This window comes from Micromonospora sp. LH3U1, from assembly GCF_028475105.1.
Lineage (GTDB): Bacteria > Actinomycetota > Actinomycetes > Mycobacteriales > Micromonosporaceae > Micromonospora.
In genome coordinates, this window is the sequence record NZ_CP116936.1 from 6213103 (window position 1) to 6270233 (window position 57131).

At 71.6% G+C, this 57131-nt stretch carries 51 protein-coding genes and 3 pseudogenes (2 of these 54 only partly in view); 23 read left to right on the forward strand and 31 right to left on the reverse strand.

What is annotated here, in order from left to right; translation table 11 throughout:
• From PCA76_RS28455 to PCA76_RS28465, 3 genes and pseudogenes are all read left to right on the forward strand, one after another.
• Positions 1-53: the 3' end of a PspC domain-containing protein gene (locus PCA76_RS28455; protein ID WP_442930170.1), read on the forward strand. It extends 1756 nt beyond the left edge of the window; 53 of the gene's 1809 nt are visible here — the last part of the coding sequence; its start codon lies beyond the left edge, outside the window; the stop codon is at positions 51-53.
• Positions 50-271 (forward strand): annotated as a pseudogene (locus tag PCA76_RS32915) (hypothetical protein); the annotation flags it as partial. The gene PCA76_RS28455 and the pseudogene PCA76_RS32915, both read left to right, overlap by 4 nt.
• Before the next feature lie 549 nt (positions 272-820).
• Positions 821-2074 carry a phosphatidylserine decarboxylase gene (locus PCA76_RS28465; protein WP_272613510.1) on the forward strand — a complete coding sequence of 418 codons (1254 nt, stop codon included), beginning with the start codon at positions 821-823 and terminating at the stop codon, positions 2072-2074.
• A 57-nt stretch (positions 2075-2131) separates the two neighbouring features.
• On the opposite strand, the gene PCA76_RS28470 is transcribed toward PCA76_RS28465, so the two are convergent.
• The 3 genes from PCA76_RS28470 to PCA76_RS28480 form a co-directional block, all read right to left on the reverse strand.
• Positions 2132-3070, reverse strand: a complete 939-nt coding sequence (locus PCA76_RS28470; protein ID WP_272619701.1) for a CDP-alcohol phosphatidyltransferase family protein — start codon at positions 3068-3070, stop codon at positions 2132-2134.
• A 345-nt stretch (positions 3071-3415) separates the two neighbouring features.
• Positions 3416-4351 (reverse strand): NUDIX hydrolase, encoded by a 936-nt coding sequence (locus PCA76_RS28475; RefSeq protein ID WP_272613511.1) that lies wholly within the window; start codon positions 4349-4351, stop codon positions 3416-3418.
• An 869-nt stretch (positions 4352-5220) separates the two neighbouring features.
• Entirely contained in the window at positions 5221-6171 is a 951-nt protein-coding gene (locus PCA76_RS28480) for an NUDIX hydrolase (protein ID WP_272613512.1), read from the reverse strand.
• A gap of 143 nt (positions 6172-6314) precedes the next feature.
• Between PCA76_RS28480 and PCA76_RS28485 the strand changes: the two genes are divergently transcribed.
• A complete protein-coding gene (locus PCA76_RS28485; RefSeq protein WP_272613513.1) occupies positions 6315-6716 on the forward strand; it encodes a PspC domain-containing protein in 402 nt (133 codons plus the stop codon).
• Positions 6717-6723: 7 nt separating this feature from the next.
• Here PCA76_RS28485 and guaA read toward each other — a convergent pair whose 3' ends face one another.
• Together guaA and PCA76_RS28495 are read right to left on the reverse strand one after the other, a co-directional pair.
• On the reverse strand, positions 6724-8280 hold the full coding sequence (gene guaA, locus PCA76_RS28490; RefSeq protein ID WP_272613514.1) for a glutamine-hydrolyzing GMP synthase: 1557 nt from the start codon (positions 8278-8280) through the stop codon (positions 6724-6726).
• A 66-nt stretch (positions 8281-8346) separates the two neighbouring features.
• Complete coding sequence (locus PCA76_RS28495; RefSeq protein WP_272613515.1) at positions 8347-10044, reverse strand: FAD-dependent oxidoreductase; 1698 nt, start codon at positions 10042-10044, stop codon at positions 8347-8349.
• Between the two features lie 145 nt (positions 10045-10189).
• On the opposite strand from PCA76_RS28495, the gene PCA76_RS28500 reads away from it, so the two are divergent.
• On the forward strand, positions 10190-11311 hold the full coding sequence (locus tag PCA76_RS28500) for an LCP family protein (protein ID WP_272613516.1): 1122 nt from the start codon (positions 10190-10192) through the stop codon (positions 11309-11311).
• Between the two features lie 100 nt (positions 11312-11411).
• On the opposite strand, the gene PCA76_RS28505 is transcribed toward PCA76_RS28500, so the two are convergent.
• Together PCA76_RS28505 and PCA76_RS28510 are read right to left on the reverse strand one after the other, a co-directional pair.
• Positions 11412-12869, reverse strand: a complete 1458-nt coding sequence (locus PCA76_RS28505) for a M1 family metallopeptidase (RefSeq protein ID WP_272613517.1) — start codon at positions 12867-12869, stop codon at positions 11412-11414.
• A 108-nt stretch (positions 12870-12977) separates the two neighbouring features.
• Positions 12978-14402 carry a M1 family metallopeptidase gene (locus PCA76_RS28510; RefSeq protein ID WP_272613518.1) on the reverse strand — a complete coding sequence of 475 codons (1425 nt, stop codon included), beginning with the start codon at positions 14400-14402 and terminating at the stop codon, positions 12978-12980.
• A gap of 327 nt (positions 14403-14729) precedes the next feature.
• On the opposite strand from PCA76_RS28510, the gene PCA76_RS28515 reads away from it, so the two are divergent.
• A complete protein-coding gene (locus PCA76_RS28515; protein WP_272613519.1) occupies positions 14730-15845 on the forward strand; it encodes a sugar phosphate isomerase/epimerase family protein in 1116 nt (371 codons plus the stop codon).
• Positions 15846-15917: 72 nt separating this feature from the next.
• Here PCA76_RS28515 and PCA76_RS28520 read toward each other — a convergent pair whose 3' ends face one another.
• On the reverse strand, positions 15918-17036 hold the full coding sequence (locus tag PCA76_RS28520; RefSeq protein WP_272613520.1) for a GuaB3 family IMP dehydrogenase-related protein: 1119 nt from the start codon (positions 17034-17036) through the stop codon (positions 15918-15920).
• Between the two features lie 30 nt (positions 17037-17066).
• Positions 17067-18629: an IMP dehydrogenase gene (gene guaB, locus PCA76_RS28525; protein ID WP_272613521.1), complete on the reverse strand. Its 1563-nt coding sequence runs from the start codon at positions 18627-18629 to the stop codon at positions 17067-17069.
• Positions 18630-18814: 185 nt separating this feature from the next.
• Between guaB and PCA76_RS28530 the strand changes: the two genes are divergently transcribed.
• Positions 18815-19234, forward strand: coding sequence for a DUF5319 domain-containing protein (locus PCA76_RS28530; RefSeq protein ID WP_272613522.1), 420 nt, complete (start codon positions 18815-18817; stop codon positions 19232-19234).
• A gap of 21 nt (positions 19235-19255) precedes the next feature.
• Here PCA76_RS28530 and PCA76_RS28535 read toward each other — a convergent pair whose 3' ends face one another.
• On the reverse strand, positions 19256-20074 hold the full coding sequence (locus tag PCA76_RS28535; RefSeq protein WP_272613523.1) for a helix-turn-helix transcriptional regulator: 819 nt from the start codon (positions 20072-20074) through the stop codon (positions 19256-19258).
• 253 nt (positions 20075-20327) lie between these two features.
• On the opposite strand from PCA76_RS28535, the gene PCA76_RS28540 reads away from it, so the two are divergent.
• Complete coding sequence (locus tag PCA76_RS28540) at positions 20328-20711, forward strand: WhiB family transcriptional regulator (protein WP_272613524.1); 384 nt, start codon at positions 20328-20330, stop codon at positions 20709-20711.
• Between the two features lie 693 nt (positions 20712-21404).
• Positions 21405-21962, forward strand: coding sequence for a hypothetical protein (locus PCA76_RS28545; protein ID WP_272613525.1), 558 nt, complete (start codon positions 21405-21407; stop codon positions 21960-21962).
• Positions 21963-22191: 229 nt separating this feature from the next.
• Here the strand turns inward: PCA76_RS28545 and PCA76_RS28550 are convergent.
• The 3 genes and pseudogenes from PCA76_RS28550 to groES form a co-directional block, all read right to left on the reverse strand.
• Positions 22192-23857, reverse strand: a pseudogene (locus PCA76_RS28550) (molybdopterin-dependent oxidoreductase).
• Between the two features lie 125 nt (positions 23858-23982).
• Positions 23983-25623, reverse strand: a complete 1641-nt coding sequence (gene groL, locus PCA76_RS28555) for a chaperonin GroEL (RefSeq protein ID WP_272613526.1) — start codon at positions 25621-25623, stop codon at positions 23983-23985.
• A gap of 70 nt (positions 25624-25693) precedes the next feature.
• The gene (gene groES / locus PCA76_RS28560; protein WP_030330046.1) at positions 25694-26008 is read right to left on the reverse strand and encodes a co-chaperone GroES; all 315 of its coding nucleotides are present in this window, start codon (positions 26006-26008) and stop codon (positions 25694-25696) included.
• A gap of 258 nt (positions 26009-26266) precedes the next feature.
• Between groES and PCA76_RS28565 the strand changes: the two genes are divergently transcribed.
• The 8 genes from PCA76_RS28565 (at position 26267) to PCA76_RS28600 (ending at position 33789) form a co-directional block, all read left to right on the forward strand.
• Entirely contained in the window at positions 26267-27463 is a 1197-nt protein-coding gene (locus tag PCA76_RS28565; protein WP_272613527.1) for a THUMP-like domain-containing protein, read from the forward strand.
• 10 nt (positions 27464-27473) lie between these two features.
• Complete coding sequence (gene ybaK, locus PCA76_RS28570; protein ID WP_272613528.1) at positions 27474-27953, forward strand: Cys-tRNA(Pro) deacylase; 480 nt, start codon at positions 27474-27476, stop codon at positions 27951-27953.
• 178 nt (positions 27954-28131) lie between these two features.
• Positions 28132-29220, forward strand: coding sequence for a sugar ABC transporter substrate-binding protein (locus PCA76_RS28575; protein WP_272613529.1), 1089 nt, complete (start codon positions 28132-28134; stop codon positions 29218-29220).
• 115 nt (positions 29221-29335) lie between these two features.
• Complete coding sequence (locus PCA76_RS28580) at positions 29336-30154, forward strand: ATP-binding cassette domain-containing protein (protein ID WP_272613530.1); 819 nt, start codon at positions 29336-29338, stop codon at positions 30152-30154.
• On the forward strand, positions 30151-31413 hold the full coding sequence (locus PCA76_RS28585) for a sugar ABC transporter permease (RefSeq protein ID WP_272613531.1): 1263 nt from the start codon (positions 30151-30153) through the stop codon (positions 31411-31413). Before PCA76_RS28580 ends, PCA76_RS28585 begins: the two co-directional genes overlap by 4 nt.
• Positions 31414-31433: 20 nt before the next feature.
• On the forward strand, positions 31434-32615 hold the full coding sequence (locus PCA76_RS28590; RefSeq protein ID WP_272613532.1) for an ROK family protein: 1182 nt from the start codon (positions 31434-31436) through the stop codon (positions 32613-32615).
• 19 nt (positions 32616-32634) lie between these two features.
• Positions 32635-32937, forward strand: a complete 303-nt coding sequence (locus PCA76_RS28595; protein WP_272613533.1) for a DUF1707 SHOCT-like domain-containing protein — start codon at positions 32635-32637, stop codon at positions 32935-32937.
• Between the two features lie 108 nt (positions 32938-33045).
• On the forward strand, positions 33046-33789 hold the full coding sequence (locus PCA76_RS28600) for a DUF4142 domain-containing protein (protein ID WP_272613534.1): 744 nt from the start codon (positions 33046-33048) through the stop codon (positions 33787-33789).
• A 31-nt stretch (positions 33790-33820) separates the two neighbouring features.
• On the opposite strand, the gene PCA76_RS28605 is transcribed toward PCA76_RS28600, so the two are convergent.
• The 5 genes from PCA76_RS28605 to ung all read right to left on the reverse strand — a co-directional run bounded on the left by PCA76_RS28605 (position 33821) and on the right by ung (position 37270).
• Positions 33821-34075, reverse strand: coding sequence for a hypothetical protein (locus PCA76_RS28605; protein ID WP_053660576.1), 255 nt, complete (start codon positions 34073-34075; stop codon positions 33821-33823).
• A 14-nt stretch (positions 34076-34089) separates the two neighbouring features.
• Positions 34090-35136, reverse strand: a complete 1047-nt coding sequence (tsaD, locus tag PCA76_RS28610) for a tRNA (adenosine(37)-N6)-threonylcarbamoyltransferase complex transferase subunit TsaD (protein ID WP_272613535.1) — start codon at positions 35134-35136, stop codon at positions 34090-34092.
• Positions 35129-35611: a ribosomal protein S18-alanine N-acetyltransferase gene (gene rimI / locus PCA76_RS28615; protein ID WP_272613536.1), complete on the reverse strand. Its 483-nt coding sequence runs from the start codon at positions 35609-35611 to the stop codon at positions 35129-35131. Before rimI ends, tsaD begins: the two co-directional genes overlap by 8 nt.
• A gap of 55 nt (positions 35612-35666) precedes the next feature.
• The gene (gene tsaB / locus PCA76_RS28620; RefSeq protein ID WP_272613537.1) at positions 35667-36344 is read right to left on the reverse strand and encodes a tRNA (adenosine(37)-N6)-threonylcarbamoyltransferase complex dimerization subunit type 1 TsaB; all 678 of its coding nucleotides are present in this window, start codon (positions 36342-36344) and stop codon (positions 35667-35669) included.
• Positions 36345-36568: 224 nt separating this feature from the next.
• A complete protein-coding gene (gene ung, locus PCA76_RS28625) occupies positions 36569-37270 on the reverse strand; it encodes a uracil-DNA glycosylase (protein WP_272613538.1) in 702 nt (233 codons plus the stop codon).
• Between the two features lie 183 nt (positions 37271-37453).
• On the opposite strand from ung, the gene PCA76_RS28630 reads away from it, so the two are divergent.
• Complete coding sequence (locus PCA76_RS28630) at positions 37454-38860, forward strand: lipase family protein (RefSeq protein ID WP_272613539.1); 1407 nt, start codon at positions 37454-37456, stop codon at positions 38858-38860.
• Positions 38861-38895: 35 nt separating this feature from the next.
• Here PCA76_RS28630 and tsaE read toward each other — a convergent pair whose 3' ends face one another.
• The 5 genes from tsaE to PCA76_RS28655 all read right to left on the reverse strand — a co-directional run bounded on the left by tsaE (position 38896) and on the right by PCA76_RS28655 (position 43584).
• Entirely contained in the window at positions 38896-39387 is a 492-nt protein-coding gene (tsaE, locus tag PCA76_RS28635) for a tRNA (adenosine(37)-N6)-threonylcarbamoyltransferase complex ATPase subunit type 1 TsaE (RefSeq protein WP_272613540.1), read from the reverse strand.
• On the reverse strand, positions 39384-40487 hold the full coding sequence (locus PCA76_RS28640) for an alpha/beta fold hydrolase (RefSeq protein WP_272613541.1): 1104 nt from the start codon (positions 40485-40487) through the stop codon (positions 39384-39386). The genes tsaE and PCA76_RS28640 overlap by 4 nt, the downstream gene beginning before the upstream one ends.
• The gene (gene alr, locus PCA76_RS28645) at positions 40484-41602 is read right to left on the reverse strand and encodes an alanine racemase (protein ID WP_272613542.1); all 1119 of its coding nucleotides are present in this window, start codon (positions 41600-41602) and stop codon (positions 40484-40486) included. Before alr ends, PCA76_RS28640 begins: the two co-directional genes overlap by 4 nt.
• 89 nt (positions 41603-41691) lie before the next feature.
• Complete coding sequence (locus tag PCA76_RS28650; protein WP_272613543.1) at positions 41692-43161, reverse strand: NAD(P)H-hydrate dehydratase; 1470 nt, start codon at positions 43159-43161, stop codon at positions 41692-41694.
• Between the two features lie 54 nt (positions 43162-43215).
• A complete protein-coding gene (locus tag PCA76_RS28655) occupies positions 43216-43584 on the reverse strand; it encodes a holo-ACP synthase (protein WP_272613544.1) in 369 nt (122 codons plus the stop codon).
• A gap of 173 nt (positions 43585-43757) precedes the next feature.
• Between PCA76_RS28655 and PCA76_RS28660 the strand changes: the two genes are divergently transcribed.
• Together PCA76_RS28660 and PCA76_RS28665 are read left to right on the forward strand one after the other, a co-directional pair.
• Positions 43758-44054, forward strand: a complete 297-nt coding sequence (locus tag PCA76_RS28660) for a hypothetical protein (RefSeq protein WP_272613545.1) — start codon at positions 43758-43760, stop codon at positions 44052-44054.
• The gene (locus PCA76_RS28665; protein WP_272613546.1) at positions 44051-45643 is read left to right on the forward strand and encodes an alpha/beta hydrolase; all 1593 of its coding nucleotides are present in this window, start codon (positions 44051-44053) and stop codon (positions 45641-45643) included. Before PCA76_RS28660 ends, PCA76_RS28665 begins: the two co-directional genes overlap by 4 nt.
• 3 nt (positions 45644-45646) lie before the next feature.
• Here PCA76_RS28665 and glmS read toward each other — a convergent pair whose 3' ends face one another.
• The gene (gene glmS, locus PCA76_RS28670) at positions 45647-47560 is read right to left on the reverse strand and encodes a glutamine--fructose-6-phosphate transaminase (isomerizing) (protein ID WP_272613547.1); all 1914 of its coding nucleotides are present in this window, start codon (positions 47558-47560) and stop codon (positions 45647-45649) included.
• Between the two features lie 762 nt (positions 47561-48322).
• On the opposite strand from glmS, the gene PCA76_RS28675 reads away from it, so the two are divergent.
• The gene (locus PCA76_RS28675) at positions 48323-48844 is read left to right on the forward strand and encodes an MmpS family transport accessory protein (protein ID WP_272613548.1); all 522 of its coding nucleotides are present in this window, start codon (positions 48323-48325) and stop codon (positions 48842-48844) included.
• A 39-nt stretch (positions 48845-48883) separates the two neighbouring features.
• Positions 48884-50092 (forward strand): pyridoxal phosphate-dependent aminotransferase, encoded by a 1209-nt coding sequence (locus PCA76_RS28680; RefSeq protein ID WP_272613549.1) that lies wholly within the window; start codon positions 48884-48886, stop codon positions 50090-50092.
• Positions 50093-50224: 132 nt separating this feature from the next.
• Here PCA76_RS28680 and glmM read toward each other — a convergent pair.
• The 7 genes and pseudogenes from glmM to PCA76_RS28715 all read right to left on the reverse strand — a co-directional run.
• A pseudogene (gene glmM / locus PCA76_RS28685) lies at positions 50225-51577 on the reverse strand (phosphoglucosamine mutase); the annotation flags it as partial.
• A gap of 116 nt (positions 51578-51693) precedes the next feature.
• Positions 51694-52167 (reverse strand): 30S ribosomal protein S9, encoded by a 474-nt coding sequence (gene rpsI, locus PCA76_RS28690; RefSeq protein ID WP_272613550.1) that lies wholly within the window; start codon positions 52165-52167, stop codon positions 51694-51696.
• Positions 52168-52187: 20 nt separating this feature from the next.
• Complete coding sequence (gene rplM, locus PCA76_RS28695) at positions 52188-52631, reverse strand: 50S ribosomal protein L13 (protein ID WP_272613551.1); 444 nt, start codon at positions 52629-52631, stop codon at positions 52188-52190.
• Between the two features lie 209 nt (positions 52632-52840).
• The gene (locus PCA76_RS28700) at positions 52841-54223 is read right to left on the reverse strand and encodes an MFS transporter (protein ID WP_272613552.1); all 1383 of its coding nucleotides are present in this window, start codon (positions 54221-54223) and stop codon (positions 52841-52843) included.
• 140 nt (positions 54224-54363) lie between these two features.
• The gene (locus tag PCA76_RS28705) at positions 54364-54657 is read right to left on the reverse strand and encodes a hypothetical protein (RefSeq protein WP_110563057.1); all 294 of its coding nucleotides are present in this window, start codon (positions 54655-54657) and stop codon (positions 54364-54366) included.
• Positions 54647-54904, reverse strand: a complete 258-nt coding sequence (locus tag PCA76_RS28710; RefSeq protein ID WP_088950199.1) for a DUF6364 family protein — start codon at positions 54902-54904, stop codon at positions 54647-54649. Before PCA76_RS28710 ends, PCA76_RS28705 begins: the two co-directional genes overlap by 11 nt.
• 89 nt (positions 54905-54993) lie before the next feature.
• Positions 54994-55689, reverse strand: coding sequence for a class I SAM-dependent methyltransferase (locus PCA76_RS28715; protein WP_272613553.1), 696 nt, complete (start codon positions 55687-55689; stop codon positions 54994-54996).
• Between the two features lie 637 nt (positions 55690-56326).
• On the opposite strand from PCA76_RS28715, the gene PCA76_RS28720 reads away from it, so the two are divergent.
• Positions 56327-57131, forward strand: the start of a protein-coding gene (locus PCA76_RS28720) for a molybdopterin oxidoreductase family protein (protein WP_272613554.1). 1328 nt of this gene lie beyond the right edge of the window; only the first 805 of its 2133 coding nucleotides appear in the window; it begins with the start codon at positions 56327-56329; its stop codon lies beyond the right edge, outside the window.

The window sequence follows — 57131 nt, forward strand, 5'->3', positions numbered from 1 at the left end:
CCCTGCGCCTCTACATCCATGTCAATGCCGGCAACCTGGAGGTGACCCGGTGAAGGCTCACCGCACGGATCTGGTGTCGTTCGCCTTCGGGCTCGTGTTCCTGGCGCTGTCCGCCTGGTGGCTGCTCGCCCAACTGCTCGGGCTCGCGTTGCCACCGGTCGGCTGGTTCCTGGCCAGCGCACTCATCCTGATCGGAGTCTTCGGGCTGGTCGGCGCACTGCGTTCGGGTCGGCCGGGCAGGCCGGAGCCGACCGCCGAGGCCGGTGCCACCGAGGCAGCCGCACCCGTCTCCGGCGCGTCTGTCTCCGGCGCGTCCGCGCCGGTTTCCGGTGCCGCCGTGCCGACCTCTGGCGCGGCTCTGCCGGTCTGGGAGGCCGAGCGGTCCACCTGGGACGCTCCCTTGCCGGGGCCGACGCCACAGACACCGACCACCGAGGTGATCCACCCGGCCTGGCTGGCTCATCCTCCGTCGGATCCGCAGACCGCTCCGGTGAGCGGCCAGCCCGACGACGGGACCGAGGAGCCGACCACCGGGATCCTCGCCCGACCGGTACCGGTCGAGGGGGACGAGCCGACCCGGCCCGACCACCCGGTCGAGGCCGTCGGCGATCAACCGGACGACGAGCGGGAGGGCCGGCGCAGGGAGGTCTGACCTCGGGCGCCTGCCGGCGTCGGCCTACTCCACCGCCACAGCGGTGCGGCTGGCGCGAACGGACGCATATGCTGGCCGGTGGAGATCTCGCCTCCGCCGGCCGGCCCGTCCCGCCATGGCGGTCCCGCCGCGATTCCCGTCTCTACCCCCGTCAGGAGCCCGCCCGACATGACCCAGTCCCCCGCCGTGCGTACCACCGGTCGGTCCGGTCCGGTCCGCATCGGCGAGCGAGCCGCCCGAACGCTCGTCACCGAACTGGCCCGGATCAACGATCCCAAGATCGCCCTGCTGGTCGGGGCGAGCCCGGAATCCGCGGTGCTGGCCGCGGCGATCGAGGCGCTGCTGCCCGGTGACCGTCTCACCGTGGTGCCCGCCGAGCCGTCCGGCGCTGCCGCGCTCCGCGAGCACGTCAACGCCCAGGGCAGCTGGGTCGCCGACCGGGTGGGCGTCGTCGACTCGCTGGCCGAGGCTGAGGCTGCCGGGGTCGTTATCGCCGGTGAGGTGTTCACCGGCACCGCCGAGGAGACCCGCAGCGGCATCGAGGGGCTGACCAAGTACCTCTCCGACGGCGCGGTACTGAGCGTGGCGACCACCGCCACGCCCGGCCGGACCACTGGCGCCGCCGCCGAACTGGCTCGACAGGACGCCCTCTACGGCGTCGGCGCCGATCTGGTGCTGCGCAACTCGCCGCCGGTACGGGTCTACCGGCTGCGGTTCACCCCGGCAAGCCCGGCCGCCGCCGACCGGCTGACCCCCGCGCACCGGCCGTCGAGTGTGCCGCTGACCCGCGGTATGCACATCGACTCCAACGGCGTGGCCGCCGCGGGCATCGCGCTGGGCCTCGCGGCGCTGGCCCGGGTGGCGCGTCCGTCGTCCAAGCTCTGGCTGCTGCCGGCGCTGGCCGCCGGGCCGGTCGCCGCGTTCTTCCGCGACCCGGAGCGGGACGTGCCGGAAGACCCGACCGCCGTGGTCGCCAGCGCGGACGGGCGGGTCCTGTCGGTGCAGCGGCTGCACGACGAGCGTTTCGGCGACGGCGAGTGGCTGCGGGTCGCGGTCTTCCTGTCAGTGCTGGACGTGCACGTCAACCGCGCCCCGGTCGCCGGCAAGGTGGTGGACTACTTCGTCGCCGACGGCGGCTTCGTCAACGCGATGAAGCCGGACGCCGAGCACAACGTGGCGGCGTACACCGTGCTGGACACCGCTCGCGGCACGGTGGTGGTCGCGCAGCGCACCGGGCTGATCGCCCGCCGGATCGTGCAGCGCGCGCCGATCGGCGCGCTACTGGCCAAGGGTGAGCGCTTCGGCCTGATCCGGTTCGGCTCACGGACCGACGTCTACCTCCCCGCCGAGGCCGCGGACCCGCTGGTCGGGCCGGGCGACAAGGTGGTCGGCGGGTCCACGGTCATCGCCCGCTGGCGCTGACCCGCCAACGAGAAACGGGGCGCCGCTGTTCGCGGCGCCCCGTTCTGTCTGCTCGGATCAGGCGGTACGACGCTGCCGCAGCCAGAGCACCGGCCCGCTGACCAGGTAGCCCACCACGATCAGGGCGAACGTGAGCCGGATGTCGACCAACGCGCCGATCACTGGGGCCAGCCAGAGCCACGGCGGCAGCTTCACCAGGCGGGCGAGCTTGGCGTACGGGAAGCTCGAAACCATCGCGAAGGCGAGCAGCGCCACCCCGGCGACCAGCACGGCACCGGGCACCGGCAGGCCGATCGCCACGGTCAGGGCGAGCACCGCGGCGGCCATGGTGGTGGGCACCCCGCAGAAGAAGCGGCCGTCCTTCGGCGAGACGTTGAAGCGGGCCAGTCGAATCGCGGCACACGCCGCGACCAGGGCGCACGCCACTGCCGCGGCGGCCGTGGAAACGGAGCCGGCGAGCGAGGCGTAGACCACGACCGGCGCGGCGAGACCGAACGAGCACATGTCGGCCAGTGAGTCCATCTGCGCGCCGAACGGGCTGGCCACGCCGAGCCGGCGGGCCAGTGCGCCGTCCAGACCGTCGAAGCCGACGCAGGCGATGAGGCAGAGCGCGGCGATGCGCACCTCGCCCTGCATGGCCAGGAAGATGGCCAACATGCCGAGCATCAGGCTGGCCAGCGTGCAGGCGTTGACCAGACCGAACTTCATCCGGCGGGCCATGGTGCGCTCGCCGGGGAGCAGTGGGATCGACCGGGACGAGTCTTCGTCGACGTGCGCCATCGGCGGCATCGCCGGGCTGACCGGCATGACCGCCTCGATCTCGGCCCGACCGACGCTCTGAGCCGGGCGGCTGAGCCGGTCCAGACCGTAGCGACGGCGCTGCCGGTCGGCGTACCGGTGCTCGGGCTGGGCTACGTCGGTCCCGTGCAGGTCACCGTCACGGCGACCAACCCGGACCAACAGCACCTGGCGGGCGAACGTGCTGCTGCGGCGCAACCGGCCCGCCCAGCGACGCCCTGCGGGGCGCGGACTGTCAGTCGTACGACGCCGGCGCCATGGGGCTCTCGGCACGTTTCCTCCATCACCGGATCGGCTTACCGCCGTGGGGCGGGTGTCCGGCTGTCTCGTGCCGGACCTTGCGTGGCCCGGCAGCCGTTTTGCGGAGTACACCATCGCATAGGGAAACAGGGCTTGGCGATAGCTGCCGGCGGTACTTATATCTGGCTTAAACCGCTCGAACCGCTCGCTTGTTCCCATCCCGGGCTTCATCGCCCGTTTCCTCCATCATTCCCGCCTTTGACTGTACCGGAGGGTCACCATGTCGGCTCACCGAGCGGTGTGCTATCGGCCACTCCGTCCGATTGCCGAGGCAGCGATATCGCTCAACGGCAGGTCAACGGCCTGGGCCCGCGTGAACCACCCAGCCCGCGCCGTCGAGCCCCCGGCGGATTCGGTGACCACCGCATCAGTAGGTACGTCCACAAGCACCCGATAGATCACCCGTACGCCATGCCAGTCCAACGGCCGACCTTCCGGGCCGAGTGCGGCAGGATTGTGCAGATTGTCGACGCCGAGGAGCTCCACCACCCGGCCCAGCTGACCACCCTCCTCGACCAACTCCCGAAGCAGCCCGGTAGTCGGCTGCTCACCATGATCGGTGCCACCGCCGGGCAGGTGCCACTGGCCGGCCCCCGGATAACCGTCCGCGATCTGCGTGAGCAGGATTCGCCCGGCCGGGTCGGTAACCAGCCCGTACGCCCCGAAGCGCAACCGGCGATCGGGGTGCGGCGGCGGAAACGGCTCGCGCGAACGGTGCGTTCCGGGCGGCAACGGAGTGACCGGCAAGCCGAGCACCTCGGCGGTGAACGGTGTCAGTGGCAGCTGCGCCACCTCGGCCAGCGTGAGCCACCGCCCCTGGTCGACCGGGCCGCCTCCAGCCTCACCAAGCGCGCCGCCGGCCACCGCGCCGCCGGCCAGCGTGCGGTCATGCGTGTTGAGCTCGAACAACAGCCGGTCAGTGTGCAGCGCGACGTCGTCCTCCAGATAGGGGCTCACGTCGGCGACCACCGCACGCAACCGACTCACCGCCACTGTCAGCCCGGTCTGCTCGGCAACCTCGCGGACCACGGCGCGCTCCGGGTGCTCAGCGTGCGCGACGGCCCCGCCTGGCAGCCGCCACACCCCCGGAAACTCACCCTCGACCCCGTCCCGAACAACCAGCACTCGGCCCGAGTCCCACAAAATCCCATAAACCCGGACCCGTCGCGCAAGTTCCATCCCCACCCACTCCGCTCCCCGCCGCAACGCCCGTCGATCATGAAGTTATCGCCATCCATCCCGGCGCGTCCTGACAATAACTTCATGATCAACGCGGAGTGGGGCGGCGGGGCGGCCTTGAGGGGTGCAGGGCTGGCGGGGGCCGCCGCGAGGGCTGCGGGGGGTGCGGGGGTGGCTGCGGGGCTGGCGGGAGCTGGCGGAGACGGCCCGGTGCGGCGGGGGTCAAGGGGCGGCCGGGCGGCCGGAGGTCGAAGGGCGGCCGGAGGTCGAAGGGCGGCCGGACGGCCGGGGTCGAAGGGCGGCCGGACGGCCGGGGTCGAAGGGCGGCCGGGGGTCGAAGGGCGGCGGGCGGCGGGCGGCGGGCGGCGGGCGGCGGGCGGGGACTCCTACCATTCCGGGGCCAGCCTGGTCGGGTCGGCGCACACCCTGCCGGGCGTCCGTTTCGCGCTATTCGTCCGCACTATGCCGGCCATTCGCGTTGCATGCAGGCGAGCCGGCAGGTGATCAACTCCGTTTCACTGATGTCGCGGCATCCCGTCGCTGGGATACCGCGATTTCAGCGAACACGAGTCGATCAGTCGGCTGCACCGCCTGGGCGCGAGCTTCCCGCCGACCGCGCCCCATCGAGCCTCCGGATCGCCGCCCGGCCACCCGACCGCGCGAGCACCCAACCGCCCGGCCACCCGACCGCGCGACAACCCGACCCACGGCCCCACGGCCCCACGGCCATCGGATGCACGACCACCGACCGCACGGACGCCCGGCTTCAGGACGACCCCACCCACGACGACCCATCCCACGACCACCCGACCGCACGGACGCCCGACCCTCCAGGCGTACGACCGCGCGAGGTCGGAACGGTCGGAGGGTCAGGTGAGTTGGGCGGCTTGGACTGCTTCGGCGGTTACCTCGGTGAGGTGGTCGGTGGGGAGAGCGCCCAGTTCCTCGCGGGCGAACCAGCGGGCCTCGCAGGTGGAACCGCCCACGTCGGCGATGGTCAGCGGGTTGGGCTGGTCGACCACCACGCGGTAGAAGGCGCGTACGCCGTGCCAGTCGATCGGGTAGCCCTCGGGGCCGAGCGAGGCGGCGTCGCGGTGGCTGGCCACCCCGAGGAGCTCGACCAGGCGGCCGGTCTGCCCGGTCTCTTCGACAAGTTCCCGGATCAGCGCCGCGCCGGGCTGCTCGCCGTAGTCGGTGCCGCCGCCCGGAAGGTGCCAGCAGCCGGCGCCGGGGTAGCCGTCGGAGACCCGGGTGAGTAGCACCCGACCGGCCGGGTCTGTGCACACCGCGTACGCGGCGAAGCGCTGCGCGCGGTGCAGCCCGTCGGGGCCGGGCACCGCGTAGAAGGAGGGGAATTCGGGCGCCTCGTCGGGCACCACGTCGGCCGAGGAGGCGGGCAGCCCGAGGGCACGTGCGGTGAACGAGCGCAGCGGCAGCTCGCGCGCCTCGTCGAGGGTGTACCAGCGGGCCAGGTCGGTGGGGCGCTCGCCGACCCGATCGGCCAGTGTGCCGCCGCGCACCGCCACCCGGTAGATCAACCGGTCGGTGTGGATGGTGATGCCGCGCTCCGGTAGCGCCCGCATGTCGGCGAGCACGTCGGCCAGGCCTGAGACGGCGACGGAGAGACCGGTCTCGGCGGCAGTTTCGCGGACCACCGTGTGGTTTGGGTCCTCGCCGTGGTCGACCGCCCCGCCGGGCAGCGACCATGTGCCGGGGGTGCCGGAGCGCTCCGATGCGCGGACCAGCAACACTCGGCCTCTTGAATCAGCACAAACTGCGTATGCCGCGATCCTGCGGAGCGGCTCCAGCAAGGTGGTCACGGAAGCAAATTCTCCCCGGGCTGGGTTACCGGAACGGAAAAGAGTCGGATTCCTGACTGTCTGACCCTGATCAGGGATTGGTCAGGGTAAGGATCCGGGCGGTCACCGAGGGCAGGCCGGGCACTGGCGCGGACTGTTGGGGTATGACATCCACCACCGCTCCCCGCGCCCCGTACAAGCAGCTCCGTCGACCCACCACCGACCGCATGGTCGCGGGGGTCGCCAGCGGCATCGGCCGCTACTTCGCCGTCGACCCCACCCTGGTCCGGGTGATCTTCGCGGTCAGCGGCCTGCTCACCGGCGGGCTCGCACTGTTCGCGTACCCGATCATGTGGTTCCTGATGCCGGAGGAGCCCACCGGCGCGCCGGCCTGGCCGCACGCGGCGGGCGTCGCGCCGCAGGCAGGCCCGCAGCCCACCGCCGGGCCCGCGCCGGGCGGGCCGGAGCCGGGGTACGCCCCGACGCAGCCCTACCCGCCGACGAGCCAGCCCTACCCGCCGACGACCCCGTCGAACACGCCGCCGAGCCCGCCGTACGCCGCGTGAGCCGCACTCACTCCCACTCGATGGTGCCCGGCGGCTTGCTGGTCACGTCCAGCACCACCCGGTTCACCTCAGCCACCTCGTTGGTGATCCGGGTGGAGATCCGGGCAACCACCTCGTAGGGCAGTCGCGACCAGTCCGCCGTCATCGCGTCCTCGCTGGAGACGGGGCGCAGCACTACGGGATGCCCGTAACTGCGTCCGTCTCCCTGCACACCGACGCTGCGCACGTCGGCCAGCAGCACCACCGGGAACTGCCACACTCCCCGGTCCAGGCCGGCGGCGGTCAGCTCCTCACGGGCGATCAGGTCGGCCTCGCGGAGCAGGTCGAGGCGCTCCTGGTTGACCGCGCCGATGATCCGGATGGCCAGGCCGGGGCCCGGGAACGGGTGCCGCCAGACCATCGCCTCGGGCAGGCCCAGCTGCAGGCCGAGCGCGCGGACCTCGTCCTTGAACAGCGTGCGCAGCGGCTCGACCAGCGCGAACTTCAGGTCCTCCGGCAGGCCGCCGACGTTGTGGTGGCTCTTGATGTTGGCGGTGCCGGTGCCGCCGCCGGACTCGACCACGTCCGGGTAGAGGGTGCCCTGGACCAGGAACTCCACGTCACCGTGTGCGGCGATCTCGCGGGCCGCGGCCTCGAAGACCCGGATGAACTCCCGGCCAATGATCTTGCGCTTCTGCTCGGGGTCGGTCACCTCGGCCAGCGCGCCGAGGAACCGGTCGGCCGCGTCGACCACCTTCAGCTTGATGCCGGTGGCGGCCACGTAGTCCTTCTCCACCTGCTCGGCCTCGCCGGCGCGCAGCAGGCCGTGGTCGACGAAGACGCAGGTGAGCTGGTCACCGACCGCCTTGTGCACCAGCGCGGCGGCGACCGCCGAGTCCACCCCGCCGGACAGGCCGCAGATGACCTCCTTGTCGCCGATCTGGGCGCGGATCCGGGCAACCTGCTCGTCGATGATGTTCTCGGGCGTCCAGGTCGGCGCGATGCCGGCGATGTCGTAGAGGAAACGGGTCAGCATCTCCTGGCCGTGCGCGGTGTGCCCGACCTCGGGGTGGAACTGCACGCCGGCCCGGCGCCCGGCCACGTCCTCGAATGCGGCGACCGGTGCGCCCGCCGACTCGGCGGTCACCGTGAAGCCTTCGGGCGCCTCGGTGACGCAGTCGCCGTGGCTCATCCACACCGGCAGGTCGGCGGGCAGGTCGCGGAGCAGCACACCGGGGTCGAGGAGGCGGGGGCGCAGCGGCGTGCCACCGTACTCACGGTTGCCGGTCTTCGTGACCGTGCCGCCGAGCGCCTGGGCCATCGCCTGGAAGCCGTAGCAGATGCCGAAGACCGGCACGTCGGCGGTGAACAGGCCCGCGTCGATCTGCGGCGCGTCCGGCGCGTAGACGCTGGCCGGGCCACCGGAGAGGATGATCGCGGCCGGGTTCTTCGCCAGCATCTCGGCGATCGGCATCGAGTGCGGCACGATCTCGGAGTAGACCTTCGCCTCACGGACCCGGCGGGCGATGAGCTGGGCGTACTGGGCTCCGAAGTCCACCACAAGGACGGGGCGAGGCAGGCTCATGTGCACAAAGCCTACCGACAGTCACGGCCGCTCCCGGCACCGGCTCGCCCCGGACGCCAGCCGGGCTCAGCCGCGCAGCGCGCCCGGGGCGTTCGTCGGCACCGCCGGGTGGTGCGGGGGTACGGGGGTCAGCCGACGGTACGGCGTATCCAGCGCCGGGCGGGGGTCCTCCTCGCCCTTGTTGGGCCAGAAGGACATCGCTCGTTCCGCCTGCGCGGTGATCGTCAACGAGGGGTTCACGCCGAGGTTGGCCGAGACCGCGGCGCCGTCGACGACGTGCAGCCCGGGATGGCCGTACACCCGGTGCCAGGGGTCGATCACCCCGTCGGCCGGGGTCGCCCCGATCACCGCCCCGCCCAGGATGTGCGCGGTCACCGGGATGTCGAACGGCTCGGTGAGCGAGCCTCCGGGGGTGCCGCCGATCTCGTCGGCGAGCAGCCGGGCGGCGGTGTTGCCGGCCGGGATCCAGGTCGGGCTCGGCGTGCCGTGGCCCGGGCCGGTGACCAGCCGGCGGCCGAGCGCGCCGCGCCGCCAGCGCGTGGTCAGCGAGTTGTCCACCGACTGCATCACCAGGGCGATCACCGTCCGCTCCGACCAGCCGCGCACCGACAGCATCCGGGCGGCCAGCCCTGGCTGCCGCACGATGCTGCCGAGCCAGCGCCGCACCCGGTGTGGGCCGCCGTCGACCAGCAGCGACTGGAGCAGCCCCATGGCGTTGGAGCCGCGCCCGTAGCGGACCGGCTCGATGTGGGTCTGCGGGTCGGGGTGGAACGAGCTGGTGATCGCCACGCCGTCGGTGAAGTCCAGCCCTTCGGACCGGGCCTGCTGGCGTGCCACCGAGGCGCCCAGGATGGCCTCCGAGTTGGTCCGGGTCAGCTCGCCCAGGCGGGGAGAGAGTTCGGGCAGCACGCCGTCGTCCTTCATCGCGTGCAGCAGCCGTTGGGTGCCGAGCGCCCCGGCGGCGAAGACCACCTGGTCGGCGCGGATCACCTGGCGGCGGTGACGCACCCAGGCGCCGGTGCGGACGGTGTGCACCTCGTACCCGCCCTCTGCTGCGGGTTTGACGGCGGTCACGGTGGTCAGCGGGTGCACGATGGCGCCCAGCCGCTCGGCGAGCCACAGGTAGTTCTTGACCAGTGTGTTCTTCGCCCCGTGCCGGCAGCCGGTCATGCACGAGCCGCAGTGCAGGCAGCCGGTGCGCTCCGGGCCGGCGCCACCGAAGTACGGGTCGGCGACCCGCTGGCCGGGGCGGCCGATGTGCACACCCACCGGGGTGGCGTGGAAGGTGTGCCCGACCCCCATCCGCTCGGCCACCGCCCGCATGGCGCGGTCCGCGCCGGTGTCCACGGGGTACGTGGTGACGCCGAGCATCCGCTTCGCCTGGTCGTAGTGGCGGGTCAACTCGTCACGCCAGTCGGTGATGTCCCGCCACTGCGGGTCGGTGTAGAAGGCTGGCAGCGGCTCGTAGAGGGTGTTCGCGTAGACCAGTGAACCGCCACCCACCCCGGCGCCGGAGAGCACCAGCACCCCATTGCCGGAACGTCGGTCGGCCGGACGGAGCAGGGTGAGCCGCTGAATGCCGTAGCAGCCCAGCTTCGGTGCCCAGAGGAACCGGCGGGCACGCCAGGACGTCTGCGGAAACTCGTCGTCGGCGAAACGCCGACCGGCTTCCAGCACAGCGACCGAATAGCCCTTCTCGGCCAGCCGAAGCGCGGTGACGCTGCCGCCGAAGCCGGACCCGATGACGACCACGTCATACCGCATGGATGCATCATTACTCGCCAGTAGCGCTCGCGCCAGCGCCCGTTTTCGCGCGATCATGCACCGGCCGACCGACCCGGCGCCTCCCGGCCACAACCCGGAGCACCCGTCGGAGCGTTGTTCCGGAGACGGGTGGAAGGAATAAAAGATGATCCTCGGGTCGATGGCGCCGCGCCAACGGTGGCTGCTGCTGGGGCTGACGGCCCTCGCCGCCGTCGCGTTGATCGCGGCGAGCGCGGTGGTGATCACCCGGCTGACCGGCGACAGCAAGCCGGACCGTGGCGCTCCGGTAGCCGGCTCGCCGACCCCGTCGCCGGTCGGCACACCCACCCCGAGCCCCAGCGGCCCACCGCCGGGCGCGGACATCACCGGCCCGCTCAACCTGCTGCTGGTCGGTGTGGACACCCGGGTCAGCGTGCCCGGGTGGGAGCCGCACTCGGACGCCGTGCTGGTGCTGCACGTACCCAAGGGGTTGGGTCGGGCGTACCTCTTCTCGCTCCCCCGCGACCTGCTGGTGGACATCCCGGCGTTCCCCAAGGCTGACTACAAGGGCGGCAAGACCAAGCTCACCCACGCGATGAGCTTCGGCAGCCGGGTGCCGGGCAAACCCAAACAGCCGAGCACAGCCCAGGGGTACGAGCTGCTGCGCAGCGCGGTCAGCGGGTACACCGGGCTGCGCATCGACGCCGGTGCGGTGCTCACGTTCAACGGGTTCGACCGGCTGGTCAACGCCCTGGGCGGGGTGGACATCTACGTCGATCAGCGGGTCGCCTCGATGCACCGCCGACCGGACGGCAAGTACCGGGAGAGCGCGCCGGGCGGGTACACCGGGCCGCAGCAGGTCTACGAGAAGGGCACCCAGCACCTCAACGGCTGGCAGGCGCTGGACTACGCGCGGCAGCGCTACATCACCGGCGGTGACTACGCCCGGCAGCGTCACCAGCAGCAGCTGATCCGGGCAATGACCCGCAAGATCCTGGACGAGGGCCTGGCTCGGCAACCCGAGCGGGTCGACCAGGTGGTCGCCGCGCTGGGCGACACGCTGGTCTACGTGGGCGGGCGCCGGATCGTCGATATCGCGTACGCCCTGAGCGGTCTGCCGGAGAACCGTTTCACGCTGGTCAGCCTGCCCGGTGCCGGCGTCGGCAAGGGCAGCGCCTATCGCGGTGAACAGCTCACCGCTGTCGGGAAGACGTTCCTCACCGAGCTCCGCGCCGGCCGCGCCGACGCCTATCTGGCAGCCCACCCCACCCTGGTCGTCAAGAACTGACCCCCACCTTCCCCGCGATCTTGCACTTTTGGTCCCTGATTCGCTCGGGTCCGCCCTTTATGCCGGGGCAGCAAGTGCAAGATCGCGGGGAAGGGGTGGGTTAGAGCCTCTTGGGCAGGGCGGGTTTTTTCGTTCCGTAGAGCCAGGCGTCGAAGACCGCGTCCAGCTGCTTGCCGGAGATGCGCTCGGCGAGGGCCACGAACTCGGCCGTGGTGGCGGTGCCGTTGCTCTTCTCCGCCGCCCAGGTCTTGACGATCTCGAAGAACGCCTTGTCGCCGACGGCCACCCGCAGGGCGTGCAGGGTCATGCCACCGCGCTGGTACACCGACTCGCTGAACAACTGGTCGACCCCCGGCTTGCCCGGCGGCGTCTTCCACACCTGGGCGGGCACCCTGGCGTACCGGATGTCGAACGCCTCCTTGGCGGTGTACTTCTTGGTGTGCTCGGCCCAGAGCCACTCGGCGTACGTCGCGAAGCCCTCGTTGAGCCAGATGTCCTCCCACTTGGCCAGCGCGACGCTGTCACCGAACCACTGGTGCGCCAGCTCGTGGGCGACCACCTCGGTGTTCTCGCCCTGCCGGAAGAAGGTCGCCGAGTAGACCGGGCGGCTCTGCGTCTCCAACGCGTAGGAGATCCGGCTGTCCGAGACCACCACACCGCCGTACGCGTCGAACGGGTACGGCCCGAACACGCTCTCCAGATAGTCGGCCACCTTGACGGTCTGCGCGATCGACGCATCGGCGGCGCCCTTGGCCACGGTGGTGGTGACCGCGCTGTACACCGGGCGGCCCTTGTGCTGCGCAGTGGTGATCCGGAACTTGCCGATCACCAGCGTGCTCAGGTAGCTGGCCATCGGCGACTTCTCCGACCACTTCCAGGTGGTCCAACCATCCGTGCTGGTCTTACCGCCGGGAACGCCGTTGCTGACCGCGGTCAGGCCGTCCGGAACGGTGACCTCGAACTCGTAGGCCGCCTTGTCGGACGGGTGGTCGTTGACCGGGAACCAGGTGCTGGCCGACTCGGGCTGACCCAGCGCGATGGCACCGTCGGAGGTGTGCAGAAAGCCGCCGTCACCGAGCGTCTCGTTCGTCAGCGGCTTCGGCACCCCCTTGTAGGTGATCTCGGCGACGAACCCGTTGCCGTTGATCAGGCCGGAGGCCGGCTTGATGACCAGCTCGTTGCGCTCCCGAGCGTGGGTCGCCGGTACGCCGTCCACGGTGACCGCGGTGACGGTCAGGCCGGCCAGGTCGAGGTTGAACGTCGACAGGTCCGCCGTCGCGGTGGCCTGCACGGTGGTCGTACCGGTCAGCTGGTCCTTGGCAGGGTCGTAGCGCACCTTGACCGTGTACCGCCCGACGTCGTAGCCACCGTTGCCGTAGGTCGGGAAGTAGGCGTCGCCGACCCCCGCCGCGCCCGCGGTGAACGTCCGCTGCGGTGTGGCGGACGCGCTCGGTGACGGCCCCGCCGCCGGGGCCGTCGAGTCGCATCCGGACAGTGCGAGTGCCCCGGTCACCAGCAGACCGACGCCCATCCGCAGTCCGTGCCGCGTCACCCGCATTCGACATCCTCCCCGTACGGTGGCGGTGGCGGCGTACGCCGCTCCGCGCGAACGGGCGGCTCCCCGCCGTTCGCAGGCGGGAGCATATCCACCGGCCAGCGCGACTCGTCACGGCAGTGTGGGAGCTGACCCACCCACCAACCAGGCGTCGAAGAGTGGGCGCAACTGCCGATCCGCCACCCGCTCGGCCAGCGCGACGAGGTCCGCGGTGGTCGCGTTACCCGCCGCCCGCTCGGTGGTCCAGGTGCGCAGGATGCGGAAGAACATGTCGTCGCCGACGGTCCGGCGCAACGCGTGCACTGCGAGCGCCCCGCGCTTGTAGACGGCCGTGCCGAACATCTGCTCCCGGCCCGGCTCGACCGACGGCTGCGACCAGTCCGTCGCCGCGTACTGGAGCTCGAAGTTGCGCTGGGCGGTCCGGCCGCCGTCGTGCTCCTCCCACAGCCACTCGGCGTAGCTGGCGAAGCCCTCGTTGAGCCAGATGTCGCTCCACCTGCTCAGCGACACGCTGTCGCCGAACCACTGGTGGGCCAGCTCGTGCGCGATGACGCCCGGGTTGGGCCGGTCGTCCGCGAAGAAGGCGGGCCCGTAGACCGGGCGGGACTGGGTCTCCAGGGCGTACCCGATCCGGTCGTCGGCGATGACGATGCCGCCGTAGGAGTCGAACGGGTACGGGCCGAAGCGGCTGGCCAGGAAGTCCACGATCGCACCGGTGCGGGCCAGTGAGCTGGCCGCGCCGCCGGCCGGCGGCAGGCTCGCCGCCACCGCCGTGACCATCGGCCGGCCGGCGTGAGTGCCAGTCACCACCCGGTAGTCACCGATCACCAGCATGCTCAGGTAGCTGGCCATCGGGGCGCGCTCCGACCAGCGCCAGGTGGTCCAGCCGTCGGCGCTGCTCTTCGGCCCGGGCACCCCGTTGCTCAGTGCGGCCAGGCCGTCCGGGACGGTCACCGCCAGGTCGTAGCTCGCCTTGTCCGACGGATGGTCGTTGACCGGGAACCAGGTGGCGGCCGAGTCGGGTTGGCCGACCGCGACCGCGCCGTCGGCGGTGTGCAGGAAGCCGCCGCTGCCCAACGACCCGTCGACGACGGGGTCGGGTACGCCCGCGTAGTCGACCGTCACGGTGAACTGTCGGCCGCGCGAGAGCCTGTCGCGCGGGGTCACCACCAACTCGCCGTCGTCGCGACGGTGGTCGGCTCGTGCGTCACCGATGGTGACGGCGCTGACGTCCAGGCCGTCCAGGTCGAGATTGAACCGGGACAGGTCCTGAGTGGTCGTGGCCGTGATGACGGCTCGACCGGTCAGCCGGTCGGTCGACGGGTCGTAGCGGATGTCCAGGCCGTAGTGGCTGACGTCGTAGCCGCCGTTGCCGCGCCCCGGCACGTACGGGTCCCCCGCGTCGGCCGCTCCGGGCCGGAACCCGTCGCTGTCGTCGCCCGTGCAACCCGCCACGGACAGCCCGATGACGCAGGTCAGCGCGGTGGCCGTGGTGGCCAGTCGACGGCTGACCGGTGTCCGTCCGGTCAGGACCATGCACACTCCTCCTGCGGCAATCCCCGGTCAGGACGAGCGTAGTCAGCGCCGCCCGTCGCGCAGCCTGTATCGACGATCATCAGTAACTTTCGTTTAAACAAACAAAAGTTCCCGTCGATCAATACTTTCTTTTGACTTAGACCGACGTTAGTGTCTGTCTCCAAGATGTAACGTGCTCGGAACATTCACGCCGATCACGGCCGGGACGGCACACCCGCGCCCTGGCCGACCACGCGCGGCGGGCGCTCGGCGGCGCCCCGCGACCGGACCTCGTCGCACCTCTGCTGATCGTCATCGACGGCTACCGCCGTCGCGAAAGGTGGAACCATGCCAGACCACACCGCATCCGACGCCTCCCGTACCGGCCGGCTCAGCCGCCGGTCCCTGCTCGCCGCCTCCGCCAGCGCCGCCGCCGCGATCGGTGCGGCCGGCCTGCCGGTCCTCGCCACCGGCACCCCCGCGCTCGCCAACCCCGGCAACGCGAGCAAGCTGCGGGTCGAGCCGCTGATCCCGACCAGGAACCGCGGCATCATCCTCTACAGCGTCCGCGACCGGATCACCGCCGCGCCCGACGACAGCGGGGTGCCCTACGGCTTCGAGCGCGTCCTCGCCCGGCTCGCCGAGATCGGCTACAAGGAGATCGAGTTCGCCGGCTACACCCAGAGCACCGAGATCCTGGGCCGGCAGATCACTCCCGCCGAGATCCGCAAGATCCTCGACGACAACGGCCTGGTGGCCAACGGCACCCACGCTTCCATCCAGGCGGCCACCTTCCAGCAGCAGCTGGACATCGCCGAGGAACTCGGCATGAAGAACATCGGCACCGGCAGCGACCCGACCAGCAGCGCGTACAAGGCCGAGTGGGACGCCGCCGCGGACATCTGGAACGAGTTGGGTCGGCAGGCCCGAGCCCGGGGCATGCGGCTCTACACGCACAACCACGACGTCGCGTACAGCTTCCTGATCGACCGTGGCCCCCGCGACGCCCAGGGCCGGCAGACCCGATCCTCCGGCATCCGACGGCTGGAGTACTTCTTCGAGATCACCGACCCGCGGTACGTCTTCTTCGAGCTCGACATCTACTGGGCCTACGTGGCCCGCTACAAGCACCAGAAGTACGTCAACCCGGCCGGCAACGAGGTGACCGACCTGTTCGACCCGATCCTCACCGTGGCCGACCGGACCACCCGGTTCCCGCTCTTCCACGCCAAGGACGGTGACCGGGACACCAGCGTGCCCAACGGCCACCAGATGGTTCCGTTGGGCGAGGGCGACATCAACTTCCAGCAGTTCTTCCAGACCATCGGCGAGCGGAACTTCCACCACGCCAACTGGGAGATGGACACCGCCCCCGGCGGCACGGAGAACAAGGGCCAGTCGCTCGACTTCGCGGCGACCAGCTACCGCAACATGTCCGACCTGACCATCTACGTCAAGAAGTGATTCCCGGCTGAACGCGACGAAGGCCGGCCCCGCACCGTGGCGGGGCCGGCCTTCCGGCGTCTGACGAGAAGATCAGCGGTCGAGGACCAGGCCGACCTTCTGGAACTCCTTCAGGTCGCGGTAACCGCACTTGGCCATCGCCCGACGCAGCCCACCGAACAGGTTGAGCTGACCGTCGGCCTCGTCCGCCGGACCGAAGAGCAGTTGCTCCATCGACCCGAGCGGCTCACCGGCCACCTCGAAGGCACCCCGCGGCAGCGACGGGTGGCTCGCCGCCGAGTGCCACCAGGCACCACCGGCGGGCGCCTCGTCGCAGAGCGACAACGGCTCACCGAGCATCACCGCGTCCGCGCCGCAGCCCAGCGCCTTGGCGATGTCGCCCGAGGTCTGGATGTCACCGTCGGCGATCAGGTGCACGTACCGGCCACCGGTCTCGTCGAGGTAGTCACGACGGGCGGCCGCGGCGTCGGCGATCGCGGTGGCCATCGGCACCCGGATGCCCAGCACCGACTCGGTCGTCGACCACTCGTCGCCACCGATGCCCACGATCACACCAGCCGCGCCGGTGCGCATCAGGTGCAGAGCGGTCTTGTAGTCCGTGCAGCCGCCGACGATCACCGGCAGGTCGAGGTCGGCGATGAACTCCTTGAGGTTCAGCGGCTCGTCGGTGGTCGACACGTGCTCGGCCGAGACGATGGTGCCCTGGATGACCAGGATGTCCACCCCGGCGTCCAGGATCACCGGGGCCAGCGCCAAGGTGTGCTGCGGGGACACCCGCACCGCCACCGTGCCGCCACCGGCGCGCAGCTCGCGTACCCGCTCAGCGATCAGGTCCGGGCGGATCGGCTCGGCGTACACCTCTTGGAGCCGCTTGGTGGCGCGGGCCTCCTCGTCGAGGCTGGCCAGCTCGTCGAGCACCTTGGTCGGGTTCTCGTAGCGGGTCCAGAGCCCTTCGACGTTGAGCACGCCGAGACCGCCGAGCTGCCCGAGCCGCACCGCCGACGACGGACTCATGGTGGCGTCGGAGGGGTGGCCGACGCACGGAATGCCGAACGGGTACGCGTCGAGCTGCCACGAGGTGGAGACGTCGTCGACGTCCCGGGTGCGGCGGCTCGGCACGATGGCGATGTCGTCCAGGTGGTAGCCGCGCTGCGCGGTCTTGCCCAGCCCGATCTCGACCACGTCACGCATGGGGGACTCCAGGTGGTTGGGGGTGGTGGGTCAGCGGGTGTGGTAGTTGGGCGCCTCGACGGTCATCTGGATGTCGTGCGGGTGGCTCTCCTTCAGCCCGGCCGCCGTGATCCGGATGAGCTGGCCCCGGTGGTGCAGATCGGGGATGTTCTCCGCACCGGCGTACCCCATGGCCAGTCGCAGCCCGCCGACCAGCTGGTGGGCCACCCGGGACAGCGGCCCCCGGTAGGGCACCTGACCTTCCACGCCCTCCGGGACCAGCTTGTCGTCGCTGAGCACGTCCTGCTGGAAGTAGCGGTCCTTGCTGTACGACTTGGCCTGGCCCCGGGACTGCATCGCGCCGAGCGACCCCATCCCGCGGTACGCCTTGTACTGCTTGCCGTTGACGAAGATCAGCTCGCCGGGGCTCTCCTCGCAGCCGGCCAGCAGGCTGCCGAGCATCACCGTATCGGCGCCGGCCACCAGGGCCTTGGCGATGTCGCCCGAATACTGGATCCCGCCGTCGCCGATGACCGGCACGCCGGCCGGGCGGGCGGCCCGAGCCGCCTCCATGATCGCGGTCACCTGCGGCACGCCGACTCCGGCGACGATGCGGGTGGTGCAGATCGCACCCGGCCCCACGCCCACCTTGACGCCGTCGGCGCCGGCGTCGACCAGCGCCTTCGCGCCGGCGTACGTGGCCACGTTGCCGCCCATGATGTCGATCGTGACGTCGGCCTTGAGCCGGCGAACCATGTCCAGAACGGCCCGCTGGTGGCCGTGCGCGGTGTCCACGATCAGCACGTCGACGCCCGCGTCGACCAGGGCGCGAGCCCGCTTGTAGGCGTCCTCGCCGACACCGATGGCGGCGGCGACCCGGAGTCGGCCGGCGTCGTCCTTGCTGGCGTCCGGGTACTGCTCGCTCTTGGTGAAGTCCTTGACGGTGATCAGGCCGCGCAGCCGGCCCGAGTCGTCGACGATCGGCAGCTTCTCGACCTTGTGCTGGCGCAGCAGCGCCAGTGCGTCGTCCTTGCTCACCCCGACCCGGGCGGTGATCAGCGGGGTGTGGGTCATGATCTCGCGGACCGGGGTGTCCGGCTCGGAGACGAAGCGCATGTCCCGGTTGGTGACGATCCCGACCAGTTGGCCGTCGCCGTCCACCACCGGCACGCCGGAGATGCGGTAACGCCCGCACAGCTCGTCGACCTCACGCAGCGTGTCGTCCGGGTTGGCGGTCACCGGGTTGGTGATCATGCCGGACTCGGAGCGCTTGACCAGGTCGACCTGGAGCGCCTGGTCCTCCATGGAGAGGTTGCGGTGCAACACGCCGATGCCGCCCTGGCGGGCCATGGCGATCGCCATCCGGGCCTCGGTCACCGTGTCCATCGCGCTGGACAGCAGCGGAATGGACAACTCGACGTTGCGGGTGAGCTTCGTCCGGGTGTTGACCCGGCTGGGCACCACGTCCGACTCGCCCGGCTGCAGCAGCACGTCGTCGAAGGTGAGCCCGAGCGGAACCACCCGGGCAGAGCCAGCCGGCAGTTCGGGCAGGTGGCCGCCCAGGTCGGCGCGCTCGACGCCGCCCGGAAGATCGGTGCTGGGCGAATTTTCCACGATTGCTCCCCTGAGCTGCTCGGATGGGCTTCAGCGAGGTGGCGCGGGCGGGCACCGGAGCGCGCCACGGTGCCGGCACGTCGCCTCATCGTACCCAGTGAGCTGGGCGACCCGTCCGTGGCGGGCCGGCCTGGCGCGAGGCCGGGGGGCGGACGTCCGCGCCGCGTTGGGTCTACGGTGAGGGGGTGCACGACGAGCCCATCGACCCGTTCAATGGCGACCCGGCCGATCCGACTGCGGGTCTGGATGACCCGGGCGATGACGCGACGCCGGATCCGCTGACCGACGTCGAGCGGCAGGATGTGTTGGAAGACCTGGCCGACCTGGAGATCTACCAGGCTCTGCTGGCCCCGATCGGGGTCCGTGGGCTGGTGATCGAATGCGAGGACTGCCGGGAGCCGCACTACTTCGACTGGGACCTGCTCCGGGGCAACCTTCGGCACCTGCTCAACTCGGGTCGACCCCGGGTGCACGAGCCCGCGTACGACCCCGACCCGGACCACTACGTGACCTGGGACTACGCCCGTGGATACGCGGACGGGGTGCACGACACCCTCACCGAGGGCACCGACGACGAGCCGGACGCCCCGACCGCCACCCCGTGACGATCGTGGGCGGCGGGTGCCTCAGGCGACCAGGCCGGCGCGGAAACCAGCTGCCACCGCGTGCGCCCGGTCCCGGGCGCCAAGCTTGCGGAACAACCGGCGGGCGTGCGTCTTGACGGTGTCCTCCGAGACGAACAACTCACGGCCGATCTCCGCGTTGCTCTTGCCCTCGGCCATCCCGAGCAGCACCTGAAGCTCACGCTCGGTGAGGCCGATCGACGCCCGAGTCGGCCGGGTGTTCGGGGCGGGACGGGCCGGATCGGTCTGGTCGGTTGCCGACTCGCCGGTCGCTGACTCAGCCTCGTCGTCACCCCGCTGCACCGGCACCGACGGCACACCCGTCGACCCCTCGCCAGGCTTGGCCGCCCAACTGGGGTCACCGGAGCCGCGCGACGACGGCCCGGAACGACTCGAACCGCCCACCGCCGCGGCATCCCGGGCCGGATCGGTGATCCGCTGTCGGGAGGCCCGGCCCGGCGCGGTGAGCAGCAGCAGAGCCTTGGCCACCGCGCTGGTCAGGTCCTGGTCGACATTCTGGATGAGACCTCGGGCACCGGCGCTGATGGTGGCCGCCGCGGCCTCGGACTCCTCGGTGCCGAGCAGCAGCACCGCGGCCTGCGGCGCGCGGGCCAACACCCGACGGACGAAGCCGGCGCTGTCCGGCCGGGTCAGAGCCGTGTCGGCCAGCACGACGTCGGCCGGTCGCTCAGCCAACCGCAGCATCACCTCAGGATCGGAGACGGCGGTACGAACGATTGCGGACAACCCCAGTCGCGCGGCAGCAGAATTAAGGTGCTGGGCCGCGAGTGGTGTCCGAACGCACACAAGGACGGTACGCACTGTGGTCTCCTCTCCGCCAACGAGCAGACCATGACGGGGTCGGCTGGGGAGGGGGTTCCCGGCAATCCTTCGAACTTTTCCGACAGATCGGACAAAAGCCGCGATTTCTAGGACGTTTTCGATCACACACGTGTGAGTCGGCGACAGCCCGGGTACCGGGACATCCAGGCCGGGAACGGTGCGCCTGCGCGGCCCGCCGCCCGGATACCGGCCACAAGGATTCTCGCGGAGCCGCGCGGGAGGAGGGGTGCTGATGTCGAACGTACGTAGACTGCCCGGACCCATCGTCGATCTCTGGGACTGGCAGCGGCTCGGTGCCTGCCGAGGGCGCGACAGCGCCCAGTTCTTCCACCCCGACGGCGAGCGGGGCTCCTCCCGACTGCGTCGCGAGTCCGCCGCCAAGTCGGTCTGTCGCGCCTGTCCGGTCCGCGCCGAGTGCGCCGCGCACGCGCTGTCGGTCCGCGAGCCGTACGGCGTGTGGGGCGGCTTCAGCGAGTCGGAGCGGCTGCGACTGCTCGCCGTCGGCTGGGAGGATCTGGCGGACCGCCGGCAGGCCCGGGTCGACGTCACGCGACTGGAGGCCCGACTGGGCCGCCCGCACAAGTCGACCGTCCCGGCCCAACGCAACGTCGCCTGACCCGACAAATCCCCTGATATCCGCTGAACCGCGCTCCCGCACCGGGGGCGCGGTTCAGCGTCTCCCGAGCACAGATCGACGATCACACCCTGATCGGCGCGCCGTCGGGGTCTGGCGTCCTGCCCGACACCGAGGCGCTCATGATCGACTCGGTCTTGGTGATACGGGGGTATCGAGGCGTCCCGGACGCCCGACATCCGTGAACGCGAGTGGATCATGCCCGGTCCGGGGTGATTGGGCCTGCGGGCGCGTGGCCTTGTGGGCGGTTTGTCCGATCGAAGGCGGTGTTGGGTTGTGACTGGTCGCACCCGTGGGTCGGAATCATGGCCGGCCCGGGGCCGTTACATACCCTGACGATCGCAGCACCACCACCGGCCCACCACCCCACCCCCAGGGGTTGGAAAGCCGATCCCCCCGGGGTTGGAATGCCGGGCCCCGCCCGGTCGTTACAGCCCTCACGAACGACCACCCGGCCACCGCCTCCACGAGGCTGCCGATGGATGGGTCACCCCCGGAATGACCCCCGGCCCCCGGTCGTTACACCTGAACCCGGCGCCACGAGCCACCGCCCGTAGGCCGCCGACCCCAGACCTTTCCCCCTTTGTATGTGCAGCGCCGGACGAGGTGCTCACACCCGCACCACCGACCCCCCGAGCGGTGCGGGTGTCCTTACCCCCGAAGGAGCTAACCCCCATGAACACGATCATTCGTAAGAGCATGCTGTCCGTTGCTGGTCTCGCGTTCGCCGGTGGTGTCTTCGCCGGCCCGATCGCCGCCCACGCCGCCACCCCGGTCGAGGGCAAGCCGGTTGCGGTCGCGGTGCAGACAGCCACGCCTCAGGGCGACCAGTCCCGCATCACCCTCAACGACGAGCAGACCGCCAACGTCAAGGCGATCATCGCCGCCACGAAGAAGGCCGGCCTGCCCGAGCGCGCCGCCGTGATCTCGATCGCGACGAGCCTGCAGGAGTCGAAGTTGGAGAACCTGGGCCACCTCGGCGACGCCAACGACCACGACTCGCTGGGCCTGTTCCAGCAACGCCCGACCAGCGGTTGGGGTACCCCGGAGCAGATCACCGACCCGGCCTACTCCACCACCGCGTTCCTCAAGGGTCTGAAGCAGGTCGACGGGTGGCAGGACATGCCCCTGACCCAGGCCGCGCAGACCGTCCAGGTCTCCGCCTACCCCGACGCCTACGCCCAGTGGGAGCAGCAGGCCACCGACCTCGTCGCCCAGCACTGGAACAGCTGACCCACCGCAGAACACCGACCGCTGGCCGGCACCCCCACCCCGGGGTGCTGGCCAGCGGCATACCCACAGCCGCACCCCCGGCCGACTCCGTCGATCATGGACTTGTGGTGGTCGGCCGAGGATGCTTTATGCGACTTCGTCCCCCACCACAACTCCTTGATCGACGCGCGCTGGGCGCGGGGGCGGCGGAGGGCGGGACGCCCCGGCGGCGACCGCTATGTCGGGTGGGTCAGCGAACGGTGACGGTGACCGTGTGCCAGCCGGTGGCGCCGTCCGGGACGACGCCCTGCGTACGCTCGGTCTGCGTTTCGCCGGTCGCGTCTGTCGCGCGAACCTGGAGCTGGTGCTCGCCCGGCGTGGCGTCCCAGCGCCAGGACCACTGCACCCAGGTGTCCACCGACACGGTCGGGGCCAGTTCTGCCTGCTGCCACTCGCCGCCGTCGACGCGTACCTCGACCCGGCGGATGCCCCGGTGCTGCGCCCAGGCCACGCCGGCGACGGTCACCGGCCCGGTGGTCAGCCGGTTGCGCCCCCGGGGTGCGTCGATCCGCGACTGGGTCTTGATCGGCCCCTCGACGGACCAGCCGCGCGGCACCCAGTACGCGTCGAAGTCGGCGAACCGGGTCAGCTCCAGCTCGGTCACCCACTTGCAGGCCGACACGTAGCCGTAGAGGCCGGGCACCACCATCCGGACCGGGAAGCCGTGCTCGACCGGAAGCGGCTCGCCGTTCATGCCGACCGCCAGCAGCGCGTCCCGCCCGTCGCGCAGCGCGGCGGTGGGGGTGCCGCAGGTCCAGCCGTCGACCGACCGGCCGACGACCTGGTCGGCGTCCTCGTCCGGCTCGACCTCGTCCAGCAGTTCCCGCAGGGGTACGCCGAGCCAGCGGGCGTTGCCGATCAGGTCCCCACCCACCTCGTTGGAGACGCAGGCCAGCGTGACGTACCGCTCGACCAGTGGCCGGGCCAGCAGGTCGGCGTAGCTGTAGGTGCGCTCGTTACCGACCCGCCCGTGAATGCGCAGCCGCCAGGTGTCCGGGTCCACCTGGGGCACCACCAGCGCGGTGTCGATCCGGTAGAACCCGAAGTTCGAGGTGACGTAGGGCGCGAGCTGTGTCAGCGAGAGGTCCGCGCCCGCCGGCACGGCCGGCGCTGGGGCAACCGGCGGGGGCAGTCGGATGGCGTCCCGAGCGGCGGACACCCCGCGCCGCCCGGCGAGCCACCGCCCACCGAGACCGGCCACCACAGCAGAGCCGAGCAGTACCCCGCTGCCGGTGAGGAACCTCCGCCGCGACTCCGGATCGACTGCCGCAGGCCCGGCCGGCTCGATCGTGGCCGCCGACGGCGGCTCGGCCGGGGTGACCGGGGTGACCGGCTCGGCCCGCGACTCTGGCATCGGGCCGGCGGGCGACACCGACGCGGCGGGGGCGCGGTCGGCAGGGGTGGTGACCAGGGCCAGGGTCCAGCTCGAACGGTCCGGCGATGAACATCCAGAGCACCAGGGCGCCGAGACCGCCGCCGACCAGCGACGGCAGCGCGTCGGCGGCGTCCGCGCCGGAACGGGTCAGTGCGGCGGCCACGCCGAACGCGCCGAACGCGGCGATGCCGGCCAGGCCGAGTGCCAGCCGGCGGACCGCCAGCACGCCGAACAGCGCGGCGAACCCTCCGAGCAACAGTGCCGTGCCGACCAGCAGCGCGACCTTGTCGGCGGTGCCGAAGACGTCGATGGCGAACTGCTTCAACGACTCGGGGACGGCGTCGACGACCACCCCGCCGACCGCGACCAGGGGCGCCGACCGGGGGCCGGTCAGCACTGCCACCGGTTCGGCGATCCCGATCGCGACGGCGGCGGCGGTCACTCCGGCCAACGCGGCGTAGCGCCGCGACGTGGTGCTCATCGGCCCAGTGTGCGCGATCATCTTGCCCGGTCGCCAACAACGTCAGCGTCCGGTAATGACCGGCAAGACGAGCCGGGGCACACCGCCGTACGACGGTGTGCCCCGGAACGGGTGTCGCTACCGGGTCAGAAGCCCGGGCCGTGCTGGTGGCCGTGACCGTGGCCGTGCCCACCGGCGGCGGCCGGTTCGGCCTGCTCCGGCTTCTCCACCACGAGGCTTTCCGTGGTGAGCAGGAGACCCGCGATCGAGGCGGCGTTGGTGACCGCGTTGCGGGTCACCTTCACCGGATCGATGATGCCGGCCTTGACCAGGTCGACGTACTCGTCCTTGGCAGCGTCGAGGCCGTGGCCCCACTTCAGGTCGGCGACCTTCTGCGTCACGACGTAGCCGTCGTGACCGGCGTTCTGTGCGATCCAGCGCAGCGGCTCGACGAGCGACTTGCGCACGACCGAGACGCCGACCTTCTCGTCACCGGTGAAGCCCAGGTCGTCGTCGAGCACCGAGCGGATCTGCACCAGGGCGGCGCCGCCGCCGGGCACGGTGCCCTCCTCGACCGCAGCCTTGGTCGCCGCGATGGCGTCCTCGATGCGGTGCTTGCGCTCCTTCATCTCGACCTCGGTGGCCGCACCAGCCTTGATGACGGCGATGCCACCGGAGAGCTTCGCCAGCCGCTCAGCCAGCTTCTCCCGGTCCCAGTCGGAGTCGGAGGCCTCGATCTCCTTGCGGATCTGGGACACCCGGTCGGCGACGTCGGCCTTCTGGCCGCCGCCGTCGACGATCGTGGTGTTCTCCTTGTCGACCACGACGCGCCGAGCGGTGCCGAGCACCTCCAGGCCGACCTGGTCGATCTTGTAGCCCAGCTCCGGGGCGACCAGCTCGGCGCCCGTGGAGATCGCGATGTCCTGGAGCATCGCCTTGCGCCGGTCACCGAAGCCCGGGGCCTTGACCGCGCAGACCTTGAGGGTCTTGCGCAGCGCGTTGACCACCAGGGTGGAGAGCGCCTGGCCGTCCACGTCCTCGGCGATGATCAGCAGGGGCTTGCTGTTCTGCAGGACCTTCTCCAGCAGCGGCAGCAGCTCCTCGATCGCCGAGATCTTCTGGGTGGTGACCAGGATGTACGCGTCCTCAAGGACGGACTCCTGACCCTCCAGGTCGGTGACGAAGTTCGGCGAGATGAAGCCCTTGTCGAACTGGAGACCCTCGGTCACTTCCAGCTCGGTGGTGAGCATCGAGCCTTCCTCGACGGTGATGACACCGTCGCGGCCGACCCGCTCCATCGCCTCGGCGATCAGATCGCCGATCGTGGCGTCCTGCGCGGAGATCGTCGCCACGTTCGCGATCGACTCCTTGCTGGTGACCTCGGCGGCACGGCCGAGCAGCGCCTCGGAGACCTTCATGGCCGCCGCGTCGATGCCCCGCTTGAGGCCGGCCGGGTTGGTCCCGGCGGTCACGTTGCGCAGACCCTCGCGAACCATCGCCTGGGCCAGCACGGTCGCGGTGGTGGTCCCGTCGCCGGCGACGTCGTTGGTCTTGGTCGCCACCTCCTTGACCAGCTGCGCGCCAAGGTTCTCGTACGGGTTGGTGAGCTCGATCTCCTTGGCGATGGTCACACCATCGTTGGTGATCGTCGGCGCACCGAATTTCTTGTCCAGGACGACGTTGCGCCCGCGCGGGCCGAGGGTGACCTTGACCGTGTCGGCGAGGGCGTTGACACCGTGCTCCAGCAGGTGCCGGGCGTCGTCCGAGAAGCTCAGGATCTTCGCCATATATGTCCCTTCGAAGCGCCATTGCCCCGGCCCGGCGAGCCGGACCGGGGCAATGTCACTGATCGGTTGGTTACTTCTCGATGACCGCGAGGACGTCGCGGGCGGAGAGCACCAGGTACTCCTCGCCGGCGTACTTGACCTCGGTGCCGCCGTACTTCGAGTAAAGGACGGTGTCGCCGACCTGCACGTCAACCGGAACCCGGTTGCCGTTGTCGTCGACGCGCCCCGGGCCGACAGCGAGGACAGTGCCCTCCTGCGGCTTCTCCTTGGCGGTGTCGGGGATCACGATGCCCGACGCAGTGGTGGTCTCAGCCTCGTTCGCCTGGACCACGATGCGGTCCTCGAGCGGCTTGATCGCAACCTTGGTCGCGGTAGTCACGGGCATACCCTCCTGGGGTACTGGTTTCGTTGCTGGTCGGCGGGGCCAACCAGCGTCAATTGCCTCATGCCACCGGGCGGGACCGTCGTCGCGGGTGCCGGTCCGCCTGGCGTGCGCGCCCGGGTCGCGAGACCCGGAAGCTGGCACCCTCAGGGTGAGAGTGCTAATCGCAGGTTATTCCGTGGCTAGCACTCCGTCAAGGAGAGTGCCAGCGAGTCGCGCCCCGCCAGCCCGGATTTCCGGGTCGACCCGGACAATGACCGGGTGGATCTCGATCAGCTGGCGGCGCTGCGTACCCCCGAGGGGTCGGCCGCGCTCACGGCGGCGACCGGGCTGGCCGGCGGTGATCCGCTGGCTGCGGCGTCGGCGCTGCGCGCGGCCGGGGTGCCGCCGACGTTGGCCGCGGCGGCACTCACTCAGGCCGAGCTGCGCCATCGGGCGATCGGCAAGTTCGGCCCGGCCGCCGCTGGGATGTTCCTCACCCGCCCCGGCCTGGAGCAGGCCACCCGCCGGGTGGTCGCCGACCGGCGGGCCGCCCGGCTTCACGCGGCCGGCGTGCGCACCCTGGCCGACCTCGGGTGCGGCCTCGGCGCCGACGCGCTGGCCGCCGCCCGCGCCGGCATCCGGGTGTACGGGGTGGAGGCCGACCCGGTGACCGCCGCGATGGCCGCCGCCAACGCCGCGGCGGCCGGGCTGGCCGAGCTGTTCACGGTCGAGTGCGGCGACGCCACCGCGTTCGACGTCTCCCGGGTCGACGGGGTCTTCTGCGACCCGGCCCGCCGAGCGACCGGCACCGGGCGCCGGATCTTCGACCCACGCGCCTACTCGCCACCGTGGGATTTCGTCACCGGGTTGGCCGAGCGGGTGCCGCGCACCGTGGTGAAGGTCGCGCCGGGCCTGGACCACGCGCTCATTCCGGCCGGCGCGGAAGCGGAGTGGGTCGGCGTGGACGGCGACCTGGTCGAGGCCGCACTCTGGTGCGGCGAGCTGGCGGGGGTGCCCCGCCGCGCCACGCTCTACCGCCAGGTGGGTGCCGAGGTGCATCGCCACCAGCTCACCGGCTCGGGTGCCGACGAGGCGCCGGTCGGGCCACCCCGCCGATACCTGTACGACCCGGACTCGGCGGTCGTCCGCGCGCACCTCGTCGCCGAACTGGCCACCGAACTGGACGCGACCCTCGGCGACCCGAGCATCGCGTACCTGTACGCCGACCACCCGACCCGCACCCCGTACGCGCGCTGCCTGGAGATCACCGACGTGCTGCCGTTCTCGCTCAAGCGCCTGCGGACGCTGCTGCGGGACCGTCGGGTGGGCCGGGTGGAGATCCTCAAGCGTGGTTCCGCGCTCACCCCGGAGCAGCTCCGCCGGGACCTGCGGCTGGCCGGGGACGCGGCGGCGAGTCTGGTGCTCACCCGGGTTGGCGGAGCGCCGACGGTGCTCGTCGGCCGACCGGTCGACTAGCGTCGCTGACGTGGCAGGACAGGGCACGCCGGCAACGGCACTGTTGGTCAAGCGGGGAGTCGCGCATCGCACCCACCCGTACCGGGTGGCGCCGGACGCACCGAACTACGGCGCCCTGGTGGCGGCGGCGCTCGGCGTGGCACCGGAGCGCGTGTTCAAGTCGCTGGTGACCGAGGTCGACGGCGCGCTCACCGTGGCGGTCGTTCCGGTCACCGGCGAGCTGGATCTCAAGGCGCTCGCGGCAGCGGTTGGTGGCAAGCGGGCGGTGCTGGCCGACCGGGCTGTCGCCGAGCGGGCCACCGGCTACGTACGCGGGGGGATCAGCCCACTCGGGCAGCGTCGGCGGTTGCCCACCGTGCTGGACGATTCCGCACTGGGCCTCCCGACGATCTACATCTCGGCTGGTCGGCGCGGCCTGCAACTCGAACTGGCCGCGGCGGATCTGGTGACGCTGACCGACGCCCGCACGGCCCCGCTGCAGAGCCGCTGACGGCTTTCATTACGGCCGACTCCTCCTGGGTAGCCGAGAAGTAACAGTCGCGTTGCTGAATTGTTATCGCTCCCAACAAACTTGGCACCTGCGCAGTCTTGTGGAGCCGGTGTGACGCGAAATACGTTGCCGGACACAACAAAACAACACCTCCCCCACCCCCGAAAGGACCCTGCACATGCGTAAGGGGATCCTCACCATCGCCGCCGTGGGCCTGCTCACGACCGGCGGCTTGACCGCCTGTGGCGACGACTCCGGCGACGACGCGACCACCTCCGCCAAGACCCCCAAGATTGGCGTGATCCTCCCCGACAGCAAGTCCTCCTCCCGTTGGGAGACCGCGGACCGTCGGTTCCTGAAGGAGGCGTTCGAGGCCGCTGGCGTCAAGTACGACATCCAGAACGCCCAGAACGACAAGACCGCCTTCCAGACCATCGCCGACCAGATGATCACCGGCGGCGTGACCGCTCTGATGATCGTCAACCTGGACTCCGGCACCGGCAAGGCCGTGCTCGACAAGGCCAAGTCGCAGGGCGTCGCCACCATCGACTACGACCGGCTCACCCTCGGCGGCTCCGCCCAGTACTACGTCAGCTTCGACAACGAGACCGTCGGCAAGCTCCAGGGCGAGGGTCTGGCGAAGTGCCTGACCGAGAAGGGCGCCAAGAACCCCGTCGTGGCGTACCTGAACGGCTCCCCCACCGACAACAACGCCACCCTGTTCAAGGCCGGCTACGACTCGGTGCTCAAGCCGAAGTTCGACGCCAAGGAATACACCAAGGGCCCCGAGGACGCGGTGCCGGCGTGGGACAACGCGCAGGCCGCGACGATCTTCGAGCAGCAGCTCACCAAGGCCAATGGCAAGATCGACGGCGTGCTGGCCGCCAACGACGGTCTCGGCAACGCGGCCATCTCGATCCTGAAGAAGAACAAGCTCAACGGCAAGGTGCCGGTGACCGGGCAGGACGCCAGCACCGAGGGCCTGCAGAACATCCTCGCCGGTGACCAGTGCATGACCGTCTACAAGGCGGTCCGGGAAGAGGCAAAGGCCGCCTCCGACCTGGCCATCGCGCTCGCCAAGGGTGAGAAGAAGGACACCGGCCAGACGGTGAAGGACGGTGACCGGGACGTCCCCTCGGTGCTGCTCACTCCGAAGGCCATCTACAAGGAGAGCGTCAAGGACGTCATCGCCGACGGCTACGTGACCAAGGAAGAGGTCTGCACCGCGGCGTACACCAAGTTCTGCGCCGAAGCCGGCATCAGCTGACCGACGCCGCAGTACCCGCCGGGACGACCATCGCCGCCCGGCACGGGAGCACCCCTCCCGTGCCGGGCGGCGCCCGCCGGACGGGCCCCGACCCTCCCTTAAGAAGGAGACCCCCGTGTCCGCGACCCCCCTGCTGGAACTCCGCGGGATCGACAAGAGCTTCGGTCCCGTCCAGGTGCTCCGCGACGTCGCCCTGACCGTCCACCCGGGCGAAGTGACCGCACTGGTCGGCGACAACGGCGCCGGCAAGTCGACCCTGGTGAAGTGCATCAGCGGCATCCACCCCACCGACGCTGGCGAGTTCCTGTTCAACGGTGAACCGGTACATATCGGCAGCCCTCGCGACGCCGCCGCACTCGGCATCGAGGTCGTCTACCAGGACCTCGCGCTCTGCGACAACCTGGACATCGTGCAGAACATGTTCCTGGGCCGGGAGAGGCGCAGCGGCATCGTCCTGGACGAGCCGACCATGGAACAGCTCGCCGCCGAGACGCTGGCAGGGCTCTCCATCCGCACCGTCACCTCGCTGCGTCAGCACGTGTCCAGCCTCTCCGGCGGCCAGCGCCAGACCGTAGCCATCGCCAAGGCGGTGCTGTGGAACAGCAAGCTCGTCATCCTGGACGAGCCGACCGCCGCGCTCGGCGTCGCACAGACCGCCCAGGTGCTCGAACTGGTCCGCCGCCTCGCCGACAACGGCCTGGCCGTGGTGCTCATCTCGCACAACATGAACGACGTCTTCGCCGTCTCCGACCGGATCGCCGCGCTCTACCTCGGCCAGATGGTCGCCCAGGTGAAGACCACCGACATCACCCACGCCCAGGTGGTCGAGCTGATCACCGCCGGGCGCTCGGGCGGGCTCGGCCTCGCCACCGACCCGGGCAGCAACGGCGACGGCCCGCAGCCGGCCGACTCGACCTCAGGAGGCGTCCGATGACCACCACCGCCGTGCGGAAGGACGGCCCCGCGTCCGTCACACCCCCGCCGACCGTCGGAGGCCACGTCCGCAACTACCTCAGTCGGGTACGCGGTGGCGACGTCGGCGCGCTACCGGCCGTGCTCGGCCTGATCGTGCTCTGCACCGTCTTCGCGATCATGCGGCCGTCGTCGTTCCTGTCGGCAGGCAACTTCGCCAACCTCTTCACCCAGGGTGCGGCGGTCACGCTGATCGCGATGGGCCTGGTCTTCGTGCTGCTGCTCGGCGAGATCGACCTCTCCGCCGGCTTCGCCAGCGGCGTCTGCGCGGCGGTGCTGGCCAATGTGGTCACCGTGCTCGGCTACCCCTGGTGGGTCGCCGTGCTCGCCGCGGTCGCCACGGGTGTGGTGATCGGCACCGCGCTCGGCATGCTCGTCGCGAAGATCGGCATCCCGTCCTTCGTGGTCACTCTCGCCGGTTTCCTCGCCTTCCAGGGCGTCGTGTTGCTGCTCGTCAAGGAGGGCACCAACATCTCCGTCCGCGACGAGGTGCTGGTCGCCATCGCCAACCGCAACCTCGCCCCCACGCTGGGCTGGGCACTGACCGCCCTCGCGGTCCTCGGCTACGCGGCGGTGCAACTGCTGCGCCACCGCAACCGGGCGGCCCGTGGTCTGATCACCGACCCGATCGCGGTGGTGGCGCTGCGGATCGGCGGGCTCGCCGTCATCCTCGGCACCGCGGTGTACGTGCTCAACCTGGAGCGCAGCCGCAACGTCCTGATCAGCTCACTCAAGGGTGTGCCGATCGTGGTGCCGATCATCGTGGTGCTGCTGGTCATCTGGACCTTCGTGCTGCAACGCACCAGCTACGGCCGGCACATCTACGCCGTGGGCGGCAACCGGGAAGCGGCCCGCCGGGCCGGCATCGACGTCGACCGGATCAGGATCTCGGTCTTCGTGATCTGCTCGTCGATGGCCGCCATCGGTGGCATCGTGGCGGCCAGCCGAGCCAACTCCGTCGACCCGAACACGGGGGGCAGTAACGTACTGCTCTACGCGGTCGGCGCGGCGGTGATCGGCGGCACCAGCCTCTTCGGCGGCAAGGGCCGGGTCCTCGACGCCGTGCTCGGCGGCGCGGTGGTCGCGGTCATCGAAAACGGAATGGGCCTGATGGGTTACAGCGCGGGAGTCAAGTACGTGGTCACCGGCGTCGTGCTGCTGCTCGCCGCCAGCGTCGACGCGCTCTCCCGCCGTCGCGCGGCAGCCACCGGCACCCGCTGACCGCGGGAGGTAGCACCACGATGCGCCCAGGACCGAGCCAGGACGACGTCCGGCGGCAGAACCTCGGGGCTCTGCTGAGGCATGTGCACGTCCACGGGGCGACCACGCGCGCCGAACTGACCACCACGCTGGGTCTCAACCGCAGCACCATCGGTGCGCTCACCGCCGACCTGTCCGCGGTGGGGCTGGTCAGCGAAGGCGCACCGAAGGAGACCGGCCGGGCCGGGCGACCGTCACTGGTCGTCCGGCCCGAGTCGGCCCGGGTCTACGCGTACGCGTACTCGGTGGAGGTGGACCGGCTGCGCGCCGCCCGGATCGGGCTGGGCGGGGCGGTCCTGGACCGCCGGGATCTGGACCGACCGCGCGGACTGCTGGCCGCGGAGGCAGCGCCACTGTTGGCCGGCGCGGTCAAGGAGATGCAGCAGATGGTGCCGCCCGACGCGATCTGCGTCGGTGCCGGCGTCGCGGTCTGCGGCATGGTCCGCCGCGACGACGGCCTGGTCCGGCTCGGCCCGACCACCGGCTGGGTGGATGAGCCGATCGGCGCGGCACTCGGCGCCGAGTTGGGCATCGACGTGCCGGTCACGGTGGGCAACGTGGCCGACGTGGCCGCGTTCGCCGAGCACACACGGGGTGTGGCGGCGAACTGCGACAACGTCCTCTACCTGTACGGCGACGTCGGCGTCGGTGCCGGCATCATCGCCGGTGGGCGCCGGCTGACCGGGCACGGTGGGTACGGCGGCGAGGTCGGCCACATGAAGGTGGTCCGCGACGGCAGGCCCTGTGAGTGCGGCTCCCGGGGCTGCTGGGAGACCGAGATCGGCGAGCACGGTCTGCTCCGGGCTGCCGGACGCTCCGACGCCCGGGGCCGCGACGCGCTGCTGGCAGTCTTCGATGCCGCCGACCGGGGTGACGCGCGGGCCCAGACGGCCGTCCGCCAGGCCGGCGACTGGCTCGGCTTCGGGGTGGCCAACCTGGTGAACGTCTTCAACCCTGAGATGGTCATCTTCGGCGGCACCATGCGCGACCTCTATCTCGCTTCGGCGGCCCAGGTCCGCAGCCGGCTCAACTCCAACGCGCTCGGTGCCTGCCTGGAACACGTCCGACTGCGTACGCCGAAACTGGGCGAGGACGCACCTCTGGTCGGGGCCGCCGAGTTGGCCTTCGAACGACTCCTCGCCGACCCCCTCGACGTGGGCTGATCCGCGTACGCTGTCCGGCGTGGATGTCGAGCTGCGCGCCTCCGACGACGACCGCAACCGGGTGGTCGCCGAGCTGCACCGGCACACAGCGGCGGGCCGGCTGACCCTGGACGAGTTCTCCGATCGGGCGGGTGCAGTGTGGACAGCGCGCACCCTCGGTGACCTGGCCGCGCTGACCCGCGACCTTCCGACCCTGCCCGACCAGGCCGTCGGCAGTGGCCCCGTCGAGCACGGGCGTCGAGAGCTGCTGATGCTTTTCGCCGCCGCCGCGCTCACCCTGCTGCTGCTCGGCGGCTTTCTCGCCGTCACCCGCACCCTTTGATGAACTGATCGCGCGATCAGTCCGTACCAGTGGGCGGACGGGCAGCCGGCAGAGTATGGCTGCCCGGTCCAGACGCGTTTCGGTCCGGACCGAGGAGGCACCACAGACATGGCACCGCTCAGATCCGCCCGTCGCTGGCTGGGCAACCGGACCCACCGGGCGGCGATGCTGCTCATCGCAATCGTCGCGGCGGTCGGTGTCCTGCCCGGCGTGGCCGTCGCCGCGCCCGCTGGCGGTGGCCAGCAGCTCAACGCCGCCGACATGACGCTGCTCAACGGGGTGCGCCTGGCCGGGCTGTGGGAGATGCCGGCCGGTCAGATGGCCGCCGAGAAGGGGCAGTCGGCCAAGGTCCGGGAGATCGGCGCCGGCATCGCCACCGAGCACCAGAAGCTCGACCAGCTCGTCGTGGACGCGGCCAACAAGCTGGGCGCGAGCATCCCCAGCGAGCCGACCGCCGAGCAGAAGGGCTGGCTGGCGGAGATGCAGAAGGCCTCCGGCGCCCGGTTCGACCAGATCTTCGTCACCCGGCTCCGGGTGGCCCACGGCAAGATCTTCCCGGTGATCGGCGCGGTGCGGGCCAGCACCCGGGACGCCACCGTCCGCAAGCTCTGCGACGACGCCAACGGCTTCGTCATGCACCACATGCAGATGCTGGAGAGCACCGGGTTGGTCCGCTGGCCGGAGCTGCCGCCGGCCGCGCTGCCCGCCCCCGGTGACGACGGGCTGCTGGCCGCCGCCGCTGCCAACGCCGGCCCGCAGGTCGGAGTCAGCAGCACCGTCGTCTGGTTGGTCTTCCTCGCCGCGCTGGGCACCGGCGGAATCGCCACCTACCGGATGCTGCGCCGCAACTGATCATCGGCGGTGGCCTCGTTGGTGGCTCGCGTCAGCGGTCGACCTGGGTGAAGTCCCAGGAGTGCGGCGCGCGGGCCACCAGCAGGGCAGGCGGATCAGGCAGCGGACGCGGATTGCTGCGCCACTTGGAGATGACCACCACACGGTGGTCGGTGGAGGAGAAGACCTCGCTGGAGACGTGCAGCGGGTCATGTTCCAACTCGGGCAGGGCGGTGTCGCACACCCAGGTGATCAGATCCGCCACGCCGTACGCCTCGGCGCGCGCCTCCCACATCCGCACGATCATGTCCGCCGCTCCCGTCACACGCTGACCGTGGTCAACGGCAGTGCGGAGTCGGCCGGCAGGTCCAGTCGGCTCGGCGCGACCCCCGCGGCGACCAGGTGCGACCCGAGCGCGGCCACCATGGCACCGTTGTCGGTGCACAGCTTCGGCCGGGGCACCCGGACCTGGATGCCGTACTTCTGGGCCCGCTGCTCGGCCAGCACCCGCAGCCGCGAGTTCGCCGCCACTCCCCCGCCGATCACCAGGGTGTCGATCCCGTTCGCGCGGCAGGCAGCGATCGCCTTGCTGGTCAGGACATCACAGACCGCCTCCTGGAAGGACGCGGCCACGTCGGCCACCGGCACCGGCTCACCGGCACGTTGACGCGCCTCGACCCACCGGGCCACCGCCGTCTTCAGCCCGGAGAACGAGAAGTCGTACCGGTGGGCGGCGAGATCCTTCGCGGCGGTCAGACCGCGTGGAAAGGCAATCGCCGCAGAGTCGCCGGCCCGGGCCTCCCGGTCGATGGGCGGGCCGCCCGGAAACGGCAGCCCGAGCAGCCGGGCGACCTTGTCGAACGCCTCGCCGGCCGCGTCGTCGATGGTGGCGCCCAGCGGGGTGACACCCCGGGCGAGGTCATCGACGAGCAGGAGCGACGAGTGGCCGCCGGACACCAGGAGCGCGATGGCGGGTTCGGGCAGAGGCCCATGCTCAAGCGTGTCCACCGCGACGTGGGCGGCAAGGTGATTGACGCCGTACACCGGCTTCTCGGCGGCGAGCGCGTACCCCTTCGCGGCGGCGACGCCGACCAGCAGCGCGCCGGCCAGACCAGGCCCAGCGGTGACCGCGATCGCGTCGATGTCGGCCAGCGTGACGCCGGCCTCGGTCAGTGCCCGGTCCATGGTCGGCACGATGGCCTCCAGGTGTGCCCGGCTGGCCACCTCGGGCACCACACCCCCGAACCGGGCGTGCTCCTCGACACTGGAGGCGAGCGCGTCGGCCAGCAGGGTGTGCCCCCGCACGATGCCGACGCCGGTCTCGTCGCAGGAGGTCTCGATACCCAGGATCAGCGGTTCGTCAGCCATGGTCGTGTGGTCCGTCCCCGGTCGGCTCGGCGTCGCGCCGCATCACCAGCGCGTCGGTGTTGCTTGGTTGGTAGTAGCCGCGCCGCACCCCGATCGGCTCGAAACCGTACGTCGCGTAGAGCCGCTGAGCGGCGGCGTTGTCCACGGCGACCTCCAGCAGGGTGCTGCGGGCGGCGCGTCGGGCCGCCTCGGCGAGCAGATTCTCCAGCAGGGCACGGCCTACGCCGCGCCGCTGGGCGTCCCGGCGGACGGCGATGTTCTGCACCCACACCTCGTCCGGCGGAGCACCGGCGAGCCCGGCGTAACCGAGCACCGAACCGTCCGCGTCCACGGCGACCCGGTAGTGGTGCCCGTTGGCCAACTCGTTCCAGAACATGCCCGGCGACCACTGCTCGGCGCCGAAGAGGTCCGCCTCGATCAGCAGCACGTCGTCGATGTGCCACCAGCGGAACGGGTCGAGCCGTACCGCCGTCACCGTGGCACCTCTGTTCGCGACTGCGGGGCTCGCAACCCCGGCTCACTCCTCGCGCTCACGGAAGGACCGGTTTGCGGCTGATCGCCGCCACCGCGTCCGGGCGGCGCAGGTAGAGGGGGGTGAGCCGCTCACTGGACGTGCCCGCCCGGATCCGCTCGGCGGCGAGCAGCGCCAGCACGGTGGCATCCGGGTATCGCGGTTCGACCCGCACGGGCAGATCCAGGGTCTCGGCGTACCGGTGCGCCCCGTCGCCGACCGCGATCGTCACGCCCAACTCCCGGGCTCGCGCCGCGGCCACCACCGGCGTGGACACCTCCGGCCCGACGATCCGCTGGCCGGCGCCGTCATAGACGGCCCAGTAGAGCTCCTTGCGCCGGGCGTCGCTGGCGGCCAGCACCGGCTCGCCGGACGCCGCCGGGTAGCCGATGGCATCCAGCGAGCAGACACCGTACGTGGGGATGCCGAGCACCTGGCCCATCGTCGCGGCGGTGACCAGGCCGACCCGCAGCCCGGTGAACGGCCCCGGGCCGAGCCCGGCGACGATGGCGGTCAGGTCACGCGGGCGCGCGTCGGCGTCGGCGAGGACCGCATCCACCTGGGGCGCGAGGAGTTCGCCATGCGCGCGGGCGTCGACCGTGCACCGGTGCGCCCGGGACACCACGTCGTTTGCCGAGACCTCCACCAGCGCTGCGGTCACCGCAGGGGTCGAGCTGTCCACCACGAGTACGAGCACGGTAAGCCAGCCTAGCCGCCCCACCGCCACCGCCGGTCACGCCCCGCCCCGACGCACAGCCACCTCGCCCATGGTGGGCGCAGTTACCCGGTGGTGCCGCTGGTCGCGCCGGAGCTGACCGAGCCGCGGGCCGCCGAGCTACTGCGCCGCTACCGAGACCGGCAACAGACCAGCGGAGACTGAGCCAGTGCCGGCCGCGCGAGCAGCGGGACGTCGACGACCAGTCAGCCGGCGGTGCGTTCCCACTCGATGGTGGGCAGACCGGCGTCGGCGAGCGCCTTGTTGGCGGCGCTGAACGGGCGGCTGCCCAGGAAGCCGCGCGGATTCATCGGGCTGGGATGCCCGGCCTCCAGAACCACGTGCTGCGGGTTGGTGACCAGGGCGGCCTTCTTGCGCGCGTAGCCACCCCAGAGCAGGAAGACCACCCGGGTTTCCCGCGCGTCGAGCGCCCGGATGGTGGCGTCGGTGAACTCCTCCCAGCCGCGGTTGGCGTGCGAGCCGGGCGTGGCCTCACGGACAGTGAGGACGGAGTTGAGCAACAGCACGCCCTGCGCCGCCCAGCCACCGAGGTTGCCGCCACGCGGCTTCGGCACGCCGAGATCCTCGCTTAGTTCCTTGAAGACGTTGCGCAGCGACGGCGGCACGGTCACGCCCTCCTGCACGCTGAAGCTGAGCCCGTGCGCCTGCCCCGCCTTGTGGTAAGGGTCCTGCCCGAGGATGAGAACCCGGCAGTCGGCCGGCGCGCAGAGTCGGTAGGCCGAGAAGAGGTCCTCGACCGGCGGGAAGACGGTGCGGCTGGCGTATTCCCCCGCGACGAACGCGGCCAGCTCCGCGGTGCGGGACGGGTCGAGGTGCGGGGTGAGCACGGTGCGCCAGTCCTGCGGCAGCAGCGCCGGCAGGTCCAGGGTGGGGACGTCGTCGGACATCGGCAACCTCTCGTAGTCGATCGCCATCTTCCTACCAGTCGCCACTGACATCGCACGGCACCGGTGGCGGGCGAGGAGTCGACCCGCAGAAGTTACCGGAGCGTAACTTACTGGCCAGTCACTTGTGGTACGGGTCACTGCTACCTTGAATTCACCTCCATCAATGCTTATGAGGAGTGATCTGTGAGCCACAGGAACCCCCGTCCCCGTTTCACTCTCCACACCACGCAGTCGACGATCTCCCCCCGCCGTCGGCAGGCATCGGCCAGCATGCGCGTGCTGGTCATCGCGGCGGCAGCGGCAGTCTGCCTGGGCGTGCCCGGTGCACCGGCCGCCGCCTCCGACGGGTCGGCACCCGTCGTCTCCCGCGGTGTCACCATCCCCGCCTTCTACAACCCGCCGGCTCAACTGCCCGCCGCCAACGGCACGTTGATCCGCAGCGAGCCCATGCCTCTAGGCCTGAGCATTCCCGGGCTCGACGGTCGCCCGATGCCGGGCACGGCCACCCGCCTGATGTACCGGTCCACCGACTCCAACGGCCTGGCTGTCGGGGTGACCGGCGCCTACATCGAACCGTCGGCGGCGTGGCGGGGCAGCGGCCCACGCCCGCTGGTGGCCGTCGCCTCCGGCACCATGGGCCAGGGCGACCAGTGCGCGCCCTCGCTGGCGTTGCAGTACCCGTTGACCCTGAGCGGCGATACCGTGTCGGTCGGCTACGAGGCCCTGGCCATCTACCGCCTCCTCTCCACCGGCGCGGCGGTCGTCGTCACCGACTACGTCGGCCTGGGTGGCACCGACCGGGTGCACACCTACGTCAACCGCCTCGACCAGGGGCACGCCCTGCTGGACGCGGCCCGCGCCGCGCGCGCCGTGCCGGGCGCATCGGTCACCCGGGAATCCCGCGTCGGCCTGTACGGCTACAGCCAGGGCGGCGGCGCCAGCGCCGCGGCCGCGGAACTTCAGCCCACCTACGCACCAGAGGTGCCACTGGCCGGCAGCTACGTCGGCGCGCCGCCCGCCAACCTGAACTCGGTGCTCAAGGGCATCGACGGCAGCGCCCTGGCAGGTGCGCTGGGCTGGTCGATGAATGGCTTCGCCCAGTCCGACCCGGCCCTGCGGGACGTCGTCGAGGCGAACATCAACAGCACCGGCCGGGCGGCGCTGAAGGACATGTCGACCATGTGTGTCGGCGACGTGCTCTTCAGTTACGGCTTCACGAAGAGCACCCGCTGGACCACCAGCGGCAAATCCCTCGGCGACGTCATCGCGACCTCACCTCCGGCGCAGGCTGCGCTCGACCGGCAGCGCATCGGCACGCTCAAGCCCGCCGGCCCGGTACGCCTGGCGACCGGCATCCAGGACGACATCGTTCCCCACCAGCAGGCCCGCCAGCTTGCCGTGGACTGGTGCCGCAAGGGTGCCAACATCACGTACGAGGCCATCAGCCTGCCGAACCTCGGGGACAAGATCCTCACCAACCACCTGGTTCCGCTCATCACCGATCAGGGCGACGCGGTGTCCTGGATGGCCGACCGCCTCACGGGCCGGACCGCCTACTCCAACTGCTGGACCATGCCCCTTCAGCCCTAGCGCTCCGGATCGACCGAGCCGGCGCCCCTCGTCGATCATGGCGAGGGGCGCAGGGCCGCCAGCCGCCGGGCCCAGTCGCCACCGATCGGGTCCAGCTCGACGATGCGGGTGTCGTCGTCGCGGCGGTCGATGCGGACCCGCAGGTGCGCGTCCACCAACTGCTCCACCAGGCCCTCGCCCCACTCCACCACGGTCACCGACTCGTCCACGGATGCGTCGAGGTCCAGGTCGTCGATCTCGGCACGGGGATCGACGGCGTCGCCCAACCGGTACGCGTCGGCGTGCACCAGTGCCACCCGGCCGCCCCGGGCCGGATCGGGGCGGTGCACCCGGGCGATCACGAACGTCGGCGAGGTGATGTCCCCGAGGACACCGAGCCCGGCGCCGACGCCCTGGGTGAGCGCGGTCTTGCCGGCGCCCAGCGGACCGGTCAGCAGCACCAGGTCGCCGGCTCGCAGCAGCCCGGCCAGGCGGCGGCCGAACTCCCGAGTGTCCTCGATGGTCGGCAGCTTGACGACGTGACTCACCGTTCCTCCGGCTTCCCGAGTGACTCGAGGAACCGCGCGAGCGCGGCGTTGACCTCGTCAGCGTGCTCCAGCATCACCACGTGACCGCTGTCCTTGATCTTGACGAACTCCGCGTGCGGCAGCCGCCGGACGATCTCCTCGGAGTGGGTCACCGGCGTGATCATGTCCTTGTCGCCGACCACCACCAACACCGGCGTCGCGGCCAACGCCGCGAGAGCCGGGAAGCGCGAGTGAGTGGCCAGGGTCCGCAGATAGCGGGTCACCGTGTCGGCCGACGTCCGAGAGTTCATCGTCTCCACATAGGACACCAGCGTAGGGCTGGGCTTTCGGGTGCCGAAGCCATACTTGCGGGTCAACAGCCAGGCCACGTTCGACGTCGACTTGCGGGCCTTCTCGATCACCGGTCCGCCGTACCGGGTGGCGTTGCTGACCATGTACAGCACCGGGCCACCGACCCGACCGAGCAACGCGGGCGCGACCAGCTTGGTCTCCGCGATGAGCCCGCCCGACGTGGCCATCAGGACGGTGCCCACCACCCGGTCACCGAACAACTCCGGAAACAGCTCGGCGAACGCCATGATGGTCATACCGCCCATCGAATGGCCGACCAGCACCAGCGGCCCGTCCGGGGCGGTTCGGTCGATCACCTGGCGCAGCGTCCGGCCGAGCACCGCCAGGTCGTACTCCCCGGACTCCAGCCGACCGGACCGACCGTGACCGGGCTGGTCGTACGCCACGACCCGGTAGTCACCGCGCGCGGCGAGCATCTGGCGCTGGAAGTGGAACGTCCCCATGTCCAGGCAGAAGCCGTGCACCAGCACGACCGTCGGGTGCCCCGGCACCGGCCTGGTCGGCTCGACCACCTCGACGTGGATGTCCGTGCCGTCCGGCAGTTCGAGACGGAACACCTCGTCGTACCGCTGCTCGCCGAACTCCTCGTGCGCGTAGCGGTCGGCCGGGTCGGCCTTGAGGCGGCGGACCAGGGTGCGCTCGGTCGCGACGCCGGCCGCCAGGCCCGCCGCGGCGACCCCGACCGCAGCTCCGACGATCCCCGCGACCCGGCCCACAGCGGTCCGAGGACGCGGAATGCGATAGCTCACGGCCGCTCGCCGTCATAGACCCTGGGCACGCGCGTGCTGCCGAACCGGGTGACGATCTCGTAGTTGATCGTGCCGACCGCCTCGGCCCAGTCATCGGCCGTCGGCTCGCCGTCGACGCCGCTGCCGAAGAGCGTCGCCACGTCGCCGTCGGCCACCGGGTCGTCGCCGCAGTCGATCACGAACTGGTCCATGCAGACCCGCCCCGAGATCGTCCGCCGTGCGCCAGCGAGCTGCACCGGTCCGGTGTTGGAGGCGTGCCGGGGAACCCCGTCGGCGTACCCGAGCGGCACCACCGCCAGGTTCGCGGCGGCTTCCGTCGTGTAGGTGTGCCCGTACGAGACGCCGGTGCCGGCGGGCACCCGCTTGGTGAGCATCACCCGGGCGCGCGCGGTCATGGCCGGCCGCAGCCCGTACGTCTCACCGGCCACCGGGGAGAGACCGTAGATGGCCAGGCCGGGGCGGACCAGGTCGAAATGGGTGTCCGGGCGGGTCAGGGTGGCCGCCGAGTTGGCGAGGTGCCGCCAGCGCGGCCGCAGCCCGGCCCGCTCGACCATGGACAGCCCTTCGTGGAAGACGGCCAGCTGACGGTCGGTCGTGGGGTGACCGGGCATGTCCGCGTACACGAAGTGGCTCCACACGCCGACCACCTCGACCAGGCCGTCGGCCTGCGCCTTCGCGGCGGCGTCCAGCAGCGCCGGCCAGTCGGCGACGGTCGCCCCGCCCCGGGACAGCCCGGTGTCGATCTTCAGGTGCAGGCGGGCCGGACGCCCGGCGAGCCGGCTCGCCTCGATCATCTCGTCCAGCTGCGGCAGGCTGCCCGCGCCCAGGTCCACCCCGGCGCTGACCCCCTCGTGCAGAGGCAGCCCCGGCGCGAGCAGCCAGGCCAGCACCGGCACGGTCACCCCGGCCCGACGCAGGGTGAGCGCCTCGTCGAGGGTGCAGACACCGAGCCAGTCCGCCCCGGCGTCGAGCGCCGCGCGGGCGGCGGGGAGCATGCCATGGCCGTACCCGTCGGCCTTCACCACCGCCATCAGCTCGGCATTGGTGCCGGAGCGGAGTCGGCTCACGTTCTCGCGGATCGCGTCAAGGTCGACGCGTACCTCGGCCTGCCACATGCACCCAGCCTACTTTCCGCAGTGATCAGCGCGGGCGGCGACGCACGCGCCGACCCGCGATCCGGTCACCGCGCCCGGGACCGACACGATCAGCCCAGCCGGGCGAGCACCGGGCGAAGAGCGGTCACCACGTCGGGCGCGGTCACCGGCCCACCCCGGGCCGCCTCCCGGCCTGCGAGCCCATGGAGGTACGCCGCCGAGGCCGCGGCCCGATCGGCGGGCACCCCGGCTGCCAGCAGCGAGCCGAGCAACCCGGCCAGCACGTCGCCGGTGCCGCCGGTGGCCAGCGCCGGAGTGCCGGTCGGGTTGACGTACGCGCGACCGTCCGGCGTGCCGATCACCGTGCGGTCCCCCTTGAGCAGCACCACCGCGTTCATCCAGGCGGCCAGCCGCAGCGCGGCGCCGACCCGGTCGGCGCCGGGCTCCTCCCCGCAGAGTCGCGCGAACTCCCGGTCGTGCGGCGTGACCACGATCGGCGCGTCCCGACCGCGCAGCCGGTCGGCGAGCGAGCCGTCCACCAGCAGGGTCAGCGCGTCGGCGTCGAGCACCACCGGCACCGGGGCGGCCAGCACGGCGCGCAGCTCAGCCGCCGCGTCCCCGCCGGTGCCCAGCCCGGAGCCGCAGACCCAGGCCTGCACCCGGCCCGCGTCGGCGACCCGCTCACTGGCGATCACCGAGGGGTGCTGGTGCAGCACCTCGGCGCGGGCGCTGCCGGCGTAGCGAACCAGGCCGGTCGGTCCGGCCAGAGCGCCGCCCACCGAGAGCACCGCGGCACCCGGGTAGGTCGCCGAGCCGGTGGCCACACCCACCACACCCCGGCTGTACTTCTCCGACGCCGGGCCCAGCTCCGGCCACCAGTCGCTCAGGTCGGACCACTCGGTGACCTGTAGCGCCGGGGTGCCCCGCAGCCACGGCCGCAGCCCGATGTCGACCAGCTCCACCTGCCCGGCCAGGGCGGCGGCCGGCCCGACCACCAGTGCCGGCTTCAGCGCGCCGAACGCCACCGTCACGTCGGCGCGAACCGCGGTCGGCCGCCCGGACGAGGCCAGCGGCACGTGGCCGGTGTCCACCGCGACCCCGCTCGGCACGTCCACCGCCAGCACGGTGGCACGCTCGCCGTCGCGCCCCCGCAGCGCGCCGAGGCCCTGGACCACCTCCTCCGCGCTCGCCCGCAGCCCGCCGGTGCCGCCGATGCCGACGATCCCGTCGAGGACCAGGTCGACCGGGCCGGTCGGTCGCGGCACCAGCTGGCCGCCGGCAGCTCGCAGCGCGTTCAGCCCCGCAGCGTGCGCCCGCCCGGGGGTGAGAAGCAGAGCGGACACGTGGACACCCCGGCGAGCCAGCCGCTCCCCCGCGTACAACGCGTCGCCGCCGTTGTCGCCGGAGCCGACCAGCAGCAGCACCCGGCCGCCGTAGACCCCGCCCCGCTCGGCGAGCAGCAGCGCGGCCCGGCGGGCCAACCCGGCGGCGGCCCGCTGCATCAGCGTCCCCTCCGGCAGGGTGCCCATCAGCCCTGCCTCGGCCGCGCGTACGTCGGCCACCCGCCACACCGATCTCATGCCACCGTGTCCCATCCGTTCGCGGGTGGGCCCGATCGGCCCGCCCGGCCGACGTCATCGTTCCGCGACCACCATCGCCGACGCGATCCCCCCGTCGTGCGACAACGAGAGATGCCAGTGGTTGACCCCACGCGCGTCGGCCGCCGCCGCGACGGTGCCGGAGACGGCCAGCCAGGGGCGGCCATCCTGATCGGGCACGATCTCGCAGTCGTGCCAGCTCAGCCCGACGGGAGCGCCGAGCGCCTTGGCCACGGCCTCCTTGGCGGCGAACCGGCCGGCGAGCGACTCCGGCGACCGCGGGTTGCCGGAGCGGGTGTGCCGCTCGGCCTCGGTGAAGAGCCGATCGGCGAGTGACGGCGTCCGTGTCAGGGCCCGGGCGAACCGGTCGACCAGGACGACATCGATGCCGACAGCGACGATCACCACACCACCCTACCGGCGGTCGAGGCCGCAGATTAGCCGTCGGGCCCGCGGCGGGCAATGCCTGTGGACAGGCCGGGGTACGGCCCAGTGCGGCTGTCCACAGGGCACTCCGGCGCCTTCGGTGCGCGCCTAGCGTCAGCGCGTCGATGCCGATCGTCCACGGGGGTGTGGTCATGACCGATGAGCTGTTCGCCGTCCGGCCGGAGGAGTTGCGGGGCGTCGCCGTGCTGCTCGACGACGAGGCGCACCGGCTGGCGCTGGGCCTCGTCGGGGTGCCCGGGCTGCTGGTGGCGGCGCCCGAGTGGCGAGCTGGCCCAGCTCTGGCCGGGCTGGAGGCCGCCGCGCACACCTGGTTCTGCCGGCTGGGTGGCCGGGTCGCGGCGACCTCCGGTGGGGTCCGGGCGGCCTGCGAGGCGTACGAGACGGTGGACGATCGGGCCGCCGACCGGTTCGCCGCCCTACCCCGGTGAGCGCCGTCGGCTACCGGCGGCTGTGGACAGCCGATCCGGGCGGATGGCGGGCCGCCGGGGCAGCCTGGGCCGGGTTGACCGGGCGGGTCGACCGACGCGTCGGCGAGTTGCGTACGGACGCCGGGCGGTTGCGGGGCGGTTGGTCCGGTGCCGCAGCCACGGCGGCGGACGCCCGGCTCGCCGAGCTGCGTGACGAGTTGACCTCGGTCGCGCCCGCGCTGATCGAGGTCGATCAGGTGCTGGCCGAGTTGGCCGGTCGGCTGACCGTGGCGAAGGCACGGCTCGCCGATGCGGTCGCCCTGGCGGACGCGGCCGGTCTGCTGGTGGACCGCTCGGGCGGGGTGCACGTCGATCCCGCCCGAGCCCGCCCGACCGAGCGGGCCGGCGTGGCTGCGGCCCGGGTGGCGGCAGCCCTGCGGGACGCGCTCGACGAGGCCGAGGCCGCGGACCGGGTCGCCGCCGACCGGTTGGACGAGCTGGCCCGAGCCGCCGGCACCGGTTGGGCGTCCCCGCCACCGCCGGACCGGCCGGCCCCCGGCGCGGCGCCGACGCTGGTCCACGCCTGGTGGGCAGGTTTGACACCGGCGCAGCGACGGTGGCTGATCGGGTACGAGCCGGCCCTGGTCGGCCGGTTGGACGGTGTGCCGGTGGCCGCCCGCGACCAGGCCAACCGGCTGCGGCTCGGAGTCTGGCGGGAGGAGCTGCTGGCCGAGCGGCGGCGGTTGCTGGCCCAGGTGCCGCCGGGGGCACTCGCGTCGGTCCGGCTGCGCGGGGTGGCCGAGCGGTTGGCCGGTCTGGACGCGTTGGGCGGACGACTGGCGGGCGGCGGGGAACCGCGGGCGTACCTGCTGGGGCTGGATGCGGCCGGTGAGGGTCGGATGGTGCTGGCGCTCGGCGACCCGGACCAGGCCAACCGGGTCCTCACCTACGTTCCGGGGATGGGTTCCGGGCTGGACGACGCCCCCGGTGAGCTGGGCAGGGCGGCGCGAGTGCTGGAGCGGTGCACCGCGCTCGCCCCGGGTGAGCGCAGCGCGGCGGTGCTCTGGTTGGACTACGACGCCCCGGATTTCCTGACCGAGGCCACTTCGGCCGGCCAGGCGCGGGACGCCGGCCCGGCGCTGCACCGCTTTCAGGAAGGGCTGCGGGCCAGCCACGATGGGCCACCGGCGCGACAGACCGTGCTCGGGCACAGCTACGGGTCGCTGGTGGTGGGTGTGGCCGCCCGGGAGCACGGGTTGGCCGCCGACGCACTGATCTTCGTCGGCTCGCCCGGGGTCGGCGCGTCGCACGCCGCCGAGTTGGGCGTGCCACCCGGGGAGATCTGGGCGAGCAGCGCCCCCGACGACGTGATCCGGGCAGCCCTTCCAGTGGACGAGTTGGGCCGACGGGCCTTACTGGGTGCGGCTCCGCTGGCCGCCGTGCTGGGCTGGCCCGACCGGACCGGGCATGAGCTGTGGTTCGGTCACGACCCGTCCGATCCCGGCTTCGGCGGTCGGGTCTTCGGCAGTGGGCGAGGCGGGCACACCGGTTACTGGGACCCGGGCAACCCCGCGCTGGACAGGATGGCCCGGGTCGTGCTGGGCGGCTGAGGCTTACTCGACCGTGACCGACTTGGCCAGGTTGCGAGGCTGGTCCACGTCGTGCCCACGGGCTGCGGCGATCTCGGCGGCCAGCACCTGCAACGGCACCGTGGTGACGAGCGGGGCCAGCAGGGTCGGCGTACGCGGCACGTAGATCAGATGGTCGGCATACCGGACGACGGCCTCGTCGCCCTCCTCCGCGATCACGATGGTCCGCGCGCCGCGCGCCCGGACCTCCTGGATGTTGGAGACGACCTTGTCGTGCAGCATGCCCCGGCCGACCGGCGAGGGCACCACGCAGATCACCGGAGTGCCCTCGTCGATCAGGGCGATCGGGCCGTGCTTCAGCTCGCCGGCCGCGAAGCCCTCGGCGTGCATGTACGCCAACTCCTTGAGCTTCAGCGCGCCCTCCAGGGCCACCGGATAGCCGACGTGCCGGCCGATGAACAGCACGGTCGGCTCGGACTTCAGCTCACGGGCCAGCTCGCGCACGGGCTCGATCCGGCCGAGCAGCTCGCGCAGCTTGCCCGGGATCTCCTGCAACTGCGCGACCACCGCGCCCACCTCGTCGGCGAACTTGATCCCGCGCACCTGGGCGAGGTGCAGGCCGATCAGATAGCAGGCGACGACCTGGGTGAGGAACGCCTTGGTGGACGCGACGGCGATCTCCGGCCCGCCGTGGGTGTAGAGCACGGCGTCGGACTCACGGGGAATTGTCGAGCCGTTGGTGTTGCAGATCGCCAGCACCCGGGCCTTCTGCTCCTTGGCGTGGCGCAGCGCCATCAGGGTGTCCATCGTTTCGCCGGACTGCGAGATCACCACGATCAGCGTGGACCGGTCGAGCACCGGGTCGCGGTAACGGAACTCGCTGGCCAGCTCCACCTCGCAGGGGATCCGCGTCCAGTGCTCGATGGCGTACTTGGCGACCATGCCGGCGTGGTACGCCGTGCCGCAGGCCACGATGAAGATCTTGTCGACGTCGCGCAGATCCTGGTCGCTGAGGCGGACCTCGTCGAGGGCGATCTCACCGGTCTCGGTGAGCCGGCCGAGCAGAGTGTCGGCGATGGCCTGCGGCTGCTCCTCGATCTCCTTGAGCATGAACCAGTCGTAGCCGCCCTTCTCGGCAGCCGAGGAGTCCCAGTCGATGTGGAAGTCCTTGCCGGCGGCGGGCTGGCCCTCGAAGTCGGTGATCTCGATGCTGTCACCGGTGATCAGGACGATCTGGTCCTGGCCCAGCTCGACAGCTTCCCGGGTGTGCTCGATGAACGCGGCCACGTCACTGGCCAGGTAGTTTTCCCCGTCGCCCCGGCCGACCACCAGCGGTGAGTTGCGCCGGGCGCCGACGACCGCGCCGGGCACCGAGGCGTCGACGGCGAGCAGGGTGAAGGCGCCCTCCAGTCGCTGGCAGACCACCCGCATGCCGGCGGCGAGCAACTGGGGGTTGTCCGGCTGACCGGCGGCGCGAAGCTCGGTCAGCGCGGCGGAGAGCAGGTGCGCGGCGCACTCGGTGTCGGTGTCGCTGGTGAACTGGACGCCGCCGGCCTCCAGCTCGTTACGGAGCTTGGCGAAGTTTTCGATGATGCCGTTGTGGATGACCGCGACCCGCCCGTCGGGGGCGACGTGCGGGTGGGCGTTGCGGTCGGTCGGGCCGCCGTGGGTGGCCCACCGGGTGTGCCCGATTCCGGTGGTGCCGTCACCGATGCCGATCGGGCTGGCCGCGCAGGAGGTCGGGTCGTCGGCGGCCCGCTCGGACAGCACCTTTTCCAGGTTGGCCAGCTTGCCGGCCTTCTTCTCGGTCAGGAGCTGGTCGTCGCAGACGATGGCGACGCCCGCTGAGTCGTAGCCGCGGTATTCCAGCCGCCGCAGCCCGTCGAGCACGATGCCGAGTGCAGGGCGCGCGCCCGCGTATCCCACGATTCCACACATGGCCCCCAGCCTAACTCAGTTTCACTCACGGTGGGTGCTCGAAAGTCGGGTTATCAATCACGGAATCTGAGCGATTAGTAGCTGGCGGGTCGCAACCGGACGGACTTCCAGGCCCGCTCGTGCCCGGCCCCGGATGACGGGGTTGCGGCGGGCCTTCGGGTACGACAGTCTCTCGGCGGGTTCGGCGCTCCCGTCCACGGCCCGTTCGTCCCATACCCACTCCCGCCCGGAGCAGCCATGTCCGACGCGCCGCCGCCCGATCCGTCCCCCTCGTCCGCACCGGACCCGTCGCCCTCCCCACCACCGCCGGATCCGACGGCCCCGCCCTCCGCGGCTCCGATCCCGCCCTCCTCGGCTCCGATCCCGGCCTCCGACCCGCTGGCCCCGGGCCAGCCGTGGGCACCGCAGGCCCCGTGGACGCCGTCCCCGTGGGCGCCATCCCCGCCGGCCGCGCCGTGGGCGCCGTCTCCGCCAACGACCCAGTGGACGCCCCAACCGCCCTCGACGCCGTGGACGCCGGAACCGCCCACGTCCCCGTGGTCGCCGCCCCCGCCCGACGCCTCGGGCCCGACGCCCGCTGGATCGCCGTCGCCAGCAGGGTGGCCCACGCCCGACGGATCGACACCGCCAGCAGGGTGGCCCACGCCCGACGGGCAGCCGCCATACGCTGGCTGGCCGCCGCCCGGCACCGGATGGCCGCCGCCCGGTTATCCGCCGCCGTACGCCTACCCCGGGTTTCCACAGGTCACCGGCAAGCCGGCCATGGGTGGCGGGCGGGTCGTCGGAATCGTCGTCGCGGTCCTCGTGGTACTTGTCCTCACCGTGTGCGGCTGCCTCTGCGCGGGTGGCCTGCTGATCGACGGGACCAACCCGGACCCGGTCGCCGAAGAGCCGTGGGGCATTCCCGACGACGACGGCTGGACCACCGCCGGGCCGCCCATCCCCAAGCAACCCACCGTGGCGCCAACCCCCACCAAACAGCCGATCACCCGCCCGACCTCGGGGCCGGCCCCGGTGACGGTGGTCTACGAGGTCACCGGAACGGGCGTGGTCGACCTCGCGTACTACGACGCCGAGAGCGACCTCATGCACGTCGACGGCGCGAAGCTGCCCTGGCGCACCACCATCCGGACCAACGGCAAGAGCCGGGTCATGGTGGAGGCCAGATGGGCCGACGATGAGGGTGAGAGACCACTCGACTGCACCGTCACGGTCACCGGCGTAGGCAAGCCAGTCGTCGTCAAGACCCGGGGGTACTGGTCGACCCGTTGCACACCCGAGTGAGGCTGGGGTTCGGCCGGGGGCACCCGTAGGCTGGCGCAGGTGACGACGAGCACCGATGTCGACCCGCTGGTGGCCCGGATGCGGCCGTTCGGCACGACGATCTTCGCCGAGATGTCCGCCCTCGCCGTGCGCACCGGCGCGGTCAACCTCGGCCAGGGCTTCCCCGACACCGACGGCCCACCGGAGATGCTGGCCGCCGCCGCCGAAGCGCTGCGCGGCGGGCAGAACCAGTACCCGCCCGGGCCGGGGATCCCCGCTCTGCGCGCGGCGGTCGCCGCCCATCAGCAACGGTTCCACGACCTGGCGTACGACCCGGACGGCGAGATCGTGATCACCGCGGGCGCGACGGAGGCGGTCGCGGCGAGCATCCTCGCCCTCTGCGAACCGGGCGACGAGGTGGTCTGCTTCGAGCCGTACTACGACTCGTACGCCGCCTCGATCGCGCTGGCCGGTGCGGTCCGGCGGCCGGTGACCCTGCGCCCCACGGCCGACGGCCGGTACGCCTTCGACCCGGCGGCGCTACGCGCGGCGTTCGGTCCGCGCACCCGATTGGTGCTGCTCAACTCACCGCACAATCCGACCGGCAAGGTCTTCACTCCGGCCGAGCTGGCGCTGGTCGCCGAGTTGTGCCAGGAGCACGGCGCGTACGCGGTCACCGACGAGGTGTACGAGCACCTGGTCTTCACCGACGCGGCGAACCCGCACGTGCCGCTGGCCACCCTGCCCGGGATGCGGGAGCGGACGCTGCGCATCTCGTCGGCCGGAAAGACGTTCTCCTGCACGGGTTGGAAGGTCGGCTGGGCGAGCGGCCCGGCGGCGCTCGTCTCGGCCGTGCTGCGGGTGAAGCAGTTCCTCACCTTCGTCAACGCGGCACCGCTGCAACCGGCGGTCGCGGTGGCGTTGGCCCTGCCGGACAGCTACTACACCGGCTTCCGGGACGGGCTCCAACAGCGGCGCGACCAGCTCGTCGGCGGCCTCACCGACGCCGGGTTCGAGGTGCTCAGCCCGGAGGGGACATACTTCGTGACCGCCGACGTCACCGCCCTCGGCGGCCGGGACGGGGTGGAGTTCTGCCGCTCCCTGCCGGAGCGCTGCGGCGTGGTGGCGGTGCCCACCCAGGTCTTCTACGACGACACCGACGCGGGCCGACGGCTGATCCGCTTCGCCTTCTGCAAGCGCCCCGAGGTGCTGACCGAGGCGGTCACCCGGCTGCGCAAACTCTCGACCGAAACTCCCGCGCCGATCTAGGGAAAACCGTCGCCATTGGAGATCCACTCACGACGTTCTGCCCTAGATCGACGGGGGCTGGGGGCTGGGGGCGGGCGGGGGCGGGGGCGGGCGGCGGGCGGGGTGGGGCGGGGTGGGGTGGGTGGGGCTAGGGGTTGTGGGGCTGGCGGTTTGGACTTGCTCGGCGATTCGCTCGGCTACCTCGCGGGCGGTCGCCTCGGTGGCCGCCTCGACCATTACGCGGACCAGCAGCTCGGTGCCCGACGGGCGCAGCAGCACCCGGCCGGTCTCGCCCAGTTCCGCCTCGGCCCGCTCGACCTCGGCGCGGACGGCGGGCGCGTTGGCGCCGACGGTCCGGTCACCGACGGGCACGTTGATGAGGACCTGGGGCAGCTTGGTGACCACGGACGCCAGCTCGGCGAGGGTCTGGCCGGTGGCCGCCATCCGCGCCATCAGGTGCAGGCCGGTGAGCACGCCGTCGCCGGTGGTGGCGTGTGCGGGCATGACGATGTGGCCGCTCTGCTCACCGCCGAGCGCCAGCCCGGAGGCGCGCAGCTCCTCCAGCACGTACCGGTCGCCGACCTTGGTCTCGATCAGCCGGATGCCCTGCGCGGACATGGCCAACCGCAGCCCGAGGTTGCTCATCACGGTGGCCACCAGGGTGTCCTGGGTGAGCGTGCCGGCATCCCGCATGGCCAGCGCGAGGATCGCCATCACCTGGTCGCCGTCGACCTCGTCGCCGTCGGCGGTGACCGCCAGGCAGCGGTCGGCGTCGCCGTCGTGGGCGATGCCCAGGTGGGCGCCGTGCTCGACCACGGCGGCCCGCAGCGCCTCGATGTGGTTGGAGCCGCAGTCGTCGTTGATGTTCAGCCCGTTGGGCTCCGCGTGGATCGCGATGACCTCCGCGCCGGCTTCCCGGTAGGCGACCGGGGCGACCTCGGCGGCGGCACCGTTGGCGCAGTCGACCACGACCTTGATCCCGTCGAGCCGATGCGGCACCGTGCCGACCAGGTGCTGGACGTAGTGGTCCGCGCCATCGAGCAGGTCGTGCACGCGGCCGACGCCGGCGCCGATCGGCCGGTCCCAGGCGGTGGTGGCGTTCGTCTCGACGGCCGCCTCGATCTTCAGCTCGATCTCGTCGGGCAACTTGTGGCCGCCGGCGGCGAAGAGCTTGATGCCGTTGTCCGGCATCGGGTTGTGTGACGCGGAGAGCATCACCCCGAGGTCGGCCTTGGCCTCGGCGGTGAGGAACGCCACCGCGGGGGTGGGCAGCACGCCGACCCGGACCACGTTGGCGCCGGCGCTGGTCAGCCCGGCAACCACTGCGGCCTCCAACATCTCCCCGCTGGCGCGGGTGTCCCGGCCGACCACCGCGAGCGGCGGATGGCTGCGGTCCGTCTCGGCGAGTGTGTGCGCGGCGGCCACGGCCAGCGCAAGTGCCAACTCGGGGGTGAGATCCGCGTTTGCCCGCCCGCGTACGCCGTCCGTGCCGAACAACCGACCCATACCCGCCAACCTCCGTTGCGCACTGCCGATGTGGAGAAAGCGAAACGGCCGACCCACCTCCCCGTAGCGGGGAGGCGGACCGGCCGTCCGTCAGAAGTACAACGCGCTGGTGAAGATCAGCGCTTCGAGTACTGGGGAGCCTTACGGGCCTTCTTGAGGCCGTACTTCTTGCTCTCCTTGACCCGGGCGTCCCGGGTCAGGAAGCCGGCCTTCTTCAGGGCCGGGCGGTCGTCCGGATCGTTGATGATCAGCGCACGGGCGATGCCCAGCCGGAGCGCACCGGCCTGGCCGGTGGTGCCGCCGCCACGCAGGTTGGCGATGACGTCGAACTGCTCGGGCTTCTCGGCGGTGACCAGCGGGTCCTTGATGAGCTGCTGGTGCACCTTGCTCGGGAAGTACGCCTCGAGGTCCTGGCCGTTGCAGGTGATCTTGCCGGTGCCCGGGACGATACGGACCCGGACGATGGCCTCCTTGCGGCGGCCCACGGTCTGGATCGGCCGGTCACCACGAGGCGCGCGGGCGACGGGCGCCGGTGCCTCGGTGGCCTCGGGAACTTCCGGGGCAACCTCGGTCTCGGTGATGTCGGTCATGCTGCTTCCTTCGCCCGCGCTCACTGCGCGATCTGCTTGATCTCGAACGGCACCGGCTGCTGCGCGAGGTGCGGGTGCTCGGCACCGGCGTAAACCTTCAGCTTCGTGATCAGCTGACGGCCGAGCTTGTTGTGCGGGAGCATCCCCTTCACGGCCAGCTCAATGGCCCGCTCGGGGCGCTTGGTCAGCAGCTCTTCGTAGCCGATCTGCTTCAGACCACCCGGGTAACCGGAGTGGCGGTAGGCGATCTTGGTCTGCCGCTTGTTGCCGGTCAGCGCAACCTTGCCCGCGTTCACGATGACGACAAAGTCGCCCGTGTCGACGTGCGGCGCGAAAGTCGGCTTGTGCTTACCACGCAGCAACGTGGCGGCGTGGGTGGCCAGGCGGCCCAGCACGACATCAGAGGCGTCGATGACGTGCCACTGACGCTCGATCTCACCCGGCTTTGGGCTGTACGTACGCACAGGTCTACCTTGTCTCGTCGTCGGTCTGGGGTCGCGCGCCGAGGTGACCAGATCTTGCAGGCCGGACCAGCGCGCACGAACGACCAAGCGTACCTGAAAGGGCACGCCTCTGGATGTCGTACAACAGCAGGCAACGATACCCGGCGCCCCGTCCGCAGGTCAAAACGGGGGTGCGGTCACGCGCGGCGACACGCCGACCGTGACCTACCTCACACGCCGGCGAGCCGATCGGCGCCCGGACGACGGTAGACGACCCACGTGATCACGAAACACAACGCGTACCAGCCGATGAAGGCCAGGTAGGCGGCGTCGGCGTTGCCGGAGCCGAGGAACGACTGGCGGAACGCGATGTTGACCAGCACCCCGCCGGAGGCGCCGATCGCACCCGCGATGCCGATCAACGCGCCGGTCATCCGCCGCGCCCAACGCGCGGCGGCCTCCGGGTCGCGGCGGCCGGCGGCCACCGCGTCCGCCGCCCGGAACCGGAAGATCGCCGGGATCATCTTGTAGGTGGAGCCGTTGCCGATGCCGGAGAAGACGAAGAGGGCGAGGAACCCGGCCAGGTAGAGCCCGAACGAGCGCTCCCGGGCCGCGAACAGCACGGCGCCCGCGCCGGCCGCCATCGCCACGAAGTTCCAGAAGGTCACCCGGGCCCCACCCAACCGGTCGGCGAGGTGCCCGCCCAGCGGCCGGATCAGCGAGCCGACCAACGGGCCGAGGAAGGTCAACCAGGCCGCGTCGACCGGGGTGGGGAACCGCTCGGCGAACTGGAGCTGGAGCACCTGACCGAAGGCGAAACCGAACCCGATGAACGAGCCGAAGGTGCCGATGTAGAGCAGCGACATGACCCAGGTGTGCGGGTCGCGCGCCGCCTCGCGCAACGCGCCCGGCTCATTGCGCGCCCCGGGCACGGTGTCCAACCAGCGGGCCGCCGCCAGCGCGGCCAACACGATCAGCGGCAGGTAGACCGCCGGCACCAACCGGGGGTACGCGGCACCGGCGGTGGCGAGGACCGCCAGCCCGACCAACTGCACCGCGGGTACGCCCAGGTTGCCGCCGCCGGCGTTGAGCCCGAGGGCCCGGCCCTTGAGCCGAGACGGGTAGAACAGGTTGATGTTCGCCATCGAGGAGGCGAAGTTGCCGCCACCGACCCCGGTGAGGCAGGCGAGCACCATCAGGGTGGAGTAGGACACCCCGGGTTCCAGCAGCACCGTCATCGGCACCGTGGGCACCAGCAGCAGCAGTGCGCTGATGATCGTCCAGCGTCGCCCGCCGAAGCGGGCCACCGCCAGGGTGTACGGCAGCCGCAACACCGCGCCAAGTGCGGCCGGCACGGCGGTGAGCAGGAACTTCCCGGCCGGATCGATGCCGTACGCGGGGCCGAGGAAGAGCACGGTGACCGACCAGAGGCTCCACACCGAGAAGCCGACGTGCTCGGCGAAGATCGAGACCCAGAGGTTGCGCCGGGCGATCGGCGCGCCGGTTGCCTGCCAGAAGTCGGGGTCCTCGGGGCGCCAGTCGTCGAGCCGGCGCCCACGCCCGGTGGCGACTGGCGGCCCGGCGGTGACTGCGGTGCTGGTGAGCGTGCTCACGGCGGCTCCTTCTCGTCGATGTGACGAGGAGAGACGCTAGGAATGCCGGGTTACCTCGCAGTGCCCGTCGCGGGTCGGCCGGGAAACGGGGATCGCACCACGGGCCGGCGGCGACAGTGAGCGCGCCACCCGGTCCGTGGTCAGAGTTGCTGGAGGATGCGCAGCGCGCGGCCGACCCGGAGCATGGTGTCGGTGTCGGCGACGTCCACGCAGTCGGTGAACCACTTCTTCATCGGCGAGGAGATGCGGTCGGGCATCACCACGTACCGGCCCATCGTCACGGCGAGCGGCGAGTCGCGCAGCAGCGACTCCTCGACCACCTCGACGACGATCACGATGGGCACGTCGGTGGAGTTGTAGACGTCTGAGCTGATCACGAGCCCGAGGCGTTCCCGGGCACCCTCGATGCGCCAGACCTCTCCCCTACGCAGCACGCGGCCGTCCGCCGGAGAGCAGGTCGTTGACCATGCCCACCTCGCGGGCGTCGGCGAGGGCGGCGGACTCCAGGTCCAGACCGGCACGGCCCACGGCGGCGGCGTGCGCGGTGAAGACCTCGCGCAGCGCCTTCTCCCGGGCGGCCTGGTCCATCCACGCGGAGAGCGACAGCCCCTCACGCTTGGCGAACCGCCGGGCCTCCTCGATCGTCTCGTCGGTGAACGACAGAGTCACCTTGGCAGTCATGCCGCTGAGACTACCCACAGGTATGACCGCCAGTCATCCACGCGCTCACCGGCTCGCCCACCGGCGTCGAAACGCGCATTCCGCCGGCTTCACCGGGCCCGACCGCCGAACACCGCGAAGCGCCACTCCTTGAAGTAGCAGTCGACGTCGACCAGGCCCGCCTCGGTGAGCCACCGGCACTGGTCGGCGACGGTCGCCGGCCGATCGTGGCGCATCCGCTCCCGGGAAGCCGCGATCTCGTCGGGGGACGCGCCCAGCTCGGTGATCCGCTCCAGCCACACCTCGTCGTAGCGCCGGTCCAACGCCGGAGTCGGGCCGGCAACCTGTTCGGCGTTGACGAACACCCCGCCGGGTGCCAGTGCGGCGGCGGCCCTCCGGTACAACTCCCGTTTGCCGGCGTCATCCAGGTGGTGGATCGCCAGGGCGCTGACCACCGCGTCGTACCGGCCGGGCGGCAACTCGTCGGCCAGGTCGGCCCGGACGGTCCGGTGCGGCACGGACCGGGCGTTCAACTGGTCGGTGGCGCGGGCGAGCATCGCCGGCGCTCCGTCCACCAGGGTCAGCCGGACTCCGGGCACCGCCGCGGAGAGCAGCAGCGAGAGCAGACCGGTGCCCGCGCCCAGATCCAACACCTCGGGGGTACGACCGGCCGCCAGCGCGGCGCGTAGCGGTGGCGTGGCCACCTGGACGGCCGCGCCGTAGAAGGCGTCGAAGCACGGCACCAGCCGCCTACGCGCCTCGTCGTACGTGCCGGCCACCGCGTCGAAGACGTCTGTCACGCTCATCGCAGCCTCCCAAATATCGAGAAAGATTTCCCACATTATAAGCGCTGCGCGTTGAAGGAGCCGGGAACCGTTCGTGCTGCGCTGGTTAGCCAACGGGGCGGATCGCCTTCGCCAGGTCTACGAAGCCGGCCCATGCCGCCGGTCCGAAGGTCAGCGTCCCGCCGGCGGACGCGTTCGCACCGGGGCCGCCCTTGACCTGCCCAGATCTTGGACAGTTTCCGTTACGCGAGAACGGAAACTGTCCAAGATCTCCAGAGGCGAGCACTCACGGGGCGGCCCCGCCGCCGTCGCCGGGCGTGCCCTGGCCGCCAGGGACCGTCGTTCCGCCCTGGCGGGTGAACCGACTCAACCGCCCGCCCGGCGGCCCGTCGCCCAACCACCCGCACGCCCGTCAAGCGCGGTCCGGTGAGGGTCGGGTGACCCGCCACGCCCGGTTCCTGGGCTGGCTGTCCCTGACCCGCCAACCACACCGCGCCGTGCGCTGACCGACTCCGCTGGTCGCGGCTGGCGGACGGCAGGTCGACCGCGACCAGCCACCCGTCACGCCCGCTGTCCCTGTGCGGTGTGAGCCCCACTTGACAGGACCGAAACAGAAGAGACCCGGGCTGGAAACTGCCCGGCGGCACGCTTTCCCGACATGACAGACGGTGCACGGCCGGCAACTCGACCGGGACTGACGCCCCGGGAGGTGGCGACGCACTGCCCGTACTGCGCGCTCCAGTGCGGCATGGTGCTGCGCGAGGACGACACCGGAGTGTCGGTCCACGCCCGCCAGTTCCCCACCAATCGGGGTGGGCTCTGCCAGAAGGGCTGGACTGCCGCCGACCTGCTCGACCACCCGGAGCGGCTGACCACCCCGCTGGTGCGCGACCCGGCCAGCGGCGAGCTGCGCCCGGCGAGCTGGGACGCCGCGCTCGATCGGGTCGTCGCCGGCATCCGCGCCATCCAGGACGACGCCGGCCGGGACGCGGTCGCCGTCTTCGGCGGCGGTGGCCTGACCAACGAGAAGGCGTACGCGCTGGGCAAGTTCGCCCGGATCGGGCTGCGCACGCGGCACATCGACTACAACGGACGGTTCTGCATGTCCTCGGCGGCAGCGGCCGGGATGCGCGCCTTCGGCATCGACCGAGGGCTGCCGTTTCCGCTCGCTGACCTGGGCCGGGCCGACACCCTGCTGCTGGTCGGCGCGAACCCGGCGGAGACCATGCCGCCGCTGGTGCGCTGGCTCACCGAGCAGCGCCGCAACGGCGGCCGGCTGATCGTCGTCGACCCCCGGGTCACCGCCACCGCCCGCCAGGCCGACCTGCACCTGCAACCGCTGCCCGGCACCGACCTCGCGGTGGCAAACGCCCTGCTGCACATCGCACTCACCGAGGGCTGGGTCGACCGGGCGTACGTCGCCGAACGCACCGCCGGATTCGAGTCGGTCCGCCGCAGTGTCG

Excerpts from the sequence above, each read along its gene's own strand:
- alr (WP_272613542.1), bottom strand. The coding sequence starts at position 41,602 with ATGTGGCAGGCCGAGGTACGCGTCGACCTTGACGCGATCCGCGAGAAC.
- ung (WP_272613538.1), bottom strand. The coding sequence starts at position 37,270 with ATGTCCGACGACGTCCCCACCCTGGACCTGCCGGCGCTGCTGCCGCAG.
- groL (WP_272613526.1), bottom strand. The coding sequence starts at position 25,623 with ATGGCGAAGATCCTGAGCTTCTCGGACGACGCCCGGCACCTGCTGGAG.
- PCA76_RS28675 (WP_272613548.1), top strand. The coding sequence starts at position 48,323 with ATGGGTGGCGGGCGGGTCGTCGGAATCGTCGTCGCGGTCCTCGTGGTA.
- PCA76_RS28510 (WP_272613518.1), bottom strand. The coding sequence starts at position 14,402 with ATGGTCCTGACCGGACGGACACCGGTCAGCCGTCGACTGGCCACCACG.
- PCA76_RS28505 (WP_272613517.1), bottom strand. The coding sequence starts at position 12,869 with ATGCGGGTGACGCGGCACGGACTGCGGATGGGCGTCGGTCTGCTGGTG.
- PCA76_RS28540 (WP_272613524.1), top strand. The coding sequence starts at position 20,328 with ATGTCGAACGTACGTAGACTGCCCGGACCCATCGTCGATCTCTGGGAC.
- PCA76_RS28585 (WP_272613531.1), top strand. The coding sequence starts at position 30,151 with ATGACCACCACCGCCGTGCGGAAGGACGGCCCCGCGTCCGTCACACCC.
- groES (WP_030330046.1), bottom strand. The coding sequence starts at position 26,008 with ATGCCCGTGACTACCGCGACCAAGGTTGCGATCAAGCCGCTCGAGGAC.
- PCA76_RS28710 (WP_088950199.1), bottom strand. The coding sequence starts at position 54,904 with ATGACTGCCAAGGTGACTCTGTCGTTCACCGACGAGACGATCGAGGAG.
- rpsI (WP_272613550.1), bottom strand. The coding sequence starts at position 52,167 with ATGACCGACATCACCGAGACCGAGGTTGCCCCGGAAGTTCCCGAGGCC.
- PCA76_RS28515 (WP_272613519.1), top strand. The coding sequence starts at position 14,730 with ATGCCAGACCACACCGCATCCGACGCCTCCCGTACCGGCCGGCTCAGC.
- glmS (WP_272613547.1), bottom strand. The coding sequence starts at position 47,560 with ATGTGTGGAATCGTGGGATACGCGGGCGCGCGCCCTGCACTCGGCATC.
- tsaD (WP_272613535.1), bottom strand. The coding sequence starts at position 35,136 with ATGGCTGACGAACCGCTGATCCTGGGTATCGAGACCTCCTGCGACGAG.
- PCA76_RS28545 (WP_272613525.1), top strand. The coding sequence starts at position 21,405 with ATGAACACGATCATTCGTAAGAGCATGCTGTCCGTTGCTGGTCTCGCG.
- PCA76_RS28465 (WP_272613510.1), top strand. The coding sequence starts at position 821 with ATGACCCAGTCCCCCGCCGTGCGTACCACCGGTCGGTCCGGTCCGGTC.
- PCA76_RS28575 (WP_272613529.1), top strand. The coding sequence starts at position 28,132 with ATGCGTAAGGGGATCCTCACCATCGCCGCCGTGGGCCTGCTCACGACC.
- guaA (WP_272613514.1), bottom strand. The coding sequence starts at position 8,280 with ATGAGCCTGCCTCGCCCCGTCCTTGTGGTGGACTTCGGAGCCCAGTAC.
- PCA76_RS28650 (WP_272613543.1), bottom strand. The coding sequence starts at position 43,161 with ATGAGATCGGTGTGGCGGGTGGCCGACGTACGCGCGGCCGAGGCAGGG.
- PCA76_RS28495 (WP_272613515.1), bottom strand. The coding sequence starts at position 10,044 with ATGCGGTATGACGTGGTCGTCATCGGGTCCGGCTTCGGCGGCAGCGTC.
- PCA76_RS28500 (WP_272613516.1), top strand. The coding sequence starts at position 10,190 with ATGATCCTCGGGTCGATGGCGCCGCGCCAACGGTGGCTGCTGCTGGGG.
- PCA76_RS28520 (WP_272613520.1), bottom strand. The coding sequence starts at position 17,036 with ATGCGTGACGTGGTCGAGATCGGGCTGGGCAAGACCGCGCAGCGCGGC.
- PCA76_RS28485 (WP_272613513.1), top strand. The coding sequence starts at position 6,315 with ATGACATCCACCACCGCTCCCCGCGCCCCGTACAAGCAGCTCCGTCGA.
- PCA76_RS28660 (WP_272613545.1), top strand. The coding sequence starts at position 43,758 with ATGACCGATGAGCTGTTCGCCGTCCGGCCGGAGGAGTTGCGGGGCGTC.
- PCA76_RS28715 (WP_272613553.1), bottom strand. The coding sequence starts at position 55,689 with ATGAGCGTGACAGACGTCTTCGACGCGGTGGCCGGCACGTACGACGAG.
- PCA76_RS28605 (WP_053660576.1), bottom strand. The coding sequence starts at position 34,075 with ATGATCGTGCGGATGTGGGAGGCGCGCGCCGAGGCGTACGGCGTGGCG.
- PCA76_RS28590 (WP_272613532.1), top strand. The coding sequence starts at position 31,434 with ATGCGCCCAGGACCGAGCCAGGACGACGTCCGGCGGCAGAACCTCGGG.
- PCA76_RS28600 (WP_272613534.1), top strand. The coding sequence starts at position 33,046 with ATGGCACCGCTCAGATCCGCCCGTCGCTGGCTGGGCAACCGGACCCAC.
- PCA76_RS28475 (WP_272613511.1), bottom strand. The coding sequence starts at position 4,351 with ATGGAACTTGCGCGACGGGTCCGGGTTTATGGGATTTTGTGGGACTCG.